The organism is Pseudomonas sp. Irchel s3b5, assembly GCF_900187435.1.
Lineage (GTDB): Bacteria > Pseudomonadota > Gammaproteobacteria > Pseudomonadales > Pseudomonadaceae > Aquipseudomonas.
This window is the reverse complement of sequence record NZ_FYDY01000018.1, coordinates 1-57,313: the sequence shown is the minus strand read 5'-3', so window position 1 is coordinate 57,313 and position 57,313 is coordinate 1. Positions and strand designations below refer to the sequence as shown.

Here is a 57,313-nt window from a genome sequence, read left to right as displayed (position 1 = left end):
CATTCTTGATCAGCGTGGCGACGTCGCTGCCATCCTTCGGATAGAGGCTGGTGCCGATGCTGGCGCTGATGAAAAACTCATGCTCGCCGGCCTGGAAGGGCGCCGAGAAGCAGTTGAGCAGTTTGGTGGCGATGTTGTCGGCATCGGTGGGTTGTTGCAGGCCGGGCAGCAGGATGATGAACTCGTCCCCGCCCAGGCGCGCCACGGTATCGATATCACGAAGTTGCTCCTTGAGGCGTATGGCGATGCCTTTGAGCAGCAAGTCGCCGACCGGATGGCCAAGGCTGTCGTTGATATGCTTGAAGCGGTCAAGGTCGAGAAACAACACGGCGCCCTGGCCGCCATTTTCCTGCTGATTATTGAGTGCGGTCAGCAATCGGCTTTCAAACAATGTGCGGTTGGGCAGGCCGGTCAGCGGATCATGGTGTGCCTGGTAGTCGAGTTTGGCCTGGGCGTGCTTGAGGCTGGAAATGTCGGCAAACACCGCGACAAAGTGAGTGATTAATTTGTCCCGGTTACGCACGGAGCTGATGGTTAACCAGCTCGGATAGAGTTCGCCGTTTTTGCGCCGGTTGGAAATCTCGCCTTGCCAGTGTCCCTCGGCGGTCAGTTGGTGCCACATGGCCGCGTAGAACGCGCTGTCGTGCAGGCCTGAGGCAAGCAGGCGCGGCGTATGGCCCAAGGCCTCGCTTTCGCTGTAGCCGGTGATTTCAGTGAACGCCCGGTTGACCGCGCTGATGTGCTGCTGGGTGTCGGTGATTAATACACCTTCCGCGGTGCTCTCGAATACGGTCGCGGCCTGTTGCAGTTTTTCCTGCATCAGGTGCCGCTCGGTGATGTCCCGGGCGATGGTCAACATGCAGTCTTCATCGCCGATCGGCAGCGGCCGGCTGGACACTTCGCAAAGCCGGATCTGCCCGTCGCTGCGGCGGATGTGGCAGCTGAAGTCGCGGACGAAGCCATCACGATGCAACAGGTCGAGCATTTGTTTGCGTTCGTTGAGGTTGACCCAGATCCCCAAATCCAGCGCCGAACGATCCACCGACATGGCGCTGTTGAACCCGGTGATGCGGCTGAAACCCTCGTTGACCTCCAGTAGCAGGCCATCGCTTTGCCGCGACAGCAATAAACCGTCGGGCGAGGCGTGGAAGGCCTTGGCGAATTTTTCTTCGGACGTTTGCAGCTGTTGCTGGGTTTCCTTGAGCTGAGTGATGTCACGCACCACGACCACCAGCGCGGGCGTCATGTCGAGATCGAACGGCTCGGCGGAGATCAGGCCGGTAAACACTTGGCCATTGTTGCGACGGAAAGGCATTTCCAGGTTGCGGATGCTGCCGGCCTGCAGCCGCTGCAACAGGCCCGGCCCCACGCCGGGAATACCCCAGATGTTGAGGTCGGTGGCGGTGAGGCCGATGACGTCTTCGGCCCGGAGGCCAATCTGTTCTTCAAACGCTTCGTTGACTTCAAGAAGACAGCCGTCGGAAAGCCGCGCGATCACCAGAATGTCCGGGCATTGCTGGAACACCGAGGCGAATTTCTGCTCCGACAGGCGCAGCGCTTCTTCGGTGCGTTTGGCGTCGCTGATATCGATCATCAGTCCGCGCAGCACTGGCTCATGGCCGTGTTCGATCAGGCTGACGATGTCGCGCACCCACAAGCAACGGCCGTCAGCGGTGATGACCCGGTAATCGAGGGTGTGGTCACGTCCAGCCAGTACTTCGTTGTCGCAGTAGGTCTGGGCGCGGATCAGGTCGGCGGGGTGAATGATGTTGCGCCAGAAGCCCGGGATCAGCCAATGGGCCAAGGGATAACCCAGCAGTTCTTTGGCATGGGGGGACACGTAGCTGTAGGTGAAATCGTCCATCTTCGCTTCCCACGCGATAGCCGACAGGCTCTCCACCAGGCCGCGGTAATGGTATTCGCTAATGCGCAGTTCTTGCTCCAGATCGACCCGGCGGGCAATTTCCGAACTCAAGCGACGGTTGATCCGAATGACCGCCGCCAGCACGAAGGTCAACAACAGCAACCCCGGTAAGCCGTAAATCAGCAGATCGTTCCAGAACGTTCGATGATCGAGGACGTTGCCCACCCAACGTTCCTGGATGGCGCTGATTTCCGCCGGGCTCATGTCTGCCAGGACTTTGTCGAGAATGCCGACCAGAGTTTTGTTGTCGCGGGGTACGCCCATGGCCATCTGATAGCGGTAAGGGGTCTCACCGCTGACATACAGCCCGTCGAGCTTGAGCTGGCGCAGGCTCCAGACGCTGGAGGCCAGATCCCCCACAACGGCGTCTACTTCATCGGTCGCCAATGCCTGCAACGCCGAGCTGACGTTGGGCATCGCCACTAAGTTGAGATCGGGATTGTGTGTGCGCAAGAGTTCGTGGGGCGCGTAGTTCTCCACGACGGCGATTTTCAGCCCGTACAGATCTTCGATTTTGCGCGGTTGCGGGCCTCCGGCATGGGCCAGGATGACAATCGGAAAGTCCAGGTAAGGACGGGTAAAGGACAGAAAAGCCTGGCGTTCGGGCGTCGACATGATGCCGGGCAGCAGGTCCAGCTTGCCCTGTTTGGCTTGCTGTAGGACGACGGACCAACTTACGGGTTCAACGGGTGTGAGCTTTACGGCCAATCGCTGGCGTATCACCTGGATATAGTCGGCAGCCAAGCCCTGATAGCGACCCTGATCGTCGCGAAACTCAAACGGGGGCCATGAGGCATCGACACCCAGGCGCAAGTCCGGATGAGCCGTCAGCCAGCGACGTTCTTCGTCTGTGAGAGTCAGCGCGCCAGCCGTTGCGGTCCAGGTCATCAGCGACAGCAAAAAAAGCACGGTCGGCAATCTGGGCATAACGGTCTCGTTATGGCTCGGGGGAATGCTTCGAGTGTAGACGGGCTATGGGTCGGGAGGCGGAGGCGCGGGGATTTATCTGCACAAAACAAAACCCCCGGCCTGGGCCGGGGGGTTGTGTTTACTCGTCGAGGAAGGAGCGCAAATGCTCGCTTCTCGTCGGGTGGCGCAGCTTGCGCAGCGCCTTGGCTTCGATCTGACGAATCCGTTCACGGGTCACGTCGAACTGCTTACCAACCTCCTCGAGGGTGTGGTCGGTATTCATGTCGATACCGAAACGCATGCGCAATACCTTGGCTTCACGGGCAGTGAGGCCGGACAGTACTTCGCGAGTCGCTTCTTTAAGGCTCTCAACGGTGGCAACATCGATTGGCGACTGCATGGTCGAGTCTTCGATGAAGTCGCCCAGATGGGAGTCTTCGTCATCACCGATCGGGGTTTCCATGGAGATCGGCTCTTTAGCGATCTTCAATACCTTGCGGATTTTGTCCTCAGGCATTTCCATGCGTTCGCCCAGCTCTTCCGGGGTCGGTTCGCGACCCATTTCCTGCAACATCTGGCGGGAAATACGGTTGAGCTTGTTGATCGTTTCGATCATGTGCACCGGAATACGGATGGTGCGGGCCTGGTCGGCGATCGAGCGAGTGATCGCCTGACGGATCCACCAGGTGGCATAAGTCGAGAATTTGTAGCCGCGACGGTATTCAAACTTGTCTACCGCTTTCATCAAACCGATGTTGCCTTCCTGGATCAAATCGAGGAATTGCAGGCCACGGTTGGTGTACTTCTTGGCAATCGAGATCACCAGACGCAAGTTCGCTTCAACCATCTCTTTCTTCGCGCGGCGGGCCTTGGCCTCACCGATCGACATGCGACGGTTGATGTCCTTGATCTCGGCGATCGTCAAGCCGGTCTCGGTTTCCAGCGCGGTCAGCTTCTGCTGGCAACGGACGATGTCCGGTTGCAAGCGACCAATGGCTTCAGCGTATTTGCTTTTGCCTTTGGCCAGAGCGTCGCTCCAGCTTTCGTCAACTTCGTTGCCCGGGAACTGGCGCAGGAAGTCGGCACGCGGCATGCGTGCATCACGAACGCACAGCTGCATGATTGCGCGCTCTTGCTGACGCAGGCGATCCAGGGCACTGCGAACACGCTCGACCAGGCCTTCGAATTGCTTCGGCACCAGTTTGATCGGCATGAACAGCTCGGCCAAGGCCAATAGCTCGGCAATCGTTGCCTTGTTGTTGCGACCGTGCTTTTTCAGCGCCTTGCGGGCGATTTCCATCTGATCGGCGACAGCACCAAAGCGCTGTGCAGCGATGACCGGATCCGGACCGCTTTCGGCTTCTTCTTCGTCATCGGAAGATTCGGCTTCATCGTCGTCGGTGTCGTCATCCGCTTTCACCGCTTTCGCGTCGACCGGTGGCGGCACTTCCGCTGCCGGCGGCGCAATGCCGTCGTCCGGGTCGATATAACCGCTCAGGACGTCAGACAGGCGACCACCTTCGGTGGTAACGCGGGTGTACTCGGAGAGAATATGATCAACCGTGCCAGGGAAGTGCGCGATAGCGCCCATCACTTCACGGATGCCCTCTTCAATACGTTTGGCGATTTCAATTTCGCCTTCACGTGTGAGGAGCTCTACTGTTCCCATTTCGCGCATGTACATGCGCACCGGGTCGGTAGTGCGACCAATGTCGGTCTCGACCGCTGCCAACGCAGCAGCTGCCTCTTCGGCCGCCGCTTCGTCGGTATCGGCGTCGGCCAGCATAAGGGAATCCTTATCTGGCGCAACCTCGAATACGTTGATCCCCATGTCGTTAATCATGCGGATGATGTCTTCCACCTGTTCCGGATCTGAAATATCCTCCGGCAGGTGGTCGTTGACCTCCGCGTAAGTCAGGTAGCCCTGCTCACGACCAAGTGTGATCAACTCTTTGATACGAGACTGCTGTTGCGCTTTTCCGGACATAACACCCTATCCACTGAAGGTCTTGGCGGGCAAAAAACAAGCCGAGGATTATACCTGAGCTATGACCTCACGCGCCAGTTGAGGTCGGGCTTGATGCGGAAACATTGCGACTTAATAGGTCGCGCAGTTGATTTTTCTCGTCGCTGGTCAGTTCGCTTTGACGTGCTTTCCTGAGAAGTTGTTCCAGGTTTCGCTCGCGTTGGCGCGCTGACAAGCTAGTTATGGTGTCAAAAAACTGTTGTTCAAGGTTATCTCCGTCTATCAGCCATTCCTTTTCCGCCAGGGCTCTGAGCAAGCGACCTTGCTCCGTGCCGTGCCAGCGTGCGATCAACTGAATTGAGTTTAGCTTGGGATTCTTTTGCACGGCTTCGAGCAGCGCCACCAGCAATTGCGTGTTGGTGTGGTCCTCGGCGGCAAAGTGCCCGGCGTCCTCGACTTTTTCCGCCAACTGCGGGTGATGCAGCAGCGTGCGCAAGGCGGCGAGGGTTGGCGGCTCTACAGCGGCAGGCACCCGCGGGGCGCGAGGTTGATCGCGATCACCGCCACGTTTGCCATTTTTGTCCCAGGGTTTCTTGTCCCATTTCTTGCCTCCTGCACCAGGTTTCTTCGGCGTCCATTCCTGCTGCGGCACATACATTTCCTGCGCCTGCGGCTGATGATAGTCGCTGTAATCGGGCATCGCGTCGTAATCGATACCCGGATCGTAGGCCGGTGGGGCTTCCTGCGGGGCGCTTTGGGCCAGCTGGCTCACCGCTTCGCCGCTCAGGCCGGTGATTTCGCTCAGGCGCTGACGCATCAGGATGCGCAGGTTGGCCCCGGGGACTTTGTCGATCAGCGGCGCGGCGAGGGTGGCCATGTGGGCCTTGCCTTCGAGCGAGCGCGGGTCGGCTTCTTCCGTCAGTTGCTGGAAAAAATAATCTGCCAATGGCTGCGCGTGCTGGTTGATCCGGGCGCGGAAGGCATCGGTGCCTTCGGAGCGAACCAGCGTATCCGGGTCTTCGCCTTCGGGCAGGAACAGAAAACGGGCACGACGCCCGTCCTGAAGGCTCGGAAGCGTTGCTTCCAGCGCTCGCCAGGCGGCATTGCGGCCTGCCTGGTCGCCGTCGAAGCAAAACAGCACGTTGGGCACGACGCGAAACAATCGCTTCAAGTGCTCTTCGCTGGTGGCGGTGCCCAGTGTCGCGACGGCATTGCGCAGGCCTTGCTGGGCGAGGGCGATGACGTCCATGTAGCCTTCGACGACGATGATTTCGTCGAGGTTGCGGTTGTTCTTGCGCGCTTCATACAGGCCATAGAGTTCCTGACCTTTATGGAAGACCGGGGTTTCCGGGGAGTTCAGGTATTTCGGTTTGTCATCGCCCAGTACCCGGCCACCAAAGGCAATGATGCGGCCGCGGCTGTCGCGGATCGGGAACATCACGCGATCACGAAAGCGATCGTAGCGTTTGCCGGTTTCGGCGTTCTCGATCAGCAAGCCAGCATCGATCATGGCTTTTTGTTGCAGGGTATCGCTGCTCAAGTGCTTGAACAGGTTGTCCCAGCCGGGTGGTGCAAAGCCGAGGCCGAAGTCCCGGGCGATTTCACCGGTCAGCCCGCGACCTTTTAGGTAGTCCACGGCGGCTTTGCGCGATGGATGGCTTTTGAGGGCCTGACGATAGAAATCGGCGGCGGCACTGAGCAGCGGGTACAGCGGCGAATCGGTCGGTTGCCGTGGCTTGTGCGGCCGCCCGCTTTCTTCGCGGGGGATCTCCATGCCGGCCGCTTTGGCCAGTTCTTCGACAGCCTGGACGAAATCCAGGTTGTCGTGGTCCATGATGAAGCCAAGGGCGTTGCCGCCCGCGCCGCAACCGAAGCAGTAATAGAACTGTTTGTCGGGGCTGACGCTGAAAGAGGGTGTTTTTTCTTTATGGAACGGGCAGCAGGCGGTGTGGTTCTTGCCGGCTTTTTTCAGTTGCAGGCGCGAGCTGACCACGTCGACGATGTCGGTGCGGTTCAGAAGGTCGTCAATGAAGCTCTGGGGAATTAGCCCGGCCATGGCGTTCTCGTCATCTGCGCTGATAGGAGCCCGAAACGAAGGGTGACCGAACGCGGGTCATTGTGTGAGGCGCGGAAGATGTGCGGCTCGACCAGTGTCGTCTGCGTATTCGCTGTCGGGAAGTGTATCTGCCGAAAATCCACTGACGTTAGTGCCAATCAGTATTCGACGGTTTGAAAATGTTGCGCTGAATCCGGCTGCGACCAATCAATGGTCTCGGATAGCTCACAATTTGGCACGCATGCAGGTGCCTTGGGCTGATCGTCGTGAGAGGAATCAGTGGGTGTGCTCGTCAGTAGCCTTGAAAGGCTCGTCAGAAAAGACGTGCACCGCTGGCAAAAGAGCCAGGTCTGACGCGGTGAAGCAGATTTGTCTCGGTCGCGTCTGCGGCTTCGACAGTGAAGCATCAAGCGTTTTACGCAAATGCCATAAGCCCGGCTGAGGGCCGGGCTTGGCAGAAGCTTGCTACGATCGTCTGTGTATTAGTACAGACGAACGGCGCGGCGCTGTTCGCGCTGAACTTTCTTGGCGTGACGCTTAACAGCGGCTGCTGCCTTGCGCTTACGCTCAGAAGTTGGCTTCTCGTAAAATTCGCGGCTACGAACTTCAGCCAGTACACCGGCTTTTTCGCAGGAGCGCTTGAAACGACGCAGAGCTACGTCGAAGGGTTCGTTCTCTTTTACTTTGACGGCTGGCATCCAGAGCTACCTTCATTCATTACCGGGGTCAACATCCTCGCGGCAAAAGAGCACTTGAAGACGTCGGTTTTTAAGGGTTGCGGATGTTAACCCCTCATCGCTCGGAATGCAAAGCCTCTGATCGAAAACCGCTGGTCGGGGCATCACGCGACGACTATTATGCGCGCCTTCGAATTCAGCCTAAACAAGGCGCAAACCCATGCTAGTACTGGGATTAGAAACCTCCTGCGACGAAACTGGTGTCGCATTATATGACAGTGAACGCGGCTTGCTGGCCGACGCGCTGTTCAGTCAGATCGACCTGCACCGTGCCTATGGGGGCGTGGTGCCGGAGCTGGCCTCGCGGGACCACGTCAAGCGCATGCTGCCCTTGATTCGTCAGGTGTTGGCCGAGGCGGACTGCGTGCCGACCGAGATCGACGCGATCGCTTATACCGCGGGTCCTGGCCTGGTTGGTGCCTTGTTGGTGGGGGCTTCCTGCGCCCAGGCGCTGGCCTTTGCCTGGGGTATTCCGGCGCTGGGCGTGCACCACATGGAAGGCCATTTACTGGCGCCGATGCTGGAGCCAAAACCGCCGGAATTTCCGTTCGTCGCTTTGTTGGTGTCGGGCGGTCATACGCAGCTGGTTCAGGTCGACGGAATCGGTCAATACACGCTTCTGGGCGAAACCCTGGATGACGCGGCAGGCGAAGCCTTCGACAAGACCGCGAAGATGATGGGTCTCAATTATCCTGGTGGACCGGAGATCGCTCGTCTGGCGGAGCAGGGCGTTGCAGGACGTTTCGTGTTCCCGCGTCCGATGTGCGACCGCCCGGGCCTGGATTTCAGCTTCAGTGGCTTGAAAACCTTCGCTTTGAATACCTGGCAACAGTGCGTCAGCGCCGGGGACGACGGCGAGCAAGCCCGTTGCGACATCTCACTGGCGTTCCAGCAGGCGGTGGTGGAGACTTTGACCATCAAGTGCAAGCGTGCCCTCAAAGCGGCTGGCATGAAGCGTCTGGTGATCGCTGGGGGCGTCAGTGCCAACAAGGCTCTGCGTACTTCATTGGAAAAAATGCTCGGCGACATGAAGGGCGATGTTTTTTATGCTCGCCCTGAGTTTTGTACCGATAATGGCGCGATGATCGCGTTTGCCGGTTGCCAGCGCTTGCAGGCCGGTCAGCAGGAGAGCCTGGCAATCAGCGTGCAGGCGCGTTGGCCGATGGAGCAATTGTCGGCGCTGTGATGAGCGGCGCTCACGTGCGGCATTTAAAAATGCCGTTCGCGCCCGGCAAACAGGTCACGTAGATTACCGCGATGACGCCAGACGATCAGTGCGGTGAGTGCGCTCATGGGTAGCAGCGCTGCCGGCTCTTGCCAGGCCAGCAGCGGCAGGGTCAGCGGTGTGGCGATCAAGGCGGCCAGGGAGCTGGTGCGGGTCAGATAGAACGTCAGCAGCCAGGCGCAGACCGCCAGCAGTGCTGCTGGCGGATACAGGCCCAGCAACATACCGGCAGCAGTGGCGACACCCTTGCCACCGCGAAAACGGAAGTACACCGGGAACAAATGGCCGATGACGGCGCTGACGCCAATCCATGCCTGCTCTTGCAGTGAAAGCCCGGCAATGCTTGCAATCAGTACGGGCAGCAAGCCTTTGCAAAGGTCGCCGAGCAGGGTCAGGATCGCGAGTTTCCTGCCTGCGACGCGCAACATGTTGGTGGCGCCGGCATTGCCCGAACCACTCATTCGCGGATCGGGGTTACCGGTCAGGCGGCTGAGCAAAATGGCAAAGGACAGAGAGCCGAGCAGGTAGGCGAGGATCGCCAATAACCAAAACATGCTAACTATTCCGGGCGAGGACGCCCTGATTCTAACGGCGCATTGCGCCCTTGTCGTGTAGCGGAGAGAAGTGCTTGGACAGAGTGTTTATCGAGGGCCTGGAAGTCGATACGGTGATTGGTGCCTACGACTGGGAGCGAGGCATCCGACAGTGCTTGCGACTTGATCTGAGCTTCGCCTGGGACAATCGCCCGGCCGCTGCCGGCGATGACCTGGCGTTGGCGCTCGACTACGCAAGCGTTTCCTCGCGCATTCAGGCCTTTGCCGAGCAGGCGCAGTTTCAGTTGGTCGAAACCTTTGCCGAGCGTCTGGTTGCAGTGCTGATGAGCGAATTCAAGATCACCTGGATGCGCCTCAAGCTGACCAAGCCCGGTGCGGTCCCGGCTGCCACGGGTGGTGTGGGTGTGGAGATCGAGCGCGGATGTCGCTGACTCAGGTGTACCTCGGGCTCGGTAGCAATATCGAGCGCGAAACCCATTTGCTTGCCGGGCTGGAGGCGTTGTCGGGGTTTCTGGCGGACATTCATTGTTCGCCGGTTTTCGAAAGCCAGCCAGTCGGGATCAAGAGCGGGCCGTTCTTCAATTTTGTGGTATCGGCTTACACCGATCTGCCACTGATGGAACTGGATCGTCGGCTAAAGTTTATCGAGGCGGATAACGGTCGTTATGCGCCTGATCGCCGGGGTTTGCCGCTGGATATCGACGTGTTGCTGTTCGGTGATCTGGTGGGGAATTTTGACGGTTTGATCTTGCCGCGGGCAGAAATTCTGAAAAATGCGTTCGTTCTGTGGCCGTTGTCTTTGATTGCGCCGGATCGTGTACATCCCGGAGTAGGCAAAAGTTTTTCCAGGCTGTGGGATGAATCGCAGATTGATCAGGTGTTGGCGCCGGTGGCTTTCGAGTGGCGTGGTGAGCAACTGACACCCTCTAATTTACTGTAATGACAAATATCGCAGCCTTCGGCATCTCCTGCATGGATTGATGTGCGTCCTGTAGGAGCTGCCGAAGGCTGCGATCTTTTGATCCGCTTAGGCTTTTTCTTTGTAAGCCTTCAACGCATTGAGCCGCTCGCGCTTGATTGCCTCACCCAGCTCCGGTCCTTTGAAGCCTTTCTCCAGCAGCGGCTGAACCGCGACGCTGCGAGCAGCTGTTGCGGCCCCGCGCAAATAATCCGCCTGTGGATAACTTCTCTCTTCCAGCCCTTTGCGTCCGCGTGCATCCATTTCGCATGCAGCGATGAACTCTTCGAACCGCTGCGGACGACGGTACACGTCGAAGCGTTGCAGTAACTCCAGCAATGTCGACGGCTTGAGCTCTTGGGCGCGATGACCGTGAGTATGATATTCACCCACCAATAGTGCCAATTCCTGGCAATCCCTTGGCGCCTTGAAGCGCTCATTGACCGCTTTGATCAGTTTGAGTCCCTTGAACTCGTGAGCAATGTGCCTGGGCCATTCTTCTTCCGGCGTCAGGCCTTTGCCCAGGTCGTGCAGCAGGCAGGCCCAGCGCACGGTCAGCGGTTGTTGGTGCTTTGCGGCTTGTTCCAGCACGCTCAGGGTGTGTGCGCCGGTATCGATTTCCGGATGGTGAGCTTCCGGTTGCGGTACGCCGAACAGTGCATCGACCTCTGGCATCAAGACGTTCAGTGCGCCGCACGCACGCAGAACTTCGATGAACACCTGAGGCTGTTTTTCCATCAGTGCGCGGGATATTTCTTTCCAGCTCCGCTCTGCCGTCAGCGCCTCCAGTTCGCCTGACTCACTGAGTTGGCGCATGAGGTCCAGCGTTTCGGGGGCAACGGTGAAACCAAGCCCCGCATAACGAGCGGCGAAGCGGGCAACACGCAGAACCCTGAGCGGATCTTCGGCAAACGCGGGGGAAACGTGGCGAAGAATACGTGCTTCAAGATCGCGTTGACCGTGATAAGGGTCGGTCAGGTTCTGCTGATCGTCCTCGGCCATGGCATTGATGGTCAGGTCGCGGCGAATCAGGTCTTCTTCGAGGGTGACTTCAGGGCTGGCGTGGAACGTGAACCCGCCGTAACCGCGTCCGCTTTTGCGTTCGGTCCGGGCGAGGGCGTATTCCTCACCGGTTTTGGGATGAAGAAACACTGGGAAATCCGCTCCCACCGGGCGAAAGCCCTTGGCGAGCATCTCTTCGGTAGTGGCACCGACCACGACCCGGTCAATGTCAGTGACCGGTATGCCCAGCAGGCGATCGCGTACTGCACCGCCGACTTTATAGATCCGCATAAAAAACCTCCGTTAGCTCGACAGGATAACCGTTGCGTCGAGCTTTCGGAGGCTGGTACAGGATCAAAGATGAATGACAGCCAGATCCAGCCGTCCGTAATCGCCTTCGCTGTGCTCGTTCCTGGGGGGGACATGGTGGGTTTTCATCACTTGGTCCCCTTGCAAGGTTTCCAGGTGAATATCGAAACCCCAGAGGCGGTGCAAGTGCTTGAGCACCTCCTCGGTGGACTCTCCCAGCGGTTTGCGGTCGTGTTGTTGATGGCGCAAGGTCAGGGACCGGTCGCCGCGCCGGTCGATGCTGTAAATCTGCACATTGGGTTCGCGATTGCCCAGATTGTACTGCGCCGCGAGGGTTTCGCGGATGATGCGGTAGCCGCCCTCGTCGTGAATGGCGGGCACCAGCAGATCGTCCTTCTGGTCGTCATCGAGAATGCTGAACAGCTTCAGATCGCGGATCACCTTGGGCGACAGGTACTGCAGGATGAAACTCTCGTCCTTGAAGCTGCTCATGGCGAACTTGATGGCTGCCAGCCAGTCGGTACCGGCGATGTCCGGGAACCAGCGGTAATCTTCTTCCGTAGGTTCTTCGCACATGCGACGGATGTCGCGGTACATGGCAAACCCCAAAGCGTAGGGGTTGATGCCGCTGTAGTAAGGGCTGTCGAAACCAGGCTGGAACACCACGCTGGTGTGGGACGTCAGGAACTCCATCATGAAGCCGTCGGTCACCAGGCCTTCGTCGTACAGGTCGTTCATCAGGGTGTAGTGCCAGAACGTGGCCCAGCCCTCGTTCATCACCTGAGTCTGGCGTTGTGGATAAAAATACTGGGCGATCTTGCGCACGATACGCACGATTTCCCGCTGCCACGGCTCCAGCAGTGGCGCGTGTTTTTCGATGAAGTACAGGATGTTTTCCTGAGGTTCGGCGGGGAAGCGAGCGTTGTCCTTGTCGCTGTACTTGTCCGCGCCCTTGGGAATGGTGCGCCACAGGTCGTTGATTTGTTTCTGCAGGTGTTCTTCCCGGTCTTTCTGGCGGCGACGTTCTTCTTCCGCGGAAATCGGATAAGGGCGCTTGTAGCGGTCAACGCCATAGTTCATCAGCGCGTGGCAGGAATCGAGCAAGTCCTCGACCGCATCGATGCCGTGGCGCTCTTCGCATTGCATGATGTACTGCTTGGCGAACACCAGGTAATCAATGATCGAACTGGCGTCGGTCCAGGTGCGGAACAGGTAATTGCCTTTGAAAAAGCTGTTATGCCCGTAGCAGGCATGGGCCACGACCAACGCCTGCATGCAGATGGTGTTTTCTTCCATCAGGTAGGCGATGCAGGGGTCGGAGTTGATCACAATCTCGTAGGCCAGCCCCATCTGGCCGCGGGAGTAGGATTTTTCGGTGCTGAGGAAGTGTTTGCCGTAGGACCAATGGTGATAGCCCAGCGGCATGCCGACGGAGGCGTAGGCGTCCATCATCTGTTCGGCGGTGATGACTTCGATCTGGTTGGGGTAGGTGTCGAGCGCGTAGCCGGCCGCAATACGGCTGATTTCGCGGTCGTAGGCCTGGATCAGCTCGAACGTCCATTCGGAGCCGGTGGAAATGGGTTGGCGCTTCTGCTCTTTGGCGGTCATGTCACTAACCTGCGCTGGAAGAGTTCACGGAAGACCGGATAGATATCCCCGGCCGAGACCAGTTGTTGCTGGGCAAACGTGTCGGAAAAGGCTTCGGCGATGCGCTCGTACTCGAACCACAAGGCTTGATGTTCGCGCGGGGTTATCTCAACGTAAGTGTAGTACTGCACGAACGGCATGATCTGGTTGATCAGGATGTCGCGGCAGATCGGCGAGTCGTCGTTCCAGTTGTCGCCGTCGGAAGCCTGGGCGGCATAGATGTTCCACTCGTTGCTCGGATAGCGCTCGGCCATGATCTCTTGCATCAGTTTCAGGGCGCTGGACACGATGGTGCCACCGGTTTCCCGGGAGTAGAAAAACTCTTCCTCGTCCACTTCGCGAGCGCTGGTGTGGTGACGGATGAACACGACGTCGATCTTGTCGTAATTACGCTTGAGGAACAGGTACAGCAAGATGAAGAAACGCTTGGCGATGTCCTTGGTCGCCTGGGTCATCGAGCCGGATACGTCCATCAGGCAGAACATCACGGCCTTGGAGCTGGGGTTGGGTTGCTTGATGAGCAGGTTGTACTTGAGGTCGAAGGTGTCAAGAAACGGCACGCGATGGATACGTGCACTGAGTTTTTCGATTTCAGCTTCGATTTTCTGAATATCGCCGAAGTTGTCCGGTTCTTCCTGCTTGAGTCGCAGGAGTTCCTCTTTGGCTTCACGCAGTTTGGCGCGGCTGCTGCCGGACAACGCAATCCGTCGGGCATGGGCTGAGCGCAGGGTACGGATGATGTTGATCCGCGACGGATTGCCTTCGTTGCTGATCCCGGCGCGTACGGTTTTGAAGGTGTCGGTGCCGGTCAGGTTGCGTTTGACCAGGTTTGGCAATTCGAGATCCTCGAACATGAACTCGAGAAACTCCTCCTGAGTGATCTGGAAGACAAACTCGTCCATCCCTTCACCCGAGTTACCGGCCTTACCAGGCCCGCGGCCGCCGCCACCTCCCGGTGGGCGGGCGATATGCTCGCCGCTGGTGAACTCTTTGTTCCCCGGATGCACGACCGTCTGTTTGCCCCCGCGACCGTGGTGAAGCACCGGCTCGTCGATGTCGCGGCCGGGAATGCTGATTTGTTCGCCGTGTTCCATATCGGTAATGGAGCGCCGGCTGACCGCCTCTTCGACAGCCTTTTTGATGTGATCACGGTAACGCCGCAGAAACCGCTGACGGTTCACCGTGCTCTTGTTCTTGCCATTGAGACGTCGGTCGATCACATAGCTCATGACTGCTCCTTAGAAGCTGTCCTGAAAGGGGCGAGCGGTGATGCAGCATCGAACCGGGAGCCGAGGGGTCACGCTCCCCCAAGCGCTTTGGATGCTGCCTGAACTCGCTACCGACTTTCGAACACCTTCCAGAGGCCTGTGTAACAGAAAAAGCGCACACAGGTCTCTGGCTGACGACAACCGGTCTGACCGGCAGCGGGTTATTGTGATTTTCTGACCCGCAGGTACCACTCGGACAGCAGTCGTACCTGTTTGTCGGTGTAGCCCCGCTCGACCATTCGTGTGACGAAGTCGTTGTGTTTCTGCTGGTCCTCTTTGCTGGCCTTGGCATTGAAACTGATGACTGGCAGCAGGTCTTCGGTGTTGGAGAACATTTTCTTCTCGATGACCACCCGCAGTTTCTCGTAGCTGAGCCAGGTCGGGTTCTTGCCGTTGTTGTTGGCGCGGGCACGCAGGACGAAGTTGACGATTTCGTTGCGGAAATCCTTGGGATTGCTGATGCCGGCCGGTTTTTCGATTTTCTCCAGTTCTTCGTTCAGGGCCACACGGTTGAGGATTTCGCCGGTTTCCGGGTCGCGGTATTCCTGGTCCTGGATCCAGAAGTCGGCGTACAGCACGTAACGATCGAAGATGTTCTGACCGTACTCGCTGTAGGACTCGAGGTACGCGGTCTGGATCTCCTTGCCGATGAACTCGATGTAGCGCGGTGCCAGGTATTCCTTGAGGAAGCGTAGATAGCGCTCGCGGGTTTCGGCCTGGAACTGTTCCTGCTCAATCTGTTGTTCCAGCACGTAAAGCAAGTGCACTGGGTTGGCGGCAATTTCGTGCGGGTCGAAGTTGAAGACCTTCGACAGGATCTTGAACGCGAAGCGGGTCGAGAGGCCGTTCATGCCTTCGTCGACACCGGCGTTGTCGCGGTATTCCTGGATCGACTTGGCTTTCGGATCGGTGTCCTTGAGGTTCTCGCCGTCGTACACGCGCATCTTCGAGTAGATGTTGGAGTTTTCCGGCTCCTTGAGGCGCGAGAGTACGGTGAACTGGGCCAGCATCTTCAAAGTGTCGGGAGCGCAGTGGGCCTTGGCCAGTGAGCTGTTGAACAGCAGTTTGTCGTAGATCTTCACTTCGTCACTGACCCGCAGGCAGTACGGCACTTTGACGATGTAGATCCGGTCGATGAACGCTTCGTTGTTCTTGTTGTTACGGAAGGTGTGCCACTCCGATTCGTTGGAGTGCGCGAGCAGGATCCCGGTGAACGGAATCGCGCCGAGGCCTTCGGTACTGTTGTAGTTGCCCTCCTGGGTGGCGGTCAGCAGTGGGTGCAGCACCTTGATCGGTGCCTTGAACATTTCGACGAATTCCATCAGGCCCTGGTTGGCCCGGCACAGTGCGCCCGAGTAGCTGTAGGCGTCGGCGTCGTTCTGTGGGAACTCTTCCAGTTTGCGAATATCGACCTTGCCCACCAGCGCCGAGATGTCCTGGTTATTTTCGTCACCCGGTTCGGTTTTGGCCACGGCGATCTGGTTGAGGATCGACGGGTAAAGCTTCACTACGCGGAACTGACTGATGTCGCCGCCGAATTCAGCCAGGCGCTTGGTCGCCCATGGGGACATGATGGTGTTGAGGTAGCGCCGTGGAATGCCGAAATCTTCCTCGAGGATCGCCCCATCTTCAGTGGAGTTGAACAGACCCAGAGGTGATTCGAACACTGGCGAGCCCTTGATCGCATAGAAGGGCACTTTTTCAATCAGTTGCTTGAGCTTCTCGGCAAGGGAGGATTTACCGCCACCGACAGGGCCGAGCAGGTAAAGAATCTGTTTCTTCTCTTCCAGGCCCTGAGCGGCATGGCGGAAGTACGACACGATCTGGTCGATGCATTCTTCCATCCCATGGAAGTCTTCAAAGGCCGGATAGCGGCGAATGACCTTGTTGGAGAAAATTCGCGACAGTCTCGAGTTGGTCGAGGTGTCGAGCAGTTCCGGTTCACCGATGGCCAACAGCAGACGCTCGGCGGCGGAAACGTAGGCGCTGCGGTCTTTTTTGCACAGTTCCAGATACTCTTGCAGAGAGAGTTCTTCCTGGCGTGTGGACTCGAAGCGTTGTTGGAAGTGGCTAAAGATACTCATGACGTCACCTCGCTCGATACGTGGAGCCGACGCCGGATCATTCAGTCGATGCTGGCAGCAACCGAACAGGCGATCGCTGTTTACCCCCCAGAACTCTCCCGGAGCTGACTGCCCCGAAAGCTACTCCCGATGACCCGCGCGCCGGTGTACCGGCTCTCCCCTGTTTTGGATGGCCTGCGCTTAAGGATAGTTGGGAATTCGGGAGGTAAAGGCGAGATACGTAATTAGTTGTGGCAGACCGTTCGTCTGCCACCGCGCTAGCCCGCGGCTGCCGGGGGCTTGCGTGTTACAAAAAAATTATTCGGAAGTGCCTTGCGACGTTTCCGCAGGATAAGTCGTACGCCACAGCTCAAAACCGCCATCCATGCTGTAGACATCCGAGAAGCCCTGGCTGATCAGATAGGCCGCAGCGCCCTGGCTGGAGTTGCCGTGGTAGCAGACCACCACGGTCGGCGCGTCGAGGTCGGCACCCTGGATGAAGGCGTGCAAGGAGTGGTTGTCCAGATGCTTCGAACCGGCAATGTGCAGGGAGGCAAAAGTCGCGGGGTCACGGACGTCGACCACCACTGCGCCTTGCTCGCGCAGGGCCTGGGCCTGTTCCGGGGGGATACGTTTGAATTCGCTCATGGCGGGCTCCTGTGGCTCGGCTGAATGGGCAGTCTAGCGCGGGGCGCTGGCTGGCGATGTTTCGGGAATGGGGGAGGCGACTGGCGGTGCAGGGTGCCCGTGCTCGTCGCACTTGCAGGACACGCGCTGGCCACTGTCGACGTTCATCAGGGTCAAGGCGCCGCCCCAGACGCAACCGGTATCGAGCGCCAGGATGCACGGCTCATCGATCTTGCCTTCCAGCGCCGCCCAATGACCGAAGATGATCTTCAGGTCCCTGGTCTTGCGTTCTTTGTGCTGGAACCAGGGTTTGTAACCTGGCGGAGCGGTGTCCAGGCCTTCCTTGCTCTTGAGGTCGAGCTTGCCTTCAGCGGTGCAAAAACGCATGCGAGTAAAGTAGTTGGTGATCACTCGCAGGCGTGTCACGCCTTTGAGGTCGTTTTCCCACTTCGCCGGATCGTTGCCGTACATGCCATCGAGATAGGGCGGCAGCAGGTTGTCGTCTCGCAGCGCAGTCTCGACTTCCGCGGCGTACTTCAAGGCTTTGCGCAGCGACCACTGGGGCGGGATGCCGGCATGGACCAAGGCGACTTTGCGCTGTTCGTCGTAGTGCATGAGCTTCTGCTGGCGCAACCATTCAAGCAATTCGGCGCAATCGGGCGCTTCGATGATTTCGCGCAGGGTATCGGACTTCTTCAGGCGCTCAATGTTGCGTCCGGCCGCCAGCAGATGCAGGTCGTGGTTGCCGAGTACGCACACCAGTGATTCACGGATGCCGTAGAGAAAACGCAAGGTTTCCAGCGACTGGGGGCCGCGATTGACCAGGTCGCCCACCAGCCACAGGCGATCCTTTGCAGGATCGAATGCGACTTGCTTGAGCAGGCATTGCAACGCTTCAAGGCAGCCTTGCAGATCGCCGACCGCGTACGTTGCCATCAGTGCAACGACCCCGGCACGGCCAGGCGGAACGGGGCAATGATGGCATCGAATTGCTTACCATCGTCGGCAACCATCTGATACGAACCTTGCATGGTGCCAACCTTGGTGGTCATGACCGTGCCGCTGCTGTAGGTGTGGCTCTTGCCTGCCTCGATCAAAGGTTGCTGACCGACCACGCCGGCACCGCGAACCTCTTCGACGTGCCCGTCACCATCGGTGATCACCCAATGCCGAGACAGCAGCTTGGCGGGCACCAGGCCGTTGTTTTGCACGGTAATGGTGTAGGCGAAGGCAAAACGTTCATGTTCAGGTTGCGATTGTTCTGCCAGATAGCGGGTGACGACGCTGACGTCGACCTGATAACGAGGATCGGACATGCAAGAGGCCTTAAAAACGAAGCGGGACGCGGGGCATAACTGATTGAGTTCAGTCTAGGCCAAGTATCGGGTAGTAAACCAGAGTGGCGTCCTACCCGATAGCGCTCATCGCCTGTCAGTCGGTGGAGGGCTTTTGTTCGCTGAGCTTGTCAGCCAGGCGCACGAACGCGGCCAGGTCGAGTTGCTCGGGGCGCAAGCTACCGTCGACACCGGCCGCTTCGATTTCGTCGTTGCTCAGCAGCAGCTTGAGCGTGTTGCGCAGGGTTTTACGACGCTGGTTGAAGGCTTCGCGAACGACGCGCTCCAGCAGCCGGTGGTCCTTTGCCGGGTGCGGCAACACGGCGTGAGGCACCAGACGCACGATGGCCGAATCGACTTTCGGTGGCGGATTGAACGCACCCGGACCAACGTTGAACAGGTGTTCGACCCGGCAGTGATACTGAACCATGATCGACAAACGACCCCAATCGCCACCGCCAGGCCCCGCGGCCAGGCGCTCGACCACTTCCTTTTGCAGCATGAAGTGCATGTCGCGAATCAGGTGCGAGTTGTGCAGCAGGTGGAAAATCAGCGGCGTGGAGATGTTGTACGGCAGGTTGCCGACCACACGCAGGCTGCCAGGCGCAGCATTCAGGCTGTTGAAGTCAAACTTCAGCGCGTCGCCCTGATGCAGGTTGAAGTTACTCTTGCTGGCGAACTGCTGGTTGAGGATCGGGATCAGGTCCTTGTCCAGTTCAACCACGTCGAGTTGTGCGCCGCTGCTGAGCAAACCTTGGGTGAGCGCACCCTGGCCCGGGCCGATTTCCAGCAGTCGGTCCTCGGTCTTGGCGTGGATGGAGCGCAGGATGCGGTCGATAACGCCGGCATCGTGCAGGAAGTTCTGGCCAAAACGCTTGCGCGCCTTGTGTTGGTAATGCTCGGTCATAAACGGGTCTCGGCCATCTGGTAGGCGGTTTCCAGGGCGACTTGCAGGCTGCCGGTATCGATCTTGCCGCTGCCGGCCAGATCCAGGGCGGTGCCGTGGTCGACCGATGTGCGGATGATCGGCAAGCCGAGGGTCACGTTGACTGCCGCGCCGAAGCCTTTGTATTTCAGCACAGGCAAGCCCTGGTCGTGGTACATCGCCAGCACTGCGTCGCAGTGCTCCAGATACTTGGGGGTAAACAGAGTGTCGGCGGGCAGGGGACCGCGCAGGTCCATGCCTTCGCCGCGCAGGCGCTCTAATGTGGGTTCAATGATATCGATTTCTTCATGGCCCAGGTGTCCGCCTTCACCGGCATGGGGGTTGAGCCCACACACCAGGATGCGTGGCTGGGCGATGCCGAATTTGTTTTGCAGATCGGCGTGCAGGATTCGCGTCACACGCTCCAGCCGCTCCGGGGTGATTGCATCGGCAATCTCGCGAAGGGGCAGGTGAGTCGTCACCAATGCCACTCGCAATCCGCGAGTAGCCAGCATCATCACCACTTGTTCGGTGTGGGTCAGGTCTGCGAGGAATTCCGTGTGCCCGGAAAAGGCGATGCCGGATTCGTTGATCACGCCTTTGTGCACCGGGGCAGTAATCATCCCGGCGAAATGCCCGTCCAGGCAGCCTTGGCCGGCGCGGGTCAGGGTTTCCAGAACGAATGCGGCGTTGGCCTTGTCCAGCTGCCCCGCGACAACCCTGGCGTTGAGGGGCGTATCCCAGACATACAGGCTATTGGCGGGTGCGGGGGCGTCCGGCCAATGGTCGGGCGTGACTGGCAGCACTTCGACAGCCACGCCCAGTTGCGCGGCCCGCTCAAGGAGCAGGTCGCGGCTGGTAATGGCAATCAGGGGGTGTGGCTGGGCTTGCGAGGCGAGCAGCAGGCACAGGTCGGGACCTATGCCGGCTGGTTCGCCGGGTGTCAGCGCGAAACGTTGGGGTTTCACTGCGCTGCCTGGTCGGCGCCAGGGAGTTTGATTTCTACGTACGCTTCGTCACGGATCTGACGCAGCCAGGTTTGCAGTTCTTCGTCGTATTTGCGGTTACGCAGTACGGTCATTGCTTGCTGCTCACGAGCCTGGGTGGTGCTGTCGGTGGCGCGGCGACCAAGAACTTCGAGTACGTGCCAGCCATATTGCGTCTGGAATGGCTTGGACAGCTGACCTTGGGGGGTCTTGGCCATCACTTCTCGGAACTCCGGAACCAGAGCGTTCGGGTCGATCCAGTTCAGGTCGCCGCCGTTGAGGGCAGAACCCGGATCTTCCGAGTAGCTTTTGGCCAGATCGCCAAAGTTTTCGCCGGCTTCGATACGCGTGTAAATCGACTCAGCCAGCGCCTTGGTCTTTGCTTCGTCGCGGATCGGACTCGGTTTGACCAGAATATGACGCACATGCACTTCATCGCGCATCTGGGTCTCGCCGCCACGCTTGCCGAGGAGCTTGAGGATGATGAAGCCACCTGGCGTCCGCGCCGGTTGAGTGATGTCACCCACCGTCATTCTGCTCAGTTCGCGGTCGAACGGAGGCGGCAGTTGAGCGGCTTTGCGCCAGCCCATATCGCCACCTTCCAGTGCGTTTTCGCTGGCGGATCTGGCAACGGCCATTTGACCGAAGTCAGCGCCTTGCTTGAGTTGCTGGTAGACGTCCATTGCCTGGCGCGCGGCATTCTGAATGGCTTCAGAGTTGGCGCTTTCAGGGGTTGGAATCAGGATGTTGGCCAAGTGCAGTTCTTCGGACAGCTGCATCTTGCCAAGGTCGGATGCCAGGAAGTTCTTCACTTCCTGCTCGGACACCTGAATGCGTTCGGCAACCCGGCGCTGGCGCACGCGGCTGATGACCATTTCGCGACGAATCTGCTCACGGGCGTCGTCATAAGACAGACCGTCGTGGGACAGGGCGGCGCGGAATTGCTCGAGCGACATGTTATTGCGCTGGGCGATGCTGCCGACCGCCTGATTCAGTTCTTCATCGGTGATGCGGATGCCGGAGCGTTCGCCGATCTGCAGCTGCAGGTTTTCGACGATCAAGCGCTCAAGTACCTGCTGTTCCAACACACCGGCTGGTGGTGCGGCAGCGCCACGCTTGGCAATGGTTTGCTGAACTTCATGGACGCGGTGGTCCAGTTGGCTCTGCATGACCACGTCGTTGTCGACAATGGCCACCACTTTGTCGATGGACTGCACGGCGGCGCTCGCCGCCGTGCTCAGGAACAGCGCGCCCAGCATCAGCGGGCGCAGACAATCAGAAAGCTTGGTCTTCACGTTCACGATAACCTTGAATGCCTTTGTCAAGGAAGGTCTCTACCTTGGCGCCAGTGAGGCCGCCGAGTCCCTTCAGAACAATTTGGAGGAAGATGCCATGGTCGCCTTTTTCGTTTTCCGGTGCTTCCTGACTGAATTCGTCATAAGAAACCCAGTAACGGTTGATCAGGCGCAATTTCCAGCAGCAGCTGTCGTACTCGAAGCCACCGAAGGCTTCCAGGGTACGGTTACGGTTGTAGTCATACTGCCAACGGCTGATGGCGTTCCATTGCGGCACGATCGGCCAGATCACCGAGAAGTCGTGCTGTTGAATCTTGTAGTAGTCCTTCACGTAACCAGGCTGGCCAGGGGTGCCATAGTCACCACCACCCACAGTCCATTTACCGGTGTTCTGGTCGTAACGGACCTGGTCATTACGATAGCGATAGCCGGCGTTGATGACCTTGTTCGGGTTGTCTTCAGGCTGGTAGTGGAACATTGCGCTGCCCGAACGCGGGCTGCGGGTGTCCGGGTCCCAGTTGTAGTCGGCGGTAGTGCGCCAGTCGCGGTTGTAGCGGTATTCGTATTCCAGTGCGTAGGGTGACACGTCGGAATGCGCGTCTTCGCGGGTCTTGGCATCGATACCCGGCAGCTGGACTTCACGATCCTTGAAGTACAAGGCCTGGCCGACGCTGACGCGTTGACGCTCAAAGCCGTTGTCTTCGATCCAGCGGCTGGTCACACCCAGCGACAGCTTGTTCTCGTCACCAACACGGTCGGTGCCGGAGAAGCGGTTGTCGCGGAACAACGACGAATAGCTGAAGGTGTTTTCACTGGTATCGAATACCGGAATGTCTTCCTGATCCACTTCTGGAACGTAGAGGTAGAACAGACGCGGTTCGAGGGTCTGGCGATAGTCCTTGCCGAACCATTGGGTATTGCGATCGAAGTACAGGCCGCTGTCGACGCTGGCAATCGGCACACCACGGTTCTGGTTGCTGTCGAAGGTGCCGTTGAGCTTGTCCTGTTCTGCGTTTTGCGCAGCGACCTGGGCTTTGCCGATGCTGTCCAGATCCAGTTGGTACTGGGTGTACTGGTACTTCAGCGTCGGTTTGATGAACCCGTACGTCCAGTCCAGCGGCAGGCTAACGGCTGGGGCAAGGTTCAGACGGTCGCCAGTGGCACGTGCCAGGCCTTGAATATTGTTATCAAGCCGTGGCTCCACATTGCCGTCTTCATCGGAATAGGTACCGTTCTGCAGATCCCGGTCAAACCGAACGAGTTCGGTGTTGTAGGAGAAGTTCAGACCGTTCGGATGATAGGGCAGGGCACCGTCAAAGGTGATCTGCGGCAAGCGGTCATACGGCGTGATGTTCGATACGGTCGCCAGCTGATAAGCCTGGGCATTCACGCGAGCGGTGTAGCTGTCGCCACGATAGGTGACGGCGCCTTGCTGGTTCACGAAATCGGCACTTTTCACGCCAATCTGGTCAGACTGCAGATCCTGGAAGTAATACGGATCGCTGATCTTGGTGTAGTCGACTTGCGTGAATACACGCGAGTCCAGGCCACCCTTGTGCTGCCAGTTGTACATGTAACGAGTCTTGTCGTAGTCGCTTTGCTCCTCGCGATCGTTGCTCTCGTCATTGAGGTAGGCGGCACCGAACTGACCTTCGCTGGATTGGGTCAGGTAGCGAGCTTCGCCTTCCATCAACAAACCATGCTTGGACATGTAGCGCGGGTACAACGTGGCGTCGTAGTTCGGCGCCAGGTTGAAGTAGTACGGGGTGACCAGCAGGAAGCCGGTATCGCTGCCGGTGCCGATGGTCGGCGGCAGGAAGCCGGACTGGCGACGGTCGTCGATCGGGAAATAGATGTAAGGCGTGTACAGGACCGGAATGTCCTTGACCCGCAGTGTCACGTTGGTCGCGGTACCAAAACCGGTGGCCGGGTTCAAGGTGACATTATTGCCCTTGAGCTGCCAGGCGTTGCTGTTCGGTTCGCACGTGGTGTACGTACCGTCCTTGAGGCGGATGATCGCGTTTTCGGAACGTTTGGCGTACAGCGCATTACCGCGGATGCGCGATTTGTGCATCACGTATTCGGCGTTGTCGACCTTGGCTTCACCGGTGTCGAGCTGCACGTCGGCGTGATCGCCCACGATCAGCGCGCCGTTGTCGCGAATGCGCACGTTGCCGTTCAGCTCGCCACGGCTCTCGGCCTGGTACAGGTTCGCTTCGTCGGCTTCGACCTGCATGCTGCCCTGACGCATGACCACGTCACCGGCCAGGGTCGCGATCTGCTCGTCCTGCTTATAGCGGGAGGCTTTGGCGCCGATAAAGGTAGGCGCGTCACTTTTATTCGTCTTGTCATTCATGCCAGGACGAATCGGTTCGATATAGGAACCAGCGCAATAAGGACCGGTTTCGGCCAACTGTGCTGCGGTGAGCTGCTCGCGGGGAACCCAGTCGAGGTGACTGTAGTCTTCACTGCGCGACTTCAGGCCACGGCCCTTGGACTCGGTAACCAGTGCAGCCTTGGCGCCGGCATTTTCGCTGGAGCCGCTCTCGGCCGGGGCTTCACCGGTCGCGGAGACTGCGCTGTCGTCATGCACGGGACGCGGAGGCAATGCAGCTGCCGGTGATTTTGGCGCACAGTTCCAGGCACCCGAAGCAGAGACTGAGCAGTCATACTGTTCCGCAGCGACCACGAAGGAAGTGGCGAGGGGTTGCAGGACCAGCAGACTGCCGGTGACCAACAACGGAAATTTTTTACGAAACGCGGGGGATTTCAATGCCATCTTATTAGTCCGGGCTTCCTGCGTGCCATCTGCCCGCGGTGTGGGCCGCACGCCTCTCGATGGTCTGAAAAAGATGCTGGATAATAAAGCATGACCCGCTTGACGGCTAGCGCCGTCGGAGACCCTTGCAATGCCTGACCAAGATGTACGTTTGCAACACCTGAAAGTTTGGCTCGAAGAGCAATTGGCAACTCTGTTTGCTGAACAGGGCTGGGGGGGCGTACCCCCGGCCACGTTGACCGCGGCCAGCAGTGACGCGAGTTTTCGGCGGTATTTCCGCTGGGAAGGCGGTGACAGAAGTTTCATCGTCATGGACGCGCCACCGCCCCAGGAAAACTGCAAACCCTTCGTGGATATCGCTTTTTTACTGGCGAAATCCAGAATAAATGTGCCGAAAATTTATGCCGAAGACCTCGATCGCGGCTTTCTTTTGCTCAACGACCTGGGCAACAAGACGTATCTGGACGTGATCGACAGCGAAAACGCCGACGATTTGTTCAGCGATGCCCTGCAAGCACTGTTGGCTTTTCAGCAGTTGCCAATGGTTGCGCCACTGCCGAGCTATGACGTGGCCCTGTTGCGCCGCGAACTGGAGCTGTTCCCTGAGTGGTACGTAAAGCGCGAACTGGGCGTCGAATTCGATTCGGCGCAGCAAACGCTTTGGCAGCAGGTCAGCGATCTGCTGATCGACAGTGCCCTGGCCCAACCGAAAGTCCTGGTGCATCGCGACTATATGCCGCGCAACCTGATGCTCAGCGAACCTAATCCCGGGGTGCTGGATTTTCAGGATGCGGTCTATGGCCCGGTGACTTATGACGTGACCTGCCTGTTCAAGGATGCCTTCCTCAGTTGGCCCGAAGAACGTGTGCGGGGCTGGTTGGAAAACTACTGGCAGCAGGCGGGCGCGTTGGGCATTCCTGTTCAACCTGATCTGGAGGACTTCCTGCGTGCGAGTGACTTGATGGGGGTCCAACGTCACCTGAAAGTCATCGGTATTTTTGCCCGTATCTGTCATCGCGACGGCAAACCGCGCTATTTGGGTGATGTGCCGCGCTTCTTCGCTTACATAGAAGCGGTAGTTGCCCGCCGTCCTGAACTGTCAGGCCTGGCCGAGTTGTTGGGCGGCCTGCGAGCTGGAGCCAGCGCATGAAGGCAATGATTCTGGCCGCGGGCAAAGGCGAGCGCATGCGCCCGCTGACCCTGACGACGCCTAAACCTCTGGTGCGCGCAGGCGGCGTGCCACTGATCGAGTATCACCTGCGTGCGCTGGCCGCCGCGGGTTTCACCGACATCGTCATCAACCATGCGTGGCTCGGCCAGCAGATTGAAGATTATCTGGGGGATGGCTCGCGGTATGGCGTCAGCATTCAATATTCTGCAGAAGGGGAGCCGCTGGAAACCGGCGGTGGAATCTTCCGCGCCTTGCCGTTGCTGGGTGACGAAGCGTTTCTGGTGGTCAACGGGGACATCTGGACCGATTACGACTTCAGCGTGCTGCACCCATCCATCACCGGGCTGGCGCATCTGGTGCTGGCCGACAATCCGGCTCATCACCCGACAGGGGATTTCAGCCTGATCGGCGACCAGGTACGCGACGGTCAGCCGGACACCGCGACGCTGACGTACAGCGGGATCGCCGTATTGCATCCGCAGTTGTTCGACGGTTGCTCGGCAGGCGCTTTCAAACTCGCACCGCTGTTGCGAAAAGCCATGGCGGACGGGCAAGTGAGCGGCGAGCATCTCAAAGGACACTGGGTCGATGTTGGCACTCACGAGCGTCTGGCTGAAGCTGAAACATTGATAGAAGCGAGCCGCTGACATGCTGTGGCCAGGGACTCTGATTGGAGCCGGAGCGGGCTTTGCCATAGCCAGCATTCCGGGGGCCATGCTCGGCGCATTGTTGGGTCAGGCGCTGGATCGGCGCTTGCACCTGCAGAGTTGGGGGCATTTGCGGGAAAAACTGGGCGGCCGTTCGATGCTGCGCAACGATGAACTGCTGTTCGTGCTGCTTGGGCGTCTGGCCAAATGCGACGGCCAGGTATTGGCAGGACACATCGAGCAGGCCCGAGCGGAGATGCGCTCGCTGGAGATGTCCGAACCCGCCCGACGCCGGGCGATTGCTGCATTCAATCGTGGCAAGTCGGGCAGTGACCGGTTGTGCGGTTACCTGCGCCGCTTGAGCGCACAACCCCATGCCGCCGAAGGTGTGCTGCGGGCTTGTTGGCGGATGGTGTGGGCCGACGGTCGTGCCGGTCGCCATGAGCGCGAACTGATCAACCAATGGGGCAAGTGGCTGGGTTGGACGTCGCATCAGGTACAGGCGTTGGCCCACGACTATGAGCCGCAAAAGCGGCCGTTGGCCAACCAGGCGCCGACCTATCAAGATGCGTTGCGGCTATTGGGCGTGTCGGCAACCAGCGAGCCGGCGCAGATCAAGCGTGCGTACCGGCGCCTGCTCAGTCGCCATCACCCGGACAAGATCGCCGGCAGCGGGGCGACGGCATCGCAGGTTCGTGAAGCGACCGAGCGTACGCGTGAGCTGCACAGCGCCTACACGTTGATTCGTGAGCGGCGGGGTTTTCGATGATCGGTGTTATGCAGTCATGCTGTCATCGCGAGCAGGCTCGCTCCCACAGGATTTGAGTCGTACGCGATTTTAGAATCGACATAAACCCTGTGGGAGCGTGGCTTGCCTGCGATGAAGGTGGCGCAATCTGTCAGTCTGTCGCCGGCTGAGGATTCAACCAGCCCCGTACCCGACGGAACAGTTGTTCCTGCTCAGCCTTTTTGTCAGGCAATGCCTTGAGCGAAACCTGGCTGAATGCCGACGTCTTCACCCGTTTGCTGGCTTGCAGGCGGGCCAGCGCTGCATTGCGATCCAGCGGCTTGTCCATGTAGAAAATATCGGCGGTCGGCAGTTTCAGGTTCGGCGCCAGTGCATCCAGTTCGGGTTTCGCCTGAACAGGTGTTTGCGCGGCGATCATGACAAAGCGCTCGACTTGCGAGGGCTGCTTCTCGCTTATATAGCGCGCCGCCCAGTACGCGCCGGTGCCATGACCCAACAGCACGATGCGGCGAGCGCTTTGCTGTTCCGCGAAGGCCAGCGCCGCGTCGATACGGGCAAAGATGCGCTCGGCATCGGCGTTGCTCTGCTCCTCGCTGGTTTCGGCGATGACCTTGTCGGGTACCTCTGCTTCACCACCGGCAGCCTGTTCGATGGGGGTCGCGGTGGTCGAGTCTTTGCTGCCGACCTCGGGTGCCTTGGGCGCGGGGGGCGCTTCTGCGATTCGTGGCGTAATGGCATCGCTTTGCAGGTCCGGCAAGGTGATACTCAGGCTGCTCCACTCGGCGTCCGGCAACTTGCGTCGCAGCGGTCCGATAGCTTGCGGCCAGTCAGCGGTTTCGCCAGCGCCGGGGATGATAACGACCGCGCCTTTGGGTTCGGCGGTATTGGCAGGTTTCCACAGAGCCAGAAACGTGTCGGTACCGGCCTGCAGTTGTTGCTGTTCCTGAGTCGGAATTTTTCGTACAAGTGCTGTCGCCTCTTCCTGACTACGCTCAGGCAACGGCTGACGTTCGAGCGGTTTTTCTTCGGCAGGTTTTTCCGTTGCGGCAGGCGCCAGATCGGCGGCCTGAACGGAAAAAGCACAAGGCAGGATCAGCGACAGGCACAATGCTGGCAGTGCCAGGCGATAGACAGGGAGCATCGGATTTTCCAGGCCAGAAGTTATTCCGGCAGCCTAATGGGTTGGTCAGTATTTGTCAGTGTGTGAGAGTTCGATGATGCGTTTTCGCTGCCTGTGGGTTATCGGCTGTTTGTGGTTTCCCTTGATGGGTTGGGCGGCCGCCGCGCCCCCGGCGCATGTTGCGCAGCTGTCGCCGCAACAACAGCAATGGCTGGCGCAGCAGAGTGAGTTGCGGGTCGGGTTGGTGTTACAGGTGCCCTATGCGCAATACGATCGCCGCTTGCAGCGCCTGTCAGGGGCCAATGTCGAGTTGATGAAATGGCTGGCCAAGACCCTGAATGTCGAGCTGAGCTGGCGCAATTTTCCTGACCTTGAACAACTGGAAGCCGCCGCGCGTGAAGGCGAGATCGATATCGCTCCCGGGCTGACACAGACTCCTGGCGGCCTGCGTCTCTGGCAGTTTTCCGATCCGTACATGCGCGTGCCGCAACTGGTGGTCAGCGACCAGAAAAGCACCGGTGCGGTGGAGCTGGAAAAACTCGACAGCCAGACCCGTGTCGCCGTGCGCATGCCCAGCGCCACCGCCGACTATCTGCGTAGTAACTATCCTCACTTGAACCTGCAAGGCGTGCCGGTCGAACGTCAGGCACTGCAACTGCTGGCAAGCCAGCAGGCCGGTTATGCGGTGGTGGATGAGGCGCAACTGGGGCGGTTGTCCGTAGAACCGGAGTTCGCCGGGCTGGTGGTGGTCGGTGATATCGGCCTGCCGCAATTGTTGCGCGTGGCCACTCGGCGCGACAAACCGGAGCTCGCCGGCATCGTCGAAAGCGCGTTGCGGGCCATCCCGGCCAAGGATCTTGAGCAACTGCACAATCAATGGCTGCAACCCAAGTATCCACGGCTGACCGAGTCCCCCGGGTTTTGGCAAAACCTGTGCCTGCTGCTGGTCGTGCTGGCGCTGAGTTGCATGGCCATCGTGGCCTGGCAACGCCGCCAGCAGCACAGCCTGGAGCTGCGCCTGTCGGCCGCTCAGGAAGATATTGCCTTGCGTGCCGCCAGCGAAGAGGCGTTGCGGCTCACGCAGTTTTCGATTGATCAAAGCACCGTCGGCATCCTGTGGGTCAATTGGGACAGCCACGTGCGCTATGCCAATCGTGCGGCGGAAAGCATGCTCGGTTATGCACCGGGCGCGATCATCGATCGGCCGTTGATCGACTTCGAACCGGGCCTGCACATGGACCGCTGGTTGAACCTGTGGAAGCGCGCCCGCGCCAGTGACGAAGGGCCGCAAAGTTTCGAAACCACCTGCGTGCGTGCCGATGGCAGCCTCCTGCCAGCCGATGTCTCGTTGAGTTTCCTGCGCTTTCGCGAGGGTGAGTATCTGGTGGTCTACCTCAACGACGTCACCGAACGTCGCCGCGCACTGGCCGCGTTGCAGGAGAGTGAAGCGCGGCTGCAAGGTATCGCGGCGAACGTGCCTGGACTGGTCTTTCGCCTGGAGCGGGCGCCGGTGACCGGTCAGATCGATTTTGCCTACATCAGTGAAGGCAGTGAGAGCCTGGTGGGTTACTCGCCGGCGACCCTCGCTCATCGTGACAAAGGCTTGCGCAGCCTGGTGCATCCGGACGACAAGGCCAGCTATCGCCAGACTCAGGACCATGCGCTGGACACCGACAGCGACTGGTCCTGGCAAGGTCGCATCCTCACGCGTCAGGGCGAGCAGCGCTGGGCGGAAATCAAGGCGATCACCCGTCAGCTTGAAGACGGTGCTTATGTCTGGGACGGAATTGTCTGGGACATCAGCGAGAGCAAGCGTATCGAGCTGGAACTGGCCAGTTCCCGGGAGCAACTGCGCGAGTTGTCCGCGCATCTGGAGAGCGTGCGGGAAGAGGAAAAGGCGCGCATCGCCCGGGAAGTTCACGACGAGCTGGGTCAGATGTTGACGGTGCTCAAACTGGAAACGTCGATGTGCGAATTGGCCTACGCCCAGCTCGACCCCGGTCTGAATGAGCGGTTGACCAGCATGAAGCGCCTGATCGCGCAGTTGTTCCAGTTGGTGCGTGATGTGGCGACGGCGTTGCGTCCGCCGATTCTCGATGCGGGCATCGCTTCGGCCATTGAATGGCAGGCTCGACGATTCGAGGCGCGTACGCAGATTCCGTGTCTGGTGCAGGTGCCGGACAATCTGCCGGTACTCAGTGATGCCAAGGCCATTGGCTTGTTCCGGATCCTTCAGGAAGCGCTGACCAATGTCATGCGTCACGCCCAGGCGCATACTGTTGAGCTGACACTGGCGTTGGAAGGTGACGAGTTGTGTCTGACGGTCAGTGATGATGGCGTAGGATTTGTCGCCGCGCTTGGCAGGCCGACGTCGTTTGGGATTGTCGGAATGCGTGAGCGGGTCTTGATCCTGGGCGGCGAGTTGTCGCTGCAAAGTGAACCGGGTGAGGGCACGACATTAGAGGTGCGCGTGCCTTTGGACGAAGCCTGAAGAGTTTGTGGTGTCTGTGCTGACGCTTTTGCGAACAAGCTCGCGAATGATCTTGAATCTGGAGAAGAACGTGATCCGTGTACTGGTAGCCGAAGACCACACCATCGTCCGTGAAGGCATCAAGCAGTTGATCGGCCTGGCCAAGGATCTGCTGGTGGTGGGGGAGGCGAGCAACGGCGAACAGTTGCTCGAAACCTTGCGTCATGTGCCCTGCGAAGTGGTGCTGCTGGACATCTCCATGCCGGGCGTCAACGGTCTGGAGGCGATTCCGCGGATTCGTGCGCTGAACAATCCTCCGGCAATTCTGGTGCTATCGATGCACGACGAAGCGCAGATGGCTGCGCGAGCCCTGAAAGTCGGGGCGGCCGGTTATGCGACCAAGGACAGCGACCCGTCGTTGTTGCTAATGGCCATTCGCAAGGTGGCGGCAGGCGGGCGTTACATTGACCCGGACCTGGCGGACCGCATGGTCTTCGAAGTGGGGTTGACCGATTCGCGTCCATTGCACTCGCTGCTTTCGGAGCGCGAGTTCTCGGTGTTCGAGCGCCTGGCCCAGGGCGCCAACGTCAACGACATCGCCCAGCAACTGGCGCTCAGCAGCAAGACCATCAGCACCCACAAGGCGCGGTTAATGCAGAAGCTCAACATCACGTCGCTGGCGGAACTGGTGAAGTACGCCATGGAACACAAGCTCCTCTGAGCGCACCGAATCTCCTGTAGGCGCCGGCTTGCTGGCGATGGCGTCATTGAAATCGCTATCGCCAGCAAGCCGGCTCCTACAGGGTTCGTGCTGGCATATCCATTTGCGACACCTCAAAACATTGCTTTTGCCTGTGCTTGCGGCTTGTAGCTGCAAGCTTGCCGCTGCCTCTATCCAATCGCGCCATCCTTGTAGGGCAATCCCTACCCCCAACCTTCCATCCGGCTGAGGCCAATCTCTCTTGCGCCCCGATTTGCGTGGTCCCCAGCGTCCACTAGGCTTAGTCCACAGCAGTCATCAACAACAAAGGTGTGGGTATGAGCCAGGTCGATTCAAGCGCAGGGGCCAATGATGTTCTGGTCAGCTTTCGTGGAGTGCAGAAGAGCTACGACGGCGAGAACCTGATCGTCAAGGACCTCAACCTGGACATTCGCAAAGGCGAATTCCTCACCTTGCTCGGGCCGTCCGGCTCCGGCAAGACCACCAGCCTGATGATGCTCGCCGGTTTCGAGACACCGACCGCGGGCGAAATCCTGCTGGCCGGGCGCTCCATCAACAACGTGCCGCCACACAAGCGTGACATCGGCATGGTGTTCCAGAACTACGCGTTGTTCCCGCACATGACCGTGGCCGAGAACCTGGGCTTCCCGCTGACCGTGCGCGGCATGAACAAGAGTGACGTCAGCGACAAGGTCAAGCGTGTGCTGAGCATGGTGCAGCTCGATGCCTTCGCCCAGCGTTACCCGGCACAACTGTCCGGCGGTCAGCAGCAGCGAGTGGCATTGGCTCGCGCATTGGTGTTCGAACCGCAACTGGTGCTGATGGACGAACCCCTCGGCGCCCTCGACAAGCAACTGCGTGAACACATGCAGATGGAGATCAAACACCTGCACCAGCGACTGGGCGTGACCGTGGTCTACGTGACCCACGACCAGGGCGAAGCCTTGACCATGTCCGACCGCGTGGCGGTGTTCCATCAGGGCGAAATCCAGCAGATCGCGCCGCCGCGCACCCTCTACGAAGAGCCGAAAAACACGTTCGTCGCCAACTTCATCGGCGAGAACAACCGTCTCAATGGCCGCCTGCACAGCCAGACCGGCGACCGTTGCATTGTCGAACTCGGACGCGGCGAGAAGGTGGAGGCCCTGGCGGTCAACGTCGGCCAGACCGGCGAGCCGGTGACCCTGTCGATTCGTCCGGAGCGCGTGAGCCTCAACGGCTCCAGCGACCAATGCGTCAACCGCTTCTCCGGGCGTGTCGAGGAATTCATCTATCTGGGCGACCACGTCCGGGTTCGCCTGGAAGTCTGCGGCAAGACCGACTTCTTTGTGAAACAGCCGATTGCCGAGCTTGATCCCTCGCTCGCCGTCGGCGACGTGGTACCGCTTGGCTGGCAGGTTGAGCACGTTCGCGCGCTCGATCCACTTCTAGAGGCGCATTGATCGCCCCGGCAATACCAACACCAACCCTGCACGTGGAGAGAACAATAAATGTTGAGATCCCTGAAATTCACCGCATTGGCACTGGGCATGATCGGCGCGTCTGGCGCAATGGCCGCGGGCCCGGACCTGACCGTGGTGTCATTTGGCGGGGCGAACAAGGCCGCGCAGGTCAAAGCCTTCTACGCACCGTGGGAAGCGGCAGGCAACGGCAAGATCGTCGCCGGCGAGTACAACGGTGAAATGGCCAAGGTCAAAGCCATGGTCGACACCAAGAGCGTGTCCTGGGACCTGGTAGAGGTTGAGTCGCCAGAACTGTCCCGTGGTTGCGACGAAGACATGTTCGAGCAACTGGACCCGGCGCTGTTCGGCAAAACCGAAGACTACGTCAAAGGCGCCATCCAGCCATGCGGCGTGGGCTTCTTCGTGTGGTCGACCGTGTTGGCCTACAACGCCGACAAGCTGAAAACCGCACCGACCAGTTGGGTGGATTTCTGGGACACCAAGCAGTTCCCGGGCAAGCGTGGCCTGCGTAAAGGCGCCAAGTACACCCTGGAATTCGCACTGATGGCCGACGGCGTTGCGCCGAAAGACGTCTACAAAGTGCTGGCCGGCAAAGAGGGTCAGGACCGCGCGTTCAAGAAACTCGATGAGCTCAAGCCAAGCATTCAGTGGTGGGAAGCCGGCGCACAACCGCCGCAGTACCTCGCTTCCGGTGACGTGGTCATGAGCTCGGCCTACAACGGCCGCATCGCTGCCGTGCAAAAAGAAAGCAACCTGAAAGTGGTGTGGAACGGCGGCATCTACGACTTCGACGCATGGGCCATTCCAAAAGGTCTGGACGCCAAGCGCGCCGAAGCGGCGAAGAAATTCATCGCCTTCTCGGTACAGCCGCAGCAGCAGAAGACCTACTCGGAAAACATCGCTTACGGCCCGGCGAATATCCAGGCCGTACCGTTGCTGGCCAAGGATGTCCTGAAAGACATGCCGACCACCCCGGAAAACATCGCCAACCAGGTGCAGATCGACGTCAGCTTCTGGGCTGACAACGGCGAGCAACTGGAACAGCGCTTCAATTCCTGGGCGGCGAAGTAAGCAGCGATTGAACCTGTAGGAGCTGGCTTGCCAGCGATCCGGGCGACACGGTGTATCAGCCAGACCCCGTTATCGTTCATCGCTGGCAAGCCAGGCTCCTACAGGTGATGAGTGTTATCAAGAACAGAGGTGGCCTTGTCCTCAAGAAGCGCCACCTCTGTAACGATCAAAGATTTCCGGAGTACGCCATGGCTATCGCCGTTCCCGTGAACGCGGGCACTGACCCCACCTTGAAGCAACGGCTCAAGCACGCCGAGCGGGTCAACCGCTGGAAGGCCCAGGCGCTGATCGCGCCGCTGGTGCTGTTTCTGTTGCTGGTGTTCCTGGTGCCGATCGTGGCGCTGCTCTACAAAAGCGTTGGCAACCCCGAAGTGGTCGGCGGCATGCCGCGCACCGTGACCGCCATCGCCAGCTGGGATGGCCGAGGCCTGCCCGCTGAACCGGTTTATAAAGCAGCGGCCGAAGACCTCGCCGAGGCTCGCAAGAATCAGACCCTGGGCGATCTGTCCAAACGCCTGAACATGGAACTGGCCGGCTACCGCAGCCTGCTGACCAAAACCGCCCGCGCCTTGCCGTTCGCCACCGAACCAGCTTCTTATAAAGAAGCGCTGGAAGGTCTCGACGAGCGTTGGGGCGACCCGGCCTACTGGCAAGCAGTTCGCCGCAACACCAGCAGCATCACCCCGTATTACCTGCTCGCGGCTGTCGATCACCGCATCGACGACCTCGGCGAAATCGCCCCGGCCACCCCGGACCAGGCGATCTACCTCGACATTTTCGCCCGCACCTTCTGGATGGGTCTGGTCATTACCGTGATCTGCCTGGTGCTGGCGTATCCACTGGCGTACCTGTTGGCCAATCTGCCGTCGCGGCAGAGCAACCTGCTGATGATTCTGGTGCTGCTGCCATTCTGGACGTCGATCCTGGTGCGGGTCGCGGCGTGGATCGTGTTGCTGCAATCGGGTGGCCTGATCAACAGCGGCCTGATGGCCATGGGCATCATCGATAAACCGATCGAGCTGGTGTTCAACCGCGTCGGTGTCTACATCTCGATGGTGCACATCCTGCTGCCGTTCATGATCCTGCCGATCTACAGCGTGATGAAAGGCATCTCGCCGACCTACATGCGCGCCGCGATTTCTCTCGGCTGCCATCCGTTCGCCAGTTTCTGGCGGGTCTACTTCCCGCAGACCTATGCCGGTGTCGGCGCCGGTTGCCTGTTGGTGTTCATCCTCGCCATCGGCTACTACATCACCCCGGCTCTGCTGGGCAGCCCGAACGATCAAATGGTCAGCTACTTCGTCGCCTTCTACACCAACACCAGCATCAACTGGGGCATGGCGACCGCACTCGGTGGGCTGCTGCTGTTGGCGACGGTCGTGCTTTATCTGATTTACAGCTGGCTGGTGGGCGCGAGCCGCCTGCGCCTGAGCTAAGGGGAAAACGAAATGCTGAGTCCTTACATGTCGCCCATCGAACGGGTGTGGTTCTACAGCTTGCGGATTCTCTGCGGCTTGATTCTGTTGTTCCTGATCCTGCCGGTGCTGGTGATCATTCCGCTGTCGTTCAACTCCGGCAGTTTCCTGGTGTACCCGCTGCAAGGCTTCTCGCTGCAGTGGTACCAAGACTTCTTCGCCTCGGCAGAATGGATGCGCGCCCTGAAGAACAGCATCATTGTCGCCCCGGCGGCCACCGTGCTGGCCATGGTCTTCGGCACACTGGCGGCGATCGGCCTGACCCGGGGCGACTTCCCCGGCAAAGCGCTGGTGATGGCGTTGGTGATTTCGCCGATGGTGGTGCCGGTGGTGATCATCGGTGTGGCCAGTTACCTGTTCTTTGCTCCGCTGGGATTGGGTAACAGCTTCTTCTCGTTGATCGTGGTGCATGCGGTGCTGGGTGTGCCGTTTGTGATCATCACTGTGTCGGCGACGTTGCAGGGGTTTAACCACAATCTGGTGCGTGCCGCTGCGAGCCTCGGTGCTTCGCCGCTGGTCGCGTTCCGTCGCGTGACGTTGCCGTTGATCGCGCCGGGTGTGATTTCCGGTGCACTGTTCGCCTTCGCGACCTCGTTCGACGAAGTGGTGGTGACACTGTTCCTCGCTGGTCCCGAGCAGGCGACCTTGCCACGGCAGATGTTCAGCGGCATCCGCGAAAACCTCAGCCCGACCATCGCCGCCGCCGCGACGCTGCTGATCGCGTTCTCGGTGGTGCTGTTGCTGACCCTGGAATGGCTGCGAGGCCGTAGCGAAAAACTGCGTACCGCGCAGGTCTGATACCGCTTCTTGCAGGAGCCGGCTTGCTGGCGAATGGTGCAACGCGGTGTGCCTGATACACCGCTTTCGCCGGCAAGCCGGCTCCTACAGGGTCGTGTCAGGCGTGGGTCATTCATGACCTGAATGGCAGACAACCCGCAATCCCCAGCTACTATTGTGCCCAGCTCCCCTACCTATAAGAGGCTGCGCACATGGGTCTTTCCTCTTTCAAAATCGCTCACAAACTGATCACCGGCGCAGGGGCTATCGAGCAACTCGCTGCCGAACTCACGCGTCTGGATATCGACAACCCACTGATCGTCACCGACGCCGCGCTGGTCAAATCCGGCACGGTAGAGCTCGCTCTGGCGCAGCTCGGGGGGCGGACGTACGAAATTTTTGATCGCGTGTTGCCGGACCCGGAAATCGCCATCGTCGAAGACTGCATGCAGGTCTATCGCGATGGCGGGCATGACGGTTTGATCGGCCTCGGCGGCGGCAGTGCCATCGACATCGCCAAGAGTGTGGCTGCCTATGCGGGTTATCACGGCGCGCTGGAGGATCTGTTCGGCGTCGACCAGGTGCCGCGCAAAGGCCCACCGCTGATCGCCATTCCGACCACTGCCGGCACCGGCTCGGAAGTGACCAATGTGGCGATTCTTTCCGACAAGGTCGCGCAGCTGAAGAAGGGCATCGTCAGCGATTATTTGCTGCCCGATGTGGCGCTGGTCAGCCCGCAGATGACCCTGACGTGCCCACGCAGCGTCACCGCCGCCAGTGGTGTCGATGCCTTGGTGCATGCCATCGAATCCTATCTGTCGGTCAACGCCTCGCCGATTACCGACGCGCTGGCGATTGGCGCCATCAAACTGATCACCAAGGCATTGCCCAAGGCATACGCCAACCCGTCGAACCTGCAAGCCCGGGAAGACATGGCCACCGCCAGCCTGATGGCGGGCATGGCATTCGGTAATGCCGGGGTCGGCGCGGTGCATGCGCTGGCGTACCCGCTGGGCGGGCGGTTCAACATTGCGCACGGGGTGAGCAATGCCTTGCTCCTGCCCTATGTCATGACCTGGAACAAGATGGCCTGTGTCGAGCGCATGCAGGATATCGCTGAGGCCATGGGGGTGCAGACCGCTCACCTGAGTACCAATGAGGCGGCGGACAAAGCCGTGGTTGCCATGACTGAATTGTGCGCGGCAGTGGAGATTCCACAGGGGTTGCGCAGTTTCGGCGTTCCCGAAGACGCCATCCCGGCCATGGCCGTGGAAGCGGCGGGGATCGAGCGCCTGATGCGCAACAATCCGCGCAAGCTGAATGCCGTCGATATCGAAAAGATCTATCGCGCGGCGTACTAGGGCCTTCGCTGATCAGGGATGATGGCCAGGTCCAATCATCGCGCTCACGGTGCGCGCGCCAAAGTATGAGGTATACAATGCGCGCCATCGTGATTCTGCTCAGAAAAGGTGCGTCATGCAGCCCTTCGTAATTGCTCCGTCGATTCTCTCCGCCGACTTCGCCCGCCTGGGTGAAGAAGTGGATAACGTCCTGGCCGCCGGCGCCGACTTCGTGCACTTCGATGTCATGGATAACCACTACGTGCCCAACCTGACCATCGGCCCGATGGTCTGTGCGGCGCTTCGCAAGTACGGCGTGACTGCGCCGATCGACGCGCACCTGATGGTCAGCCCTGTGGACCGCATCGTTGGCGACTTCATCGAAGCCGGTGCGACCTACATCACCTTCCACCCGGAAGCCAGCCAGCACGTCGATCGCTCCCTGCAACTGATCCGCGAAGGCGGCTGCAAGTCGGGCCTGGTGTTCAACCCGGCGACCCCGCTGGACGTGCTCAAGTACGTGATGGACAAGGTCGACATGATCTTGCTGATGAGCGTCAACCCAGGCTTCGGCGGGCAGAAATTCATCCCCGGCACCCTCGACAAGCTGCGTGAAGCGCGGGCATTGATCGATGCTTCGGGCCGTGACATCCGCCTGGAAATCGACGGCGGCGTGAACGTGAACAACATTCGTGAAATCGCCGCGGCCGGTGCTGACACCTTCGTCGCCGGCTCGGCCATTTTCAATGCGCCGAACTATCAGGAAGTCATCGACAAGATGCGCTCCGAACTGGCACTGGCGCGCCCATGAGTGGTTTTGAGCAGCTTTTTCCGGGGCGTCTGCCACGGCTGGTGATGTTCGATCTGGACGGTACGCTGATCGATTCGGTCCCGGACCTGGCGGCGGCTGTGGATAACATGCTGCTCAAACTCGGTCGCGAGCCTGCGGGCCTTGGGGCCGTGCGCGAATGGGTCGGCAATGGCGCGCCGGTGCTGGTGCGTCGTGCACTGGCCGGCGGCATCGATCATTCGGCGGTTGATGACAGCGAAGCCGAGCGGGCGCTGGAGTATTTCATGCAGGCCTATGGCGAAAGCCATGAGCTGACCGTGGTCTATCCCGGCGTTCGTGACACCCTCCGCTGGCTGAAAAAGCAGGGTGTCGAGATGGCGCTGATCACCAACAAGCCGGAGCGATTCGTCGCGCCGCTGCTGGATCAGATGAAGATCGGCCGGTATTTCCGCTGGATCATCGGTGGTGACACCCTGCCACAGCAAAAACCCGACCCGGCTGCGCTGTTTTTCGTGATGAAAATGGCCAACATTCCGGCGTCGCAGTCCTTGTTCGTCGGCGATTCGCGCAGCGATGTGCTGGCGGCGAAAGCCGCGGGGGTCCAGTGCGTCGCCCTGAGCTACGGCTATAACCACGGACGACCGATTGCCGAAGAGTCACCGGCCCTGGTGATCGATGATCTGCGCATGCTAATTCCCGGTTGCCTGGATCCGGCCGCTGAGATAACGTTGGCCGACGCTGTTAAACCCCCTTCTGGAAACGCCATCGTGGTGGTCACTCGCAAACTCTGGATGAAAGTCATGAAGGCCCTGGCCCGCTGGCGTTGGCGCGCCTGACTTGATCCTGGCCGGTAATCCGGCGCGTTTGCACACCTGACCGTTTGACCCTCATGCCACGAGGCACCTCATGATCCGCGAAGAATTCCTGCGTTTGGCCGCTGCCGGCTATAACCGTATCCCGCTTGCCTGTGAAACCCTGGCTGACTTCGACACGCCGTTGTCGATCTACCTGAAACTGGCCGACGAGCCCAATTCCTACCTGCTGGAATCCGTACAGGGCGGCGAGAAGTGGGGCCGTTACTCGATCATCGGCCTGCCGTGCCGCACCGTGCTGCGGGTTCACGATCATCACGTCAGCGTGACCGTCGATGGCATCGAGACCGAAAGCCACGACGTCGAAGACCCGCTGGCCTTCGTCGAGACCTTCAAGGCCCGCTACAACGTGCCGACCATCGCCGGCCTGCCGCGCTTCAACGGCGGCCTGGTGGGTTACTTCGGCTATGACTGCGTGCGTTATGTGGAGAAGCGTCTGGGCAAGTGCCCGAACCCGGATCCGCTGGGCGTGCCGGACATTCTGCTGATGGTGTCCGACGCCGTGGTGGTGTTCGACAACCTCGCTGGCAAGATGCACGCCATCGTCCTGGCCGATCCGGCGCAGGAAGATGCTTTCGAACAAGGTCGCGCCCGCCTGGAGGCGCTGCTGGAAAAACTCCGTCAGCCGATCACCCCGCGCCGTGGCCTGGATTTCAGCCAGCAACAGTCGGCTGATCCAGTCTTCCGTTCGAGCTTCACCCAGAACGATTACGAAAAAGCCGTCGACACCATCAAGGAATACATCCTGGCCGGTGACTGCATGCAGGTCGTGCCGTCCCAGCGCATGTCGATCGACTTCAAGGCCGCGCCGATTGATCTGTACCGTGCGCTGCGCTGCTTCAACCCGACGCCATACATGTACTTCTTCAACTTCGGCGACTTCCACGTCGTCGGCAGTTCACCAGAAGTGCTGGTGCGGGTCGAAGACAACCTGATCACCGTGCGCCCGATTGCCGGCACCCGTCCACGGGGCGCCAGCGAAGAGGCGGATCTGGCGCTGGAAAAGGACTTGCTGTCCGACGACAAGGAAATCGCCGAGCATTTGATGCTGATCGACCTGGGTCGTAACGACACCGGTCGCGTTTCGGAAATCGGCTCGGTGAAACTGACCGAGAAGATGGTCATCGAGCGTTACTCCAACGTGATGCACATCGTGTCCAACGTCACCGGGCAATTGAAAGCCGGGCTGACGGCGATGGATGCACTGCGGGCGATTCTGCCGGCGGGCACCTTGTCTGGCGCACCGAAAATTCGTGCAATGGAAATCATCGACGAACTGGAGCCGGTCAAGCGTGGCGTGTATGGCGGCGCGGTCGGTTACTTCGCCTGGAACGGCAACATGGACACCGCGATTGCGATCCGCACGGCGGTGATCAAGGACGGCGAACTGCACGTACAGGCCGGTGGCGGCATCGTCGCCGACTCGGTGCCGGCGCTGGAATGGGAAGAAACCCTGAACAAGCGCCGCGCCATGTTCCGCGCCGTGGCGCTGGCTGAACAAACTCCGCAAGGCTGACCGATGACTGCCCGTATGCCGGCCGCCTTGAGCGATCAAGCGCTGGACGCTGCGGGCGATGCAATCGAGCGCCGTATTAGTAGTCAGTGAATTCAAGAGGTTCTTAACGCCATGTTGCTGATGATCGATAACTACGACTCTTTTACCTACAACGTTGTGCAATACCTTGGTGAGCTCGGCTCCCAGGTCAAAGTCGTGCGCAACGATGAACTCACCATCGCCGAAATCGAAGCCCTCAACCCTGAGCGCATTGTTGTGTCGCCCGGTCCCTGCACCCCGACCGAAGCCGGCATCTCGATCGAAGCGATCAAGCATTTCGCCGGCAAGCTGCCGATTCTGGGCGTGTGCCTGGGCCATCAGTCCATCGGTCAGGCCTTTGGCGGCGATGTGGTGCGTGCCCGTCAGGTCATGCACGGCAAAACCAGCCCGGTGTTCCACGAGGACAAAGGTGTATTCGAAGGTTTGAACCGTCCGCTGACGGTCACGCGCTATCATTCATTGATCGTCAAACGCGAAACCCTGCCCGATTGCCTCGAGCTGACCGCCTGGACCCAGCTTGAAGACGGCTCGGTCGACGAGATCATGGGCCTGCGCCACAAGACCTTGAACATCGAGGGCGTGCAGTTTCACCCTGAGTCGATCCTCACCGAGCAGGGCCACGAACTGTTCGCCAACTTCCTCAAACAAACCGGCGGCACGCGCTAAGGACGACTCATGAATATCAAGACAGCCCTGGGCCGTATCGTCGAACACCTCGACCTCAGCACCGAAGAAATGCGCGATGTGATGCGTGAAATCATGACCGGACAATGCACGGACGCGCAGATCGGCGCGTTCATGATGGCCATGCGCATGAAGAGCGAAAGCATCGACGAAATCGTCGGCGCCGTATCGGTCATGCGTGAGCTGGCAGACAAGGTCGAGCTCAAGACCCTCCACGGTGTAGTCGATGTGGTTGGCACCGGCGGCGACGGCGCGAACATCTTCAACGTGTCGACGGCTTCGGCCTTCGTAGTCTCGGCGGCCGGTTGCACCGTGGCCAAGCATGGCAACCGCGCGGTCTCGGGCAAGAGCGGCAGTGCCGACCTGCTGGAGGCGGCGGGTATCTACCTGAGCCTGACGCCGGTGCAAGTCGCGCGTTGCATCGACAACGTCGGCATCGGCTTCATGTTTGCCCAGACTCACCACCGTGCCATGAAGTACGCCGCGGGTCCGCGCAAGGACCTGGGCTTGCGCACTTTGTTCAACATGCTCGGCCCGCTTACGAATCCGGCCGGTGTTAAACACCAGGTGGTGGGCGTGTTCACCCAAACGCTGTGCCGGCCATTGGCTGAAGTGTTGCAGCGCCTGGGCAGCAAGCACGTGTTGGTGGTGCATTCGAAGGATGGTCTGGACGAGTTCAGCCTCGCAGCGCCGACCTTTGTCGCCGAACTGAAAGACGACCAGATCACCGAGTATTGGGTCGAACCGGAAGACCTTGGCATGAAGAGCCAGAGTCTGCATGGGCTGGCGGTCGAAAGCCCGGAGGCGTCCCTGGAACTGATTCGCGATGCCCTGGGCAAGCGCAAGACCGAAAACGGTCAGAAGGCTGCCGAGATGATCATGCTCAATGCCGGTGCCGCGCTGTACGCCGCCGACCATGCCAGCAGTCTCAAAGAAGGCGTTGCCTTGGCGCACGATGCGCTGCACACCGGCCTCGCTCGGGAAAAACTCGAGGAGCTGGGTGCGTTTACCGCGGTATTCAAAGTGGAGAATGAGGGATGAGTGTGCCGACGGTTCTGGAAAACATTCTGGCGCGCAAGGTTGAGGAAGTTGCCGAGCGTCGCGCTCGCGTCAGCCTCGCCGAGCTGGAAAGTCTGGCCAAGGCGGCCGATGCACCCCGTGGTTTTGCCAAGGCGCTGCTGGCTCAGGCCAAGCTGAAACAGCCGGCAGTCATTGCTGAAATCAAGAAGGCTTCGCCGAGCAAAGGCGTGATCCGTGAGAACTTCGTTCCCGCCGACATCGCTAAAAGCTACGAGAAGGGCGGCGCAACCTGCCTGTCGGTGCTCACCGATATCGACTTCTTCCAGGGGGCTGACGCGTATCTGCAACAGGCACGAGCGGCGTGCAGCCTGCCGGTGATCCGCAAGGATTTCATGATCGATCCGTACCAGATCGTCGAAGCGCGCGCCTTGGGCGCCGATTGCGTGCTGTTGATCGTTTCCGCACTGGATGACGTGAAAATGGCCGAGCTGGCGGCCGTGGCCAAAAGCGTCAATCTCGATGTGCTGGTGGAAGTCCACGATGGCGACGAGTTGGAGCGGGCATTGAAAACCCTCGACACTCCGCTGGTCGGCATCAACAACCGCAACCTGCACACCTTCGACGTCAGCCTCGAAACCACGCTCGACCTGCTGCCGCGTATCCCTCGCGATCGTTTGGTGATCACCGAAAGCGGCATCTTCAACCGCGCCGATGTCGAGTTGATGGAAATCAGCGACGTCTACGCGTTCCTGGTCGGTGAAGCATTCATGCGCGCTGAAAGCCCGGGCACTGAGTTGCAGCGTTTGTTCTTCCCTGAGCGCGGCGTGCCTGTCAGCGGTTCGACCCTCGACTAAAAAGCATCGCGAGCAAGTGCGCTTCTACATTGGATTTTTGGCGTAAGCAAATCCCCTGTAGGAGCTTGCTCGCGATAGCGGCATAAGAAACACCACAGACGTTGTGTCCGACGGATTCCCTTATGACCTCACCTGTCTCCCTGACCATCGAAGCGGGCTTGCAAGCCGAACAGGACTTGCTGGCATCAGTCTGTGCCGGCGACGACAATTTCGGCCTGCTGTTCTGGCAACCAAGCGATCAAGCCTTGGTCATGCCGCGCCGCTTGAGTCGCCTGCCAGGTTTTGAATCGGCATGTGAGGTGTCGGCGGCAGCAGGCTGGCCCGTGTTGTTGCGCGATACCGGTGGCGAACCTGTCCCGCAATCAGCCACCACGATCAACATCGCCCTGGTCTACGCCCCACCCCGCAGCGAAGGCGACTTGAACCGCATCGAATCCGGCTACCGCCGTTTGTGCGATCCGATCTGTCAGATGCTGGATGAGTTGGGCGGCAGATCGTCCCTGGGTGAAATCGAGGGAGCGTTCTGCGATGGCCGCTTCAACGTCAACCTGGACGGACGCAAGATGGTCGGTACCGCCCAGCGCTGGCGTCAGAGTCAGGGCGGTCAACGTCCGGTGGGACTGGTGCACGGTGCGATGTTGATCGATAACGAGCGAGAGTCGATGGTTGCGGCGGTCAACCGCTTCAACGAGGCGTGTGGGCTCGAACAACGGGTGCGCGCCGAAAGCCACATCGCCCTGCATGAGAAATACACCGCACCGGATGCGCTGGCGCGTCTCGATGAGCTTTACCGGCTGGTGCTCGAGCAGATGTTCAGCCGCTAGCTTTTCGAGCTTATCGCGTGCCGAAGACCACCATGGTCTTGCCTTTGACGTCCACCAGGTTGCGTTCTTCCAGATCCTTGAGCACGCGACCGACCATCTCTCGCGAGCAACCGACAATCCGCCCGATTTCCTGACGGGTTACCTTGATCTGCATCCCGTCGGGGTGAGTCATGGCGTCCGGCTGCTTGCACAGCTCCAGCAAGCAACGCGCAACGCGACCGGTGACGTCGAAGAACGCCAGGTCACCGACCTTGCGTGTGGTGTTGCGCAGGCGTTGTGCGATTTGTCCGCTCAGCACGTAAAGAATGTCTGGATCCAGCTGCGACAATTCACGGAACTTCGCATAGCTGATTTCCGCGACTTCGCATTCGACCTTTGCCCGCACCCAGGCGCTTCGCTCCTGCTCCAGGCCTGCCTGTTCGAACAGGCCCAGTTCGCCAAAGAAGTCCCCGGCATTCAGGTACGCGATGATCATCTCCCGACCATCGTCATCTTCGATCAGGATGGTGACCGATCCTTTGATGATGAAGAACAGCGTCTCCGATCGGTCACCGGCGCAAATGATGTTGCTCTTGGCCTGATAGCGACGGCGTTGGCAATGCATCAACAGCTTGTCGAGGTTTTTGATCCTGGGGGTGGGGGCAAGAGCAACCATGGTTGTATCCCGAAAAAACTGCACGGTGTATTTGGTTTTTTTATGAGCGGAAAAAACAGCGACAAGGCTGACGCTGCGTCAGCGAATTGGCGCCAGCTTATCAGACACTTCCTACAATATTCGAGAAATTACCTATGGGGCTAATGGTTATGTCCTAGGAACGCAACCGCTGCCAATCAAGGGCCCTGTGCTAAGCTGGCGACCCTTTTTTAAACAGTGGAGTCTTGGCGATGAAGGCACGCATCCAATGGGCTGGCGAAGCCATGTTCCTCGGCGAATCCGGTAGCGGTCATGTCGTGGTCATGGACGGTCCGCCCGATGCCGGCGGTCGTAACCTGGGTGTCCGGCCGATGGAAATGCTCCTGCTGGGTGTCGGCGGTTGCAGCAATTTCGATGTGGTCAGCATCCTCAAGAAGTCCCGCCAGGCAGTGGAAAGCTGTGAAGCCTTCCTCGAAGCCGAGCGTGCGACCGAAGATCCAAAGGTGTTCACCAAGATCCACATGCATTTCGTGGTCAAGGGCCGCGGCTTGAAAGAAGCCCAGGTCAAACGCGCCATCGAGCTGTCCGCCGAGAAATATTGCTCGGCGTCGATCATGCTCGGTGCGGCAGGCGTGGCGATCACCCACGACTACGAGATCATCGAACTCGGTTGAATCGACATTCAACTATCATAAAAGCAGTGCAGACTCTGGCGATCCCAAGCGGACGTCTGCATAATGCGCCACTTTTTTCAGGGTCGTAGCTGGTCATCCGACTGGTTGCGCATCCGAACAGACAACCAAAATCGCCATCGCGAAGAGGTGTTAACCGTCCTACGCAGGTGCGTTGTTCGCATCTGACGGGCATGCTTGATCACGCGGCCGGGCCGCAAACACACAGAGAGTTTCTAACGGTGAAAAGCAAACTCAAGCTCCACGGGTTCAATAACCTGACAAAGACCTTGAGCTTCAACATCTATGACATCTGCTACGCGGAAACCCCGCAAGACCAACAGGCTTACGTCGAGTACATCAATAAAGAGTACAACGCCAAACGCCTGACGCAGATCCTCACGGAAGTTGTCGATATCATTGGTGCCAACATCCTGAATATTGCCAGTCAGGACTATGAGCCACAGGGCGCCAGCGTCACGATCCTGATCTCCGAAGAGCCGGTAACCCCGACCGAGAGTCAGATCGAAGAGTCCCCGGGCCCGCTGCCGGAAATCATCCTGGCCCACCTCGACAAGAGCCACATCACGGTGCACACCTACCCGGAAATCCATCCGGTCGACGGTATTGCAACCTTCCGTGTGGATATCGACGTGTCGACTTGTGGGGTTATTTCACCGCTTAAAGCGCTCAACTTCCTCATTCACCAGTTCGATTCGGACATCGTGACTGTGGATTACCGTGTGCGCGGTTTCACCCGTGACGTTGAAGGCAAAAAGCACTTCATCGACCACGAGATCAATTCGATCCAGAACTACCTTTCCGAAGACACTCGCGACGCGTACCAGATGACCGACGTGAACGTGTACCAGGAAAACCTGTTCCACACCAAAATGCTGCTGAAGAACTTCGAACTGGATAACTACCTGTTCGGCGACGCCACCAGCAGCCTGTCCTCTGGGCAGCGCACTCAGGTGACCGAGCGGGTGAAGCACGAAATGCTCGAAATCTTCTACGCACGCAACATGTCGTAAGATTCTCGAACACAAAAAAAGGCGACCTCGGTCGCCTTTTTCATGTCCGTCGCAAACCCCTGTAGGAGCGGGCTTGCCTGCGAAGAGGCCCTGTCACGCAACAGAACCCTCAGATCCGATAAGTACTCTTGGTCATCACCTTGGCCATCAGACTCATCCCGAACTTCACCGGCGCCGGAAAACGGAACCCGCCCGCATCCAGCGCGCTTTCGGCATGCTGCTCTTCATCAATGCGCATTTGCTTGAGAATCGCCCGGGACTTTTCGTCCTCGGCCGGCAGTTGTTCCAGATGTTCGTTCAGGTGCTTGCATACCTGGTCTTCAGTCGCTGCGACAAAACCCAGGCTGACCTTGTCACTGATCAAACCGGCAACGGCACCAATCCCGAACGACATGCCGTAGAACAGCGGATTAAGAATGCTGGTGTGGCTGCCCAACTGATGGATGCGTTGTTCGCACCAGACCAGATGGTCGATTTCTTCTTCGGCGGCGTGTTCCATGGCGGCACGCACTTGCGGCAGCTTGGCGGTCAACGCCTGGCCTTGGTACAGCGCCTGGGCACAGACTTCGCCGGTATGGTTGATACGCATCAGGCCGGCAACGTGGCGGGTGTCTTCGTCGCTCATTTTTGCGTCCGGCTGCACGATGGCCGGCGACGGACGGTACGGGTGGCCACTGGAGGGCAACAAAGTACGCATCGCGGCGTCTGCTTGCAGCAGAAGACGGTCAATTGGCGAGTAGTGACGTTGGGTAGTCATGCTGACCTCCGGAGGAATCTCGGCGGCCAGTTTAACCCAATCGGCCGAGGAAGGTTTGCGCTGGGTCAAGATGAAAAGATCGCAGCCTTCGGCAGGTTCGCGATACAAGGAGCTGCCGAAGGCTGCGATTTTTTGCGAGCCTGGACTCAGCCCGGCGGCCAATGCATCTGGCGCTGACCCAGCACATGCATATGAATGTGATAGACAGTTTGTCCGCCTTCTTCATTACAGTTCATCACGACGCGGAAACCTTTTTCGCACCCCAGTTCCAGGGCCAGGCGCTGGGCGGTGAACAGAATGTGCCCGGCCAATGCCTTGTCGGCCTCGGTCAGGTCGTTCAGGGTGCGCACCGGTTTTTTCGGGATCACCAGAAAATGCACCGGCGCCTGCGGGGCGATGTCGTGGAAGGCCAGAACCTGGTCGTCCTCGTAAATGATCTTCGCCGGGATTTCCCGGTTGATGATCTTGGTGAACAGAGTATCCACAGCTGTTTTCTCCGTTGTTTGGGCTGGCCTGAGTGTACTCACGGGTTATGCCAGCGCCCAGCCTTTTACCTTGATGTTGATCAGCGCGGGCAGTAAGCCTTGTTGATCATGCCGGCGATGGTGCGGGTCAGCCAGCGAGAGCCGAGACGGGGGAGGAAGGCGAGCCAGCGATTGCGTCGTCCCGGAATAATGATCGCCCGATTCTTTTCCAGGGCGCGCACGGTGTACAGCGCCACTTCTTCAGGACTCATCAGCAATTTGCTGTCGGTCAATTTCTCCGTGTTCAGCTGCGCCGTGCGGAAAAACGCCGTGCGGGTGGGGCCGGGGCAGAGTACCGAAACCTTTACCGCACATTTTTCCAGCTCGACTCGCAAACCTTCGGAAAAATGCAGCACATAGGCCTTGCTGGCGTAGTAAGTGCTCATCCACGGTCCCGGCTGGAACGCCGCCACCGAGGCGACGTTCAGAATCTGCCCGCCGCCCTGCAACGCCATGCTGTTGCCGATGGCGTGGCAGAGGCGGGTAAGGGCGAGGATGTTCACTTCGATCAAGTCCTGCTCTGTCATCCAGTCCTGGGCCAGGAACGGGCCGCATGTACCGATGCCGGCACAGTTGACGAGCAGGTCGATCTGCCGCTCACCTTCTTCCAGTTCCAGCAGGAACCCGGACAGGCGCAGCGGTTCACCCAGGTCGCAGGCGCGAAACAGCACTTCCACGCCAAAGCGCTGAGTCAGTTCAATCGCAATACTTTCCAGCTGATCACGTTGTCGGGCCACCAGAATCAGGTTTCGGCCGCGCCGTGCCAGGGCTTCTGCCATTGCCAGGCCGATGCCGCTGGATGCGCCAGTGATCAGAGCGTAACGGGACATGCAGTTCTCCATCGCAACAGCTCCACGCCGCGACGCAGGTGTCACGGGCCAGGAGCGCTGTTCATTCTTTCGCAGAGTCTACAGGGGGCGGGGTGTCTTCGGCTGCATCGTCGGAGGAATTTGGCACCGGTTGTGCCTCGACGTCGATTTCTTCGGTGATGACTGCGCTGCTGTCGTAGTTGCTCTGAGCGGCGTTTTCAAATCCTCGCTGAAGGGTCGAGAAGCCACCGGCCAACATACTCACCACCATCAGCGCTACGAACGCCAGCCACAACGAAGCCAGCACCTTGACCGCGGTGCTGTTGGGCGGAGGTGGCGGACCATAACGATTGGGGCCAGTGTTGCCGGGCATTACCGTGGTGACAAGCGGAAAGAAACTGCCTACAAACGGAACGAGATTGATCAGCCACAACCAGCCCGACCAGCCAATGTCGTGCAGTCGTTGGACAGCGAACTGAATGCCGACGAAGACGAACGCGACAAACAGGATCAAAGCGAACAGGCCACCCAAAATCAGGCCTGCGGTTGAGTCGGTACCGATAAAGGCCAGGGCGAGCACTACAAACACCCCGCAAACCGCCATGAGAATCAGGGTCAGGACCATCGTCCAGGCCAGGTAGCGCAAGCGACCGATACGCCCTTCGAAACTGAATGGCTTGAGCGTGGCGAATTCTGCGGTGGTTGTTCCAAGGTCTGCGCGGGGTGGGGCGTAAGGCGACAGAGGATCGACGGAAGTAGCACCGTGATGCTCATGAACCTCGTCAAGGTTCGGCTCTACAGATGGCTCGGTCTCGATGCGGGCGTCGATCCCGGTTTTGTTCAGCGCTTGCAGATAGGCCTGAGCGTCAACCTGGCTCAGGTCACGTTTGAGTGCAACCGGTCGGCCGGTGAACAGGCGTTCGATCGCCGTCACGTCACTGTTGAACAGCCCGGCAAGATTGAGCTTTGCAGTGGCGATATCAACACCGGGCTGCAACGCACCTTCGAATACGATCTTGAAACGGTTTTCGCCCATGTTCGTAGCATCCTTGTCGCGAGTGATTGAAAAAATAAATCCAGGCCTGGGCGCGCACAAGGCCAGCCGATTCAGGCTGGCCAAGGGTTACTGTCAACGTGGCCAGCGCTTGGGTAGCTGTGCCGCGTGCTCAAGTGCCTTGCGATACTCCGCATCAAGACGCGCGACCAATTGATCAACACTTGGCAGATCATCGATCTCACCGACACCCTGGCCCGCGGACCACACGGTTTTCCAGGCTTTGGCTTCATCGCTGATGGGTTTGAGCTTGGAGCCGAAGTTGATCTCGCCTTTGCCTTGCAGCGCAGACATATCGAAACCGGCGGCTTCCAGACTTTGACGCATAAAACTCGCCGGAACGCCTGACACCGCTGGAGTATGGATGATGTCAGCAGCTCTGGCTGCCAGCAGCATCTCTTTATAGGCGTCAGGCGCATGACTTTCGGTGGTGCCGATAAAGCGCGTACCGAAGTAGGCCAAATCCGCACCGAGCAACTGCGCGGCGAGAATTTCGTGACCGTGGTTCAGGCAGCCAGCCAGCAGCAGGGTCTTGTCGAAGAACTGGCGGATTTCGGCAATCAACGAAAACGGACTCCAGGTCCCGGCATGCCCACCGGCACCGGCGGCCACAGCGATCAATCCGTCCACGCCGGCTTCGGCGGCTTTCTCGGCATGGCGTCGGGTGGTGACGTCGTGGAATACCAGTCCACCGTAGCTGTGGACCGCGTCGACCAGTTCTTTGACGGCGCCGAGGCTGGTGATCACGATCGGCACTTTGTGTTCGACGCAAATCTCCAGATCCGCTTGCAGCCGTGGGTTGCTGTTATGGACGATCAGGTTCACGGCGTAGGGTGCGGGGTTGTCCATGGTCGCCAACCCGGCTTCGATCTCTTCCAGCCAGGCCTTGAACCCGCTGCTTTCGCGTTGGTTCAGGGCCGGAAAACTGCCGACCACGCCGTTGCGACAGCAGGCCAGCACCAATTGCGGGTTGGAGATGAGAAACATCGGCGCTGCCACCACAGGCAAACGCAAACGTTGTTCGAGCAAAGCGGGCAGCGACATTGGAAGTACCCCGAAAATCACGATCAGTAGGATTTAAAACGGCCGAACCACGACCAGAATTACGATTGCCAGCAATATCAGAACCGGAACCTCATTGAACCAGCGATAAAAGACATGGCTGCGGGTGTTTTCGCCACGGGCAAAACGTTTTACCTGGGCGCCGCACATGTGGTGGTAGCCGATCAGCAGCACCACCAGCGTCAACTTCGCATGCATCCAGCCACCCTGGGTGAAATATGCGCTCGGGTTGAGGCTGATCAGCCAGCCACCGAAGATCAGCGTGGCAATCATTGCCGGGCCCATGATGCCCCGGTACAGCTTGCGCTCCATGATGCTGAAGCGTTCTTTGCTGACGCTGTCTTCGCTTTGAGCGTGATAAACGAACAGGCGCGGCAGGTAGAACAGGCCGGCAAACCAGCAAACGATGCTGATGATGTGAAAAGCTTTGAGCCACAGATAGAGCATTTTGGTTATTCCAGGATTCACGGTAGCGGGAATAGTAGAGGCTTGAGCGTCCGCACGTCACCTTGACGGTTGTCGCAGGCGCGCGCGGCCCCTATTATCGACGGCTTTCCAGTGGGTTCGTTGAGGGCAGGTTTATGGTCAAGGTCGGTATCGTCGGCGGCACGGGTTACACCGGTGTCGAACTGCTGCGTCTGTTGGCGCAACATCCGCAAGCTGAAGTGGTTGTCATCACTTCCCGATCCGAGGCTGGCCTGGCCGTGGCCGACATGTACCCGAACCTGCGAGGCCACTACGACGGCCTGGCGTTCAGCGTTCCGGACATCAAGACTCTGGGCGCTTGCGATGTGGTGTTCTTCGCCACGCCGCACGGTGTTGCCCATGCCCTGGCGGGCGAATTGCTGGCGGCCGGGACCAAGGTCATCGACCTGTCGGCCGACTTCCGTCTGCAAGACGCGGATGAATGGGCCAAGTGGTACGGCCAGCCGCACGGCGCACCGGAGCTGCTGGACGAAGCGGTCTACGGCCTGCCGGAAGTCAATCGCGAGCAGATCAAGAAGGCGCGCCTGATTGCGGTGCCGGGTTGCTATCCAACCGCCACGCAGTTGGGCTTCCTGCCTTTGCTCGAGGCAGGTCTGGCCGACGCATCGCACCTGATTGCCGACTGCAAGTCCGGTGTCAGCGGCGCCGGTCGTGGCGCCTCTGTAGGTTCGCTGTACTCCGAGACGTCGGAAAGCATGAAGGCCTATGCCGTCAAAGGTCACCGTCACTTGCCGGAAATTCGCCAGGGCTTGCGTCGTGCAGCAGGCAAGGACGTCGGGCTGACCTTCGTTCCTCACCTGACGCCAATGATCCGTGGCATTCACTCGACGCTGTACGCGACAGTGGTTGATCGCTCAGTCGATCTGCAGGCGCTGTTTGAAAGGCGCTATGCCAACGAACCGTTCGTCGACGTCATGCCGGCCGGCAGCCACCCGGAAACCCGCAGCGTGCGCGGTGCCAACGTGTGCCGAATCGCTGTGCATCGTCCTCAGGATGGCGATCTGGTGGTGGTGTTGTCGGTGATCGACAACCTGGTCAAAGGTGCGTCGGGTCAGGCGGTACAGAACATGAACATCCTGTTTGGGCTGGATGAGCGCCTGGGTCTGTCCCACGCCGGCATGTTGCCGTAAGGCTTATTCCGAGCAGCAAAAAGGCCCGTTGAACGGGCCTTTTTGCATTCTGGGGCGGCGATTGGATTGGTTGATATACCATAACAATAGTTGACCGCTTTTCTAGGAGAAGCGGATAATGCGCGTCATCACGCATTATGGCGGCGTAACGCCGGGAGATAGTCTGCATGAGCGTCGAATCCTTCACCCCCACGGCTTTGCAATTCACCCACGGTGCCGCGCACAAGGTGAAGAGCCTGGTCGATGAAGAGGGGAATGATCGCTTGAAGCTGCGCGTATTCGTTACGGGCGGTGGTTGTTCAGGTTTTCAGTACGGCTTCACCTTCGATGAAGAAGTGGCCGATGACGACACCATTGTCGAGCGCGAAGGTGTGAGTCTGGTTGTCGATCCGATGAGCTACCAGTACCTGGCGGGTGCCGAGGTGGATTACCAGGAAGGTCTGGAAGGTTCGCGTTTCGTTATCAAGAACCCGAATGCGACCACTACATGTGGCTGCGGTTCATCGTTCTCGATCTGATCTGCGCGTCGGTATCATCAAAACGCCGCATGGCCTCACAGCCCTGCGGCGTTTTACTGTCCGGCGTTTATGCGGGGTAGATGGCGCCGAGTACGCGCAATCCACGGGCTCCGGTGACGCTGGGCCGGTTGGCCGCGATGCCTTCGAGGCAGCAGTGGGCGAGCCAGGCGAAGGCCATCGCTTCAACCCAATCTGGATCGACGCCATAAGCGGCGGTGCTGCTGACTTTTGCGTTCGGCAGCAGGCTGGCCAGGCGACTCATCAATGCTGCGTTGCGCGCGCCGCCTCCACAGACCAACAATTCCCGGGTGTTCAACTGAGCACTTTGCAGTGATTCGATGATGGTCAGTGCGGTTAGCTCCAGCAACGTTGCCTGGACATCTTCGGCGGCAAAGGCGGGCAATTGGGACAGGTGCTGCATCAGCCATGGCAGGTTGAACACTTCACGACCGGTACTTTTCGGGCCTTGGGTCACGAAGAACGGATCGCTGAGCAATGCTTTTAACAGGAGCGGTTCCACCTTGCCGCTGGCCGCCCATTGGCCGTCTCGGTCGTAGTTGTCGCCGCGCTGCTGTTGAATCCACGCATCCATCAGCACATTCCCCGGACCGCAGTCGAAACCTGCAACGGGCTTGCCGGGCTCGATCAGGCTGAGGTTGCTGAAACCGCCGACATTGAGGACTGCGCGATTCCCCGGCTGCTCCTCAAAAAGGGCTTCATGAAAGGCAGGGACCAACGGCGCGCCTTGCCCGCCAGCGGCGACATCGCGGCTGCGAAAGTCGCTAACGACGGTGATGCCGGTCAGCTCCGTCAACAGGGCTGGATTGCCGATCTGCACCGTGAAGCCGCGCGCCGGCTCATGGCGAATGGTCTGGCCGTGGCTGCCAATCGCACGAATGCTTTCTGGCTTGATGTGCTGCTGAGTCAGGAGGGCATTCACGCCCTGCGCGGCCAGTTTTACCCAATTCTGTTGAGCGATTGCGGAGCGGGCAATCTCGTCTGGCCCGCTGGCGCACAAGCCCAGCAGCTCGGCGCGCAGTGAATCAGGCATCGGAATGTAATGGGTGGCGATCAGCTTGATCGCCGGCGCTTGCTCGATCAGCGCTATGTCCAGGCCATCAAGGCTGGTCCCGGACATCACACCTATGTAGAGCGCCATGGCTTAGCGCTTGGCCGAAGCTAGCTGCGTGGATTTTTCCTGATCCATGCGCGCCATCAGCGGTTGGCTCTGAGCAAGGAAACGCCCACGTTCACCTTTGGAAATCGGATCGGCCATCGCTACTTTCTGGCCCAACGGATCAACATGCACGCCATTGACCTGGAATTCATAGTGCAAGTGCGGGCCGGTGGAGAGGCCGGTGGTGCCGATATAGCCGATGACCTGACCTTGCTTGACCGTGCCGCCAGTCTTGACGCCCTTGGCGAAGCCCTGCATGTGGCCATACAGCGTGCGGTAGGTGTTGCCGTGCTGGATGATGACGGTGTTGCCGTAACCGCCGCGGCGGCCGGCCAGCAAGACTTTACCGTCACCGGCAGCTTTGATCGGCGTACCGCGCGGGGCTGCGTAGTCGACACCTTTGTGGGCGCGAATCTTGTTCAGGATCGGGTGTTTGCGGCCCATGGAAAACTTGGAACTGATGCGGGCGAAGTCCACCGGCGTGCGGATGAACGCTTTGCGCATGCTGTTGCCGTCAGCGGTGTAGTAACTGCTGTTTCCCTGCTTGTTGGTATAGCGCACGGCGGTATAGGTTTTGCCGCGGTTGGTGAAGCGTGCGGACAGGATCGGGCCATTGCCGACAGCCTTGCCGTTGACCACCTTCTGCTCGTAGATCACGTCGAATTCGTCGCCCTGGCGAATGTCCTGGGCAAAGTCGACGTCATAGCCAAACACACTGGCCATGTCCATGGTCAGGCTGTGAGACAGGCCTGCGCGGGCCGCGGATTGCGATAGGGAGCTGTTGATCACGCCATGAACATAGGCCGAGCGCACGGTAGGCTTGGCGGTAACGCGGTTGAACGTGTAGCCCTTTTCGTTCTTGGTCAGGGTGATGGTTTCGAGGTCACTGACCTTGCTGTGCAAATTGGTCAGCTGACCATCCGGGCCCAGTTCGAATTCGAGTTTCTGCCCGCGCTTGAGCTGAGTGAACTGTTTGGCCTGCTTGCCGCTCGCCAGGACGTCATTCACCGAGGTAGTTGGAAGACCTACTTTTTCGAACAATGTGGAGAGGGTATCGCCTTTGGCAACGATCACTTCCCGGTGGCTTTCCGATTTCTTTTCTTCGACGTTCGCCACTGCTGGCGCTGGCTCTGGAGCTGCTTCGGCGGTTTCCTGAGTCTCTTCTGCGCCATTTTCAATCTGTGCAAAAGGAGAAGCTGCTGACTCATTTGTGGCTTCAACGGCTTCAGCAGCGTCTTGATCTTGTGTCAGTTGTTCAGCAGGGCTTTCCAGTTCAAGACTCAGGGTTGTCTTTTTGGCTTCTACATCACTGGATGGAAATACCAGAAGCGCCAGGCTCAAGAGGGCGGCGATGCCACTTGCTGCGAGCAGATGGGTCTTCGGGTAAAGCGGAGGCGCTTTAGACGATTCTTTGGTCATAAGTAGTGTTTTGACTTTGAAAAGATGAATTGGAAAAGATGAATGACATGATGAAGATGAAATAACTGTATAAAATATAACCAAATCATCTCTGAAGCAAGTCTGCGGACGCTCCGTCTGTGGATTGGCCTCCGTGTGCCGGGCAAACCTTGTATTTGACGCCCGATCTTGTATGGTTGGTCCCCTTTGAATTCGAGCCTTGCGGGTCTGTTATGAAGTCGGTTGAAGAGCAGCTAGCGCTGATCAAACGTGGTGCGGAAGAACTGTTGGTCGAGTCCGAGCTGATCGAAAAGCTCAAACGTGGCCAGCCGCTGCGTATTAAGGCAGGCTTCGACCCGACTGCGCCGGATTTGCACTTGGGTCACACCGTGCTTATCAATAAGCTGCGCCAGTTCCAGGAGCTGGGGCATCAGGTGATCTTCCTTATAGGTGACTTCACCGGCATGATCGGTGATCCGAGCGGCAAGAGTGCTACGCGCCCGCCGCTCACTCGCGAGCAAGTCCTCGAGAATGCCGAGACCTACAAGACTCAGGTCTTCAAGATTCTGGATCCAGCCAAAACCGAGGTGGCATTCAACTCCACCTGGATGGATCAGATGGGGCCGGCCGACTTCATTCGCCTGACTTCCCAGTACACCGTGGCTCGCATGCTCGAGCGCGATGACTTCGATAAGCGCTACACCACCAATCAGCCCATCGCCATTCACGAGTTCCTCTATCCGCTGGTCCAGGGTTATGACTCGGTTGCGTTGCGTGCGGATGTCGAATTGGGTGGTACCGATCAGAAGTTCAACCTGCTGATGGGGCGTGAGCTGCAGCGCAGTTACGGTCAGGAGGCTCAGTGCATTTTGACCATGCCGTTGCTGGAAGGTCTGGATGGCGTGAAGAAGATGTCCAAGTCGTTGGGCAACTACGTCGGCATCCAGGAAGCGCCGGGTGTGATGTACGGCAAGCTGGTCTCCATTCCTGATGCGCTGATGTGGCGTTATTTCGAGCTACTCAGCTTCCGCTCCATGGATGAGATCAATGCGTTCCGCGCTGATGTGGAGGCGGGTGCAAATCCGCGTGACATCAAGATCAAGCTGGCTGAAGAGATCGTTGCGCGTTTCCATGGTGAAGAGGCAGCGGCCAACGCCCATCGTGCTGCCGGTAACCGCATGAAGGATGGCGAGCTGCCGGATGATCTGCCTGAGATTGAATTGACTGCTGCTGAAGATATGCCGATCGCCGCTGTTCTTAATAAGGCAGGCTTGGTGAAGAACTCGGCTGTCGCTCGAGATCTCCTGGGTTCCGGTGGTGTGCGTATAGATGGTGAGGTTGTTGATCGCACCTTTATATATGCATTGGGTGCGACCCACGTTTGCCAGGCTGGCAAGAAGGCATTTGCGCGAATTACGCTCAAATCCGAATAAGCCTGAAATAAGGGGTTGACGGCGAATTTTAGAAGCCTATAATTCGCCCCACTTCCGGCGCAGTCGAAATGGAAAACTCCTTGGTAAACAAAGAGTTACGCAGTTTTCGGCAGCAGGTTGCTTCAGTTCATCGAAGCCAAAAGGAAGTTGAAAAAGAGGTGTTGACAACAGCGAGTAACGCTGTAGAATTCGCCTCCCGCTGATGAGAGATCTGAAGCGCAAGTGGTTGAAGTTGTTAAGGAAATCCTTGAAAGCTTCTGAAAATAACCACTTGACAGCAAATGAGGCTGCTGTAGAATGCGCGCCTCGGTTGAGACGAAAGATCTTAACCAACCGCTCTTTAACAACTGAATCAAGCAATTCGTGTGGGTGCTTGTGGAGTCAGACTGCTAGTCAACAGATTATCAGCATCACAAGTTACTCCGCGAGAAATCAAAGATGTAACCAACGATTGCTGAGC

At 59.1% G+C, this 57,313-nt stretch carries 51 protein-coding genes (1 of these 51 cut by a window edge); 25 read left to right on the top strand and 26 right to left on the bottom strand.

Annotation, left to right across the window (positions count from 1 at the left end; all coding sequences use genetic code 11):
* The 4 genes from CKW15_RS18505 to rpsU all read right to left on the bottom strand — a co-directional run.
* On the bottom strand, positions 1–2,851 hold the 5' portion of the coding sequence (locus CKW15_RS18505; RefSeq protein WP_095060351.1) for a bifunctional diguanylate cyclase/phosphodiesterase. The gene continues 896 nt to the left of window position 1, outside the view; 2,851 of the gene's 3,747 nt are visible here — the first part of the coding sequence; its start codon is at positions 2,849–2,851; the stop codon falls past the left edge of the window.
* 121 nt (positions 2,852–2,972) lie between these two features.
* Positions 2,973–4,820, bottom strand: a complete 1,848-nt coding sequence (gene rpoD, locus CKW15_RS18500) for an RNA polymerase sigma factor RpoD (RefSeq protein WP_095060349.1) — start codon at positions 4,818–4,820, stop codon at positions 2,973–2,975.
* A 67-nt stretch (positions 4,821–4,887) separates the two neighbouring features.
* Complete coding sequence (dnaG, locus tag CKW15_RS18490) at positions 4,888–6,855, bottom strand: DNA primase (protein WP_095152559.1); 1,968 nt, start codon at positions 6,853–6,855, stop codon at positions 4,888–4,890.
* Between the two features lie 482 nt (positions 6,856–7,337).
* Complete coding sequence (rpsU, locus tag CKW15_RS18485; RefSeq protein WP_002551877.1) at positions 7,338–7,553, bottom strand: 30S ribosomal protein S21; 216 nt, start codon at positions 7,551–7,553, stop codon at positions 7,338–7,340.
* 199 nt (positions 7,554–7,752) lie between these two features.
* Here rpsU and tsaD point away from each other — a divergent pair, with 199 nt between their 5' ends.
* Entirely contained in the window at positions 7,753–8,778 is a 1,026-nt protein-coding gene (tsaD, locus tag CKW15_RS18480; protein WP_095060345.1) for a tRNA (adenosine(37)-N6)-threonylcarbamoyltransferase complex transferase subunit TsaD, read from the top strand.
* 23 nt (positions 8,779–8,801) lie between these two features.
* On the opposite strand, the gene plsY is transcribed toward tsaD, so the two are convergent.
* On the bottom strand, positions 8,802–9,371 hold the full coding sequence (gene plsY, locus CKW15_RS18475) for a glycerol-3-phosphate 1-O-acyltransferase PlsY (RefSeq protein ID WP_095060343.1): 570 nt from the start codon (positions 9,369–9,371) through the stop codon (positions 8,802–8,804).
* Between the two features lie 74 nt (positions 9,372–9,445).
* On the opposite strand from plsY, the gene folB reads away from it, so the two are divergent.
* Positions 9,446–9,802, top strand: coding sequence for a dihydroneopterin aldolase (folB, locus tag CKW15_RS18470; protein ID WP_095060341.1), 357 nt, complete (start codon positions 9,446–9,448; stop codon positions 9,800–9,802).
* Positions 9,793–10,311, top strand: coding sequence for a 2-amino-4-hydroxy-6-hydroxymethyldihydropteridine diphosphokinase (gene folK, locus CKW15_RS18465; protein WP_095060339.1), 519 nt, complete (start codon positions 9,793–9,795; stop codon positions 10,309–10,311). Before folB ends, folK begins: the two co-directional genes overlap by 10 nt.
* An 87-nt stretch (positions 10,312–10,398) precedes the next feature.
* Here folK and CKW15_RS18460 read toward each other — a convergent pair whose 3' ends face one another.
* The 11 genes from CKW15_RS18460 to CKW15_RS18410 form a co-directional block, all read right to left on the bottom strand.
* The gene (locus CKW15_RS18460) at positions 10,399–11,622 is read right to left on the bottom strand and encodes a multifunctional CCA addition/repair protein (RefSeq protein ID WP_095060337.1); all 1,224 of its coding nucleotides are present in this window, start codon (positions 11,620–11,622) and stop codon (positions 10,399–10,401) included.
* A gap of 63 nt (positions 11,623–11,685) precedes the next feature.
* A complete protein-coding gene (locus tag CKW15_RS18455) occupies positions 11,686–13,248 on the bottom strand; it encodes a SpoVR family protein (protein ID WP_095060335.1) in 1,563 nt (520 codons plus the stop codon).
* Positions 13,245–14,516: a YeaH/YhbH family protein gene (locus CKW15_RS18450; RefSeq protein ID WP_007947798.1), complete on the bottom strand. Its 1,272-nt coding sequence runs from the start codon at positions 14,514–14,516 to the stop codon at positions 13,245–13,247. The genes CKW15_RS18455 and CKW15_RS18450 overlap by 4 nt, the downstream gene beginning before the upstream one ends.
* Positions 14,517–14,716: 200 nt before the next feature.
* Positions 14,717–16,639 (bottom strand): PrkA family serine protein kinase, encoded by a 1,923-nt coding sequence (locus CKW15_RS18445; RefSeq protein WP_053162938.1) that lies wholly within the window; start codon positions 16,637–16,639, stop codon positions 14,717–14,719.
* A gap of 297 nt (positions 16,640–16,936) precedes the next feature.
* Complete coding sequence (glpE, locus tag CKW15_RS18440; protein ID WP_095060333.1) at positions 16,937–17,266, bottom strand: thiosulfate sulfurtransferase GlpE; 330 nt, start codon at positions 17,264–17,266, stop codon at positions 16,937–16,939.
* Between the two features lie 33 nt (positions 17,267–17,299).
* Positions 17,300–18,181: a symmetrical bis(5'-nucleosyl)-tetraphosphatase gene (locus CKW15_RS18435; RefSeq protein ID WP_095060331.1), complete on the bottom strand. Its 882-nt coding sequence runs from the start codon at positions 18,179–18,181 to the stop codon at positions 17,300–17,302.
* Entirely contained in the window at positions 18,181–18,561 is a 381-nt protein-coding gene (gene apaG, locus CKW15_RS18430; protein ID WP_095060330.1) for a Co2+/Mg2+ efflux protein ApaG, read from the bottom strand. The genes CKW15_RS18435 and apaG overlap by 1 nt, the downstream gene beginning before the upstream one ends.
* A gap of 115 nt (positions 18,562–18,676) precedes the next feature.
* Positions 18,677–19,486, bottom strand: coding sequence for a 16S rRNA (adenine(1518)-N(6)/adenine(1519)-N(6))-dimethyltransferase RsmA (rsmA, locus tag CKW15_RS18425; RefSeq protein ID WP_095060327.1), 810 nt, complete (start codon positions 19,484–19,486; stop codon positions 18,677–18,679).
* Positions 19,483–20,472 (bottom strand): 4-hydroxythreonine-4-phosphate dehydrogenase PdxA, encoded by a 990-nt coding sequence (gene pdxA / locus CKW15_RS18420; RefSeq protein WP_095060325.1) that lies wholly within the window; start codon positions 20,470–20,472, stop codon positions 19,483–19,485. The genes rsmA and pdxA overlap by 4 nt, the downstream gene beginning before the upstream one ends.
* Positions 20,469–21,791, bottom strand: coding sequence for a peptidylprolyl isomerase SurA (gene surA / locus CKW15_RS18415; RefSeq protein WP_177450589.1), 1,323 nt, complete (start codon positions 21,789–21,791; stop codon positions 20,469–20,471). Before surA ends, pdxA begins: the two co-directional genes overlap by 4 nt.
* Positions 21,766–24,564: an LPS-assembly protein LptD gene (locus CKW15_RS18410; protein ID WP_095060323.1), complete on the bottom strand. Its 2,799-nt coding sequence runs from the start codon at positions 24,562–24,564 to the stop codon at positions 21,766–21,768. The genes surA and CKW15_RS18410 overlap by 26 nt, the downstream gene beginning before the upstream one ends.
* Before the next feature lie 130 nt (positions 24,565–24,694).
* Between CKW15_RS18410 and CKW15_RS18405 the strand changes: the two genes are divergently transcribed.
* The 3 genes from CKW15_RS18405 to CKW15_RS18395 are packed head-to-tail and all read left to right on the top strand — an operon-like array spanning position 24,695 to position 27,151.
* Positions 24,695–25,714: an aminoglycoside phosphotransferase family protein gene (locus CKW15_RS18405; protein WP_095060321.1), complete on the top strand. Its 1,020-nt coding sequence runs from the start codon at positions 24,695–24,697 to the stop codon at positions 25,712–25,714.
* A complete protein-coding gene (gene murU, locus CKW15_RS18400; RefSeq protein WP_095060319.1) occupies positions 25,711–26,382 on the top strand; it encodes an N-acetylmuramate alpha-1-phosphate uridylyltransferase MurU in 672 nt (223 codons plus the stop codon). Before CKW15_RS18405 ends, murU begins: the two co-directional genes overlap by 4 nt.
* Before the next feature lies 1 nt (position 26,383).
* A complete protein-coding gene (locus CKW15_RS18395; protein WP_095060317.1) occupies positions 26,384–27,151 on the top strand; it encodes a TerB family tellurite resistance protein in 768 nt (255 codons plus the stop codon).
* Between the two features lie 130 nt (positions 27,152–27,281).
* On the opposite strand, the gene CKW15_RS18390 is transcribed toward CKW15_RS18395, so the two are convergent.
* Positions 27,282–28,271: an alpha/beta hydrolase family protein gene (locus tag CKW15_RS18390; protein ID WP_095061535.1), complete on the bottom strand. Its 990-nt coding sequence runs from the start codon at positions 28,269–28,271 to the stop codon at positions 27,282–27,284.
* A 73-nt stretch (positions 28,272–28,344) separates the two neighbouring features.
* On the opposite strand from CKW15_RS18390, the gene CKW15_RS18385 reads away from it, so the two are divergent.
* The 14 genes from CKW15_RS18385 (at position 28,345) to CKW15_RS18320 (ending at position 44,166) form a co-directional block, all read left to right on the top strand.
* A complete protein-coding gene (locus tag CKW15_RS18385; RefSeq protein WP_095061537.1) occupies positions 28,345–30,741 on the top strand; it encodes a PAS domain S-box protein in 2,397 nt (798 codons plus the stop codon).
* A gap of 46 nt (positions 30,742–30,787) precedes the next feature.
* Positions 30,788–31,441 carry a response regulator transcription factor gene (locus CKW15_RS18380; RefSeq protein WP_177408861.1) on the top strand — a complete coding sequence of 218 codons (654 nt, stop codon included), beginning with the start codon at positions 30,788–30,790 and terminating at the stop codon, positions 31,439–31,441.
* A 317-nt stretch (positions 31,442–31,758) separates the two neighbouring features.
* On the top strand, positions 31,759–32,883 hold the full coding sequence (locus tag CKW15_RS18375; protein WP_095061539.1) for an ABC transporter ATP-binding protein: 1,125 nt from the start codon (positions 31,759–31,761) through the stop codon (positions 32,881–32,883).
* A 48-nt stretch (positions 32,884–32,931) separates the two neighbouring features.
* A complete protein-coding gene (locus CKW15_RS18370) occupies positions 32,932–33,975 on the top strand; it encodes an ABC transporter substrate-binding protein (RefSeq protein WP_095061541.1) in 1,044 nt (347 codons plus the stop codon).
* Between the two features lie 188 nt (positions 33,976–34,163).
* The gene (locus tag CKW15_RS18365) at positions 34,164–35,411 is read left to right on the top strand and encodes an ABC transporter permease (RefSeq protein ID WP_095061543.1); all 1,248 of its coding nucleotides are present in this window, start codon (positions 34,164–34,166) and stop codon (positions 35,409–35,411) included.
* A gap of 12 nt (positions 35,412–35,423) precedes the next feature.
* Positions 35,424–36,248: an ABC transporter permease gene (locus CKW15_RS18360; RefSeq protein WP_095061544.1), complete on the top strand. Its 825-nt coding sequence runs from the start codon at positions 35,424–35,426 to the stop codon at positions 36,246–36,248.
* Positions 36,249–36,439: 191 nt separating this feature from the next.
* Positions 36,440–37,588 (top strand): iron-containing alcohol dehydrogenase, encoded by a 1,149-nt coding sequence (locus CKW15_RS18355; RefSeq protein WP_095061546.1) that lies wholly within the window; start codon positions 36,440–36,442, stop codon positions 37,586–37,588.
* A 115-nt stretch (positions 37,589–37,703) separates the two neighbouring features.
* Complete coding sequence (gene rpe, locus CKW15_RS18350; RefSeq protein ID WP_095061548.1) at positions 37,704–38,378, top strand: ribulose-phosphate 3-epimerase; 675 nt, start codon at positions 37,704–37,706, stop codon at positions 38,376–38,378.
* On the top strand, positions 38,375–39,193 hold the full coding sequence (locus CKW15_RS18345; protein ID WP_095061551.1) for a phosphoglycolate phosphatase: 819 nt from the start codon (positions 38,375–38,377) through the stop codon (positions 39,191–39,193). The genes rpe and CKW15_RS18345 overlap by 4 nt, the downstream gene beginning before the upstream one ends.
* A gap of 70 nt (positions 39,194–39,263) precedes the next feature.
* Entirely contained in the window at positions 39,264–40,745 is a 1,482-nt protein-coding gene (gene trpE / locus CKW15_RS18340; RefSeq protein WP_095061555.1) for an anthranilate synthase component I, read from the top strand.
* A gap of 111 nt (positions 40,746–40,856) precedes the next feature.
* Positions 40,857–41,450 carry an aminodeoxychorismate/anthranilate synthase component II gene (locus CKW15_RS18335; RefSeq protein ID WP_007906885.1) on the top strand — a complete coding sequence of 198 codons (594 nt, stop codon included), beginning with the start codon at positions 40,857–40,859 and terminating at the stop codon, positions 41,448–41,450.
* Between the two features lie 9 nt (positions 41,451–41,459).
* The gene (trpD, locus tag CKW15_RS18330; RefSeq protein WP_095061557.1) at positions 41,460–42,509 is read left to right on the top strand and encodes an anthranilate phosphoribosyltransferase; all 1,050 of its coding nucleotides are present in this window, start codon (positions 41,460–41,462) and stop codon (positions 42,507–42,509) included.
* Entirely contained in the window at positions 42,506–43,342 is an 837-nt protein-coding gene (trpC, locus tag CKW15_RS18325; RefSeq protein ID WP_095061559.1) for an indole-3-glycerol phosphate synthase TrpC, read from the top strand. The genes trpD and trpC overlap by 4 nt, the downstream gene beginning before the upstream one ends.
* Positions 43,343–43,464: 122 nt before the next feature.
* Positions 43,465–44,166: a lipoate--protein ligase family protein gene (locus CKW15_RS18320; protein WP_095061561.1), complete on the top strand. Its 702-nt coding sequence runs from the start codon at positions 43,465–43,467 to the stop codon at positions 44,164–44,166.
* Positions 44,167–44,176: 10 nt separating this feature from the next.
* On the opposite strand, the gene crp is transcribed toward CKW15_RS18320, so the two are convergent.
* A complete protein-coding gene (gene crp, locus CKW15_RS18315; RefSeq protein ID WP_095061563.1) occupies positions 44,177–44,821 on the bottom strand; it encodes a cAMP-activated global transcriptional regulator CRP in 645 nt (214 codons plus the stop codon).
* A gap of 230 nt (positions 44,822–45,051) precedes the next feature.
* On the opposite strand from crp, the gene CKW15_RS18310 reads away from it, so the two are divergent.
* Together CKW15_RS18310 and speD are read left to right on the top strand one after the other, a co-directional pair.
* Complete coding sequence (locus tag CKW15_RS18310) at positions 45,052–45,474, top strand: OsmC family protein (protein WP_007941657.1); 423 nt, start codon at positions 45,052–45,054, stop codon at positions 45,472–45,474.
* 239 nt (positions 45,475–45,713) lie between these two features.
* A complete protein-coding gene (speD, locus tag CKW15_RS18305) occupies positions 45,714–46,505 on the top strand; it encodes an adenosylmethionine decarboxylase (protein WP_095061565.1) in 792 nt (263 codons plus the stop codon).
* A 109-nt stretch (positions 46,506–46,614) separates the two neighbouring features.
* Here speD and coq7 read toward each other — a convergent pair whose 3' ends face one another.
* From coq7 to hemJ, 6 genes are all read right to left on the bottom strand, one after another.
* Entirely contained in the window at positions 46,615–47,262 is a 648-nt protein-coding gene (gene coq7, locus CKW15_RS18300) for a 2-polyprenyl-3-methyl-6-methoxy-1,4-benzoquinone monooxygenase (protein ID WP_095061586.1), read from the bottom strand.
* A 146-nt stretch (positions 47,263–47,408) separates the two neighbouring features.
* Entirely contained in the window at positions 47,409–47,747 is a 339-nt protein-coding gene (locus tag CKW15_RS18295) for a histidine triad nucleotide-binding protein (RefSeq protein ID WP_095061567.1), read from the bottom strand.
* A gap of 80 nt (positions 47,748–47,827) precedes the next feature.
* A complete protein-coding gene (locus CKW15_RS18290; protein ID WP_095061569.1) occupies positions 47,828–48,616 on the bottom strand; it encodes an SDR family oxidoreductase in 789 nt (262 codons plus the stop codon).
* A 61-nt stretch (positions 48,617–48,677) separates the two neighbouring features.
* Positions 48,678–49,631: a DUF805 domain-containing protein gene (locus CKW15_RS18285; RefSeq protein ID WP_095061571.1), complete on the bottom strand. Its 954-nt coding sequence runs from the start codon at positions 49,629–49,631 to the stop codon at positions 48,678–48,680.
* Positions 49,632–49,724: 93 nt separating this feature from the next.
* Positions 49,725–50,693 (bottom strand): nitronate monooxygenase family protein, encoded by a 969-nt coding sequence (locus CKW15_RS18280; protein WP_095061573.1) that lies wholly within the window; start codon positions 50,691–50,693, stop codon positions 49,725–49,727.
* A gap of 33 nt (positions 50,694–50,726) precedes the next feature.
* Positions 50,727–51,158, bottom strand: coding sequence for a protoporphyrinogen oxidase HemJ (gene hemJ / locus CKW15_RS18275; RefSeq protein WP_095061575.1), 432 nt, complete (start codon positions 51,156–51,158; stop codon positions 50,727–50,729).
* Positions 51,159–51,292: 134 nt separating this feature from the next.
* Between hemJ and argC the strand changes: the two genes are divergently transcribed.
* Both argC and erpA read left to right on the top strand, forming a co-directional pair.
* Positions 51,293–52,327, top strand: a complete 1,035-nt coding sequence (argC, locus tag CKW15_RS18270) for an N-acetyl-gamma-glutamyl-phosphate reductase (RefSeq protein ID WP_095152558.1) — start codon at positions 51,293–51,295, stop codon at positions 52,325–52,327.
* Between the two features lie 167 nt (positions 52,328–52,494).
* Positions 52,495–52,845, top strand: coding sequence for an iron-sulfur cluster insertion protein ErpA (gene erpA / locus CKW15_RS18265; RefSeq protein WP_027617200.1), 351 nt, complete (start codon positions 52,495–52,497; stop codon positions 52,843–52,845).
* A gap of 67 nt (positions 52,846–52,912) precedes the next feature.
* Here the strand turns inward: erpA and CKW15_RS18260 are convergent, their stop codons facing one another.
* Both CKW15_RS18260 and CKW15_RS18255 read right to left on the bottom strand, forming a co-directional pair.
* Positions 52,913–54,004 carry an anhydro-N-acetylmuramic acid kinase gene (locus CKW15_RS18260; protein WP_095061579.1) on the bottom strand — a complete coding sequence of 364 codons (1,092 nt, stop codon included), beginning with the start codon at positions 54,002–54,004 and terminating at the stop codon, positions 52,913–52,915.
* 3 nt (positions 54,005–54,007) lie between these two features.
* Entirely contained in the window at positions 54,008–55,441 is a 1,434-nt protein-coding gene (locus CKW15_RS18255) for a peptidoglycan DD-metalloendopeptidase family protein (protein ID WP_095061581.1), read from the bottom strand.
* Between the two features lie 212 nt (positions 55,442–55,653).
* Between CKW15_RS18255 and tyrS the strand changes: the two genes are divergently transcribed.
* Positions 55,654–56,853: a tyrosine--tRNA ligase gene (gene tyrS, locus CKW15_RS18250; protein WP_095061583.1), complete on the top strand. Its 1,200-nt coding sequence runs from the start codon at positions 55,654–55,656 to the stop codon at positions 56,851–56,853.
* The last annotated feature ends 460 nt before the right edge of the window (positions 56,854–57,313 follow it).

What these genes read in the sequence shown, in the direction of transcription:
- CKW15_RS18445 (WP_053162938.1), bottom strand. Translation starts at nt 16,639, where the DNA reads ATGAGTATCTTTAGCCACTTCCAACAACGCTTCGAGTCCACACGCCAG.
- CKW15_RS18455 (WP_095060335.1), bottom strand. Translation starts at nt 13,248, where the DNA reads ATGACCGCCAAAGAGCAGAAGCGCCAACCCATTTCCACCGGCTCCGAA.
- CKW15_RS18380 (WP_177408861.1), top strand. Translation starts at nt 30,788, where the DNA reads ATGATCTTGAATCTGGAGAAGAACGTGATCCGTGTACTGGTAGCCGAA.
- CKW15_RS18370 (WP_095061541.1), top strand. Translation starts at nt 32,932, where the DNA reads ATGTTGAGATCCCTGAAATTCACCGCATTGGCACTGGGCATGATCGGC.
- argC (WP_095152558.1), top strand. Translation starts at nt 51,293, where the DNA reads ATGGTCAAGGTCGGTATCGTCGGCGGCACGGGTTACACCGGTGTCGAA.
- CKW15_RS18375 (WP_095061539.1), top strand. Translation starts at nt 31,759, where the DNA reads ATGAGCCAGGTCGATTCAAGCGCAGGGGCCAATGATGTTCTGGTCAGC.
- rsmA (WP_095060327.1), bottom strand. Translation starts at nt 19,486, where the DNA reads ATGACCGAGCATTACCAACACAAGGCGCGCAAGCGTTTTGGCCAGAAC.
- CKW15_RS18385 (WP_095061537.1), top strand. Translation starts at nt 28,345, where the DNA reads ATGATGCGTTTTCGCTGCCTGTGGGTTATCGGCTGTTTGTGGTTTCCC.
- CKW15_RS18345 (WP_095061551.1), top strand. Translation starts at nt 38,375, where the DNA reads ATGAGTGGTTTTGAGCAGCTTTTTCCGGGGCGTCTGCCACGGCTGGTG.
- CKW15_RS18450 (WP_007947798.1), bottom strand. Translation starts at nt 14,516, where the DNA reads ATGAGCTATGTGATCGACCGACGTCTCAATGGCAAGAACAAGAGCACG.
- glpE (WP_095060333.1), bottom strand. Translation starts at nt 17,266, where the DNA reads ATGAGCGAATTCAAACGTATCCCCCCGGAACAGGCCCAGGCCCTGCGC.
- CKW15_RS18435 (WP_095060331.1), bottom strand. Translation starts at nt 18,181, where the DNA reads ATGGCAACGTACGCGGTCGGCGATCTGCAAGGCTGCCTTGAAGCGTTG.
- folK (WP_095060339.1), top strand. Translation starts at nt 9,793, where the DNA reads ATGTCGCTGACTCAGGTGTACCTCGGGCTCGGTAGCAATATCGAGCGC.
- apaG (WP_095060330.1), bottom strand. Translation starts at nt 18,561, where the DNA reads ATGTCCGATCCTCGTTATCAGGTCGACGTCAGCGTCGTCACCCGCTAT.
- trpD (WP_095061557.1), top strand. Translation starts at nt 41,460, where the DNA reads ATGAATATCAAGACAGCCCTGGGCCGTATCGTCGAACACCTCGACCTC.
- CKW15_RS18360 (WP_095061544.1), top strand. Translation starts at nt 35,424, where the DNA reads ATGCTGAGTCCTTACATGTCGCCCATCGAACGGGTGTGGTTCTACAGC.
- CKW15_RS18255 (WP_095061581.1), bottom strand. Translation starts at nt 55,441, where the DNA reads ATGACCAAAGAATCGTCTAAAGCGCCTCCGCTTTACCCGAAGACCCAT.
- CKW15_RS18390 (WP_095061535.1), bottom strand. Translation starts at nt 28,271, where the DNA reads ATGCTCCCTGTCTATCGCCTGGCACTGCCAGCATTGTGCCTGTCGCTG.
- crp (WP_095061563.1), bottom strand. Translation starts at nt 44,821, where the DNA reads ATGGTTGCTCTTGCCCCCACCCCCAGGATCAAAAACCTCGACAAGCTG.
- dnaG (WP_095152559.1), bottom strand. Translation starts at nt 6,855, where the DNA reads ATGGCCGGGCTAATTCCCCAGAGCTTCATTGACGACCTTCTGAACCGC.
- tsaD (WP_095060345.1), top strand. Translation starts at nt 7,753, where the DNA reads ATGCTAGTACTGGGATTAGAAACCTCCTGCGACGAAACTGGTGTCGCA.
- hemJ (WP_095061575.1), bottom strand. Translation starts at nt 51,158, where the DNA reads ATGCTCTATCTGTGGCTCAAAGCTTTTCACATCATCAGCATCGTTTGC.
- CKW15_RS18410 (WP_095060323.1), bottom strand. Translation starts at nt 24,564, where the DNA reads ATGGCATTGAAATCCCCCGCGTTTCGTAAAAAATTTCCGTTGTTGGTC.
- CKW15_RS18290 (WP_095061569.1), bottom strand. Translation starts at nt 48,616, where the DNA reads ATGTCCCGTTACGCTCTGATCACTGGCGCATCCAGCGGCATCGGCCTG.
- rpsU (WP_002551877.1), bottom strand. Translation starts at nt 7,553, where the DNA reads ATGCCAGCCGTCAAAGTAAAAGAGAACGAACCCTTCGACGTAGCTCTG.
- tyrS (WP_095061583.1), top strand. Translation starts at nt 55,654, where the DNA reads ATGAAGTCGGTTGAAGAGCAGCTAGCGCTGATCAAACGTGGTGCGGAA.
- coq7 (WP_095061586.1), bottom strand. Translation starts at nt 47,262, where the DNA reads ATGACTACCCAACGTCACTACTCGCCAATTGACCGTCTTCTGCTGCAA.
- CKW15_RS18310 (WP_007941657.1), top strand. Translation starts at nt 45,052, where the DNA reads ATGAAGGCACGCATCCAATGGGCTGGCGAAGCCATGTTCCTCGGCGAA.
- rpe (WP_095061548.1), top strand. Translation starts at nt 37,704, where the DNA reads ATGCAGCCCTTCGTAATTGCTCCGTCGATTCTCTCCGCCGACTTCGCC.
- CKW15_RS18460 (WP_095060337.1), bottom strand. Translation starts at nt 11,622, where the DNA reads ATGCGGATCTATAAAGTCGGCGGTGCAGTACGCGATCGCCTGCTGGGC.
- CKW15_RS18260 (WP_095061579.1), bottom strand. Translation starts at nt 54,004, where the DNA reads ATGGCGCTCTACATAGGTGTGATGTCCGGGACCAGCCTTGATGGCCTG.
- erpA (WP_027617200.1), top strand. Translation starts at nt 52,495, where the DNA reads ATGAGCGTCGAATCCTTCACCCCCACGGCTTTGCAATTCACCCACGGT.
- CKW15_RS18365 (WP_095061543.1), top strand. Translation starts at nt 34,164, where the DNA reads ATGGCTATCGCCGTTCCCGTGAACGCGGGCACTGACCCCACCTTGAAG.
- plsY (WP_095060343.1), bottom strand. Translation starts at nt 9,371, where the DNA reads ATGTTTTGGTTATTGGCGATCCTCGCCTACCTGCTCGGCTCTCTGTCC.
- trpE (WP_095061555.1), top strand. Translation starts at nt 39,264, where the DNA reads ATGATCCGCGAAGAATTCCTGCGTTTGGCCGCTGCCGGCTATAACCGT.
- CKW15_RS18355 (WP_095061546.1), top strand. Translation starts at nt 36,440, where the DNA reads ATGGGTCTTTCCTCTTTCAAAATCGCTCACAAACTGATCACCGGCGCA.
- CKW15_RS18335 (WP_007906885.1), top strand. Translation starts at nt 40,857, where the DNA reads ATGTTGCTGATGATCGATAACTACGACTCTTTTACCTACAACGTTGTG.
- CKW15_RS18320 (WP_095061561.1), top strand. Translation starts at nt 43,465, where the DNA reads ATGACCTCACCTGTCTCCCTGACCATCGAAGCGGGCTTGCAAGCCGAA.
- rpoD (WP_095060349.1), bottom strand. Translation starts at nt 4,820, where the DNA reads ATGTCCGGAAAAGCGCAACAGCAGTCTCGTATCAAAGAGTTGATCACA.
- CKW15_RS18405 (WP_095060321.1), top strand. Translation starts at nt 24,695, where the DNA reads ATGCCTGACCAAGATGTACGTTTGCAACACCTGAAAGTTTGGCTCGAA.
- CKW15_RS18285 (WP_095061571.1), bottom strand. Translation starts at nt 49,631, where the DNA reads ATGGGCGAAAACCGTTTCAAGATCGTATTCGAAGGTGCGTTGCAGCCC.
- CKW15_RS18395 (WP_095060317.1), top strand. Translation starts at nt 26,384, where the DNA reads ATGCTGTGGCCAGGGACTCTGATTGGAGCCGGAGCGGGCTTTGCCATA.
- trpC (WP_095061559.1), top strand. Translation starts at nt 42,506, where the DNA reads ATGAGTGTGCCGACGGTTCTGGAAAACATTCTGGCGCGCAAGGTTGAG.
- murU (WP_095060319.1), top strand. Translation starts at nt 25,711, where the DNA reads ATGAAGGCAATGATTCTGGCCGCGGGCAAAGGCGAGCGCATGCGCCCG.
- CKW15_RS18280 (WP_095061573.1), bottom strand. Translation starts at nt 50,693, where the DNA reads ATGTCGCTGCCCGCTTTGCTCGAACAACGTTTGCGTTTGCCTGTGGTG.